We start from the raw sequence: 53,229 nt of genomic DNA on the forward strand, positions 1-53,229 counted from the left end.
TAACTGCTGATTTGATAACTATCACTCCTGTAGTGTGTTTTTATATTATTTATAATTTAATTGATGTAATTTTCATTACAGGTGCCATTGTATCGCTTTCAGATTTCAAAAAGATCGCACAAAAGTTACAATTGATTACAAATATTACATACATATTTCATATATTCTTCAAAATAGCGTCACTATGGGATTATCAGTCATAAAAAAATAAGCAAAAATTTAACATTTTTTGCTTATTTTCGATAAATATTCGATTTTTATGACGAAATAATCTATTTTATGTGATGAAAATGTGAACTTATGACTAAACCATGTCAATCATGTAACACTAGTCCGCTCCCATTTTAGCATGTGTTCCTTCACGACGTCTGTTCCCCATGAAGGTCACAACTGAGCCGAAGATAATAATGACAATTCCAATAATTGTTGTCAAAACAATTTTATCGCCAATCAACAAAGCGGCAAATATCGGAGCTAATCCGGGTTTGATAAAGAATACAAGGGATGCTGTTGAAACATTTGATCTTTCCATTGCCAGAAAGTAAAAGGCAAAGCCACCACCAGTAACACATACACCAACGAAAAATAGCATCCAGAAGAAGTGCATGTTCACGTTGTTAAATAGCGGGATAGCACTAAACTGACTCAGCCAACCGACCGACTTCATTGCGTGGGCAATAGTTGGAATATTTGTAATTTCAATTAACACAAATAGTTCTACGGCACCAACCAAGAATGTAAAGCAAGTCATTACGATTCCGTTATACCCACGATGCACTGAGCCGTATCGCGAAATAATACTGTACAAGCCAAATGTCATTGCTGACGTAATTGCTAACGTTAGTCCAACAGGATCAGTTAAATTAGCAGGGTTCACAATTACCAGCAATCCGATAATTGAAATAATCACAGCTAAGAAATTTGCTCGGCCTAATCGTTCATGCAAAATTAAGTATGAAAAGATCAAGGCAAATACGGGATTGGCACTAAACACAACGGCAACTGTTGACGCTTGAGTGTAGCTAATTGACAACTGGAATAGAGTCATGCTGACTACTAGACAGGTAAATCCAGTAAGTGCAAATAGCTTTAAATCACGCCAATGCAACATTTGTCCTTGAATACGTAAACTTCTGATTGCAAATGGTAACAGAACAATTCCACCAATACTAAAACGGATCCAGTTAATTTGGATTGGGTTAAAAGCGTTTCCCGCCGATTTTAACGTAATTTCCATTAAACTGAAAAATACCGTAGATAATCCAATAAATAAAGCTGTCTTCTTCACAAGAAACTCCTTTTCTCTCTATACTAATGACTTAATTACAACCATCAAAATCGGTACCACAATAATACTCATTAGGGTGGTCTCAGTAACCATGATTGCGGCGTAGTCAGCGTCAGCATCATACAACTTAGAAACAACTGGTGCATTAGTCATTACAGGCATGGCTGCTTGTAAAATAAATACTTGTTTCATTAAAATTTCCATGTGACTTGGAATAACCAGCAGTGCCATTAATGCAGGCGCACATAAAAATCGGCCAATTAAAATCCAAATGGAATCGCGGTTAAATCGCATACGCGATATACCAGCATTTGAAACGGCAATTCCAATAAACAACATAGACATCGGAATTGTTAATCCACCAACATACGTTAAATCACTCTGTAAAAATGAGGGTAATTTAATATGCAAAACGACCAAAATAATACCAATAATAAAACCCATTAGTGGAGGTGAAAAAATCTTTTTCAATGTTGCTAGCAGGTTAATCTTTGCCTTGCCCATTCCATCGCGTTGAATCAGCCACACTCCTAACGTCCAAAAGAATGTAGTGTTGGCCATATAATAAACCAAGACGTAAGGCAACGATCGGTCACCAAACAACGCAAGATTAATCGGTAACCCGACAAAAACCGTATTTGAATTAAAAAACATTGATTCAAATAGACCAACATGACTTGATTTAATACGAACAGCGCGGCTAATAACTGTTGAAGCCGCAAATAATATTAGCATCGAAATAACCGGATATCTTAAATCAGGCAGCAATGTTTTCAACTGTTCTGCGGTAAAATCCTTCATAATCGTAGTTACCATATAAGCTGGCAGTGCTACTTGAGTAACCAATTTTGAAATCATCCGAGTCGAGTTTTCATCAAACCACCCTCGCTCGTTAAGTATGTAACCAATGGCCACCATTACTAAAATGACGAAAACACCGGAAACACTGGAAAGAAAAACTCCCATTCCTAGGCCTCCTAAAATTATGTAATACGAAAATTATAGCACATGAATTAAAAACATTAAACGGCCGAATTCCTTGTGGCCGTTGGATTGCATTAAAAAAAGCGGTTACAATGTAACCGCCATGCGACTTAAATTATTTCCACTGTTTTAAAAAATCAAGAAATTTGGTTTGCCTCATTTTTACCAATTGAGGGCCACTAAATTTATCTGTTTTTTCAATAGCTTCGTCAACAGCTCTTCTAATTCTACCAATGATTTGATCGTCTTCCGTGATTATCTGATCTATCAAGCCCAATCTTTTAAGAGCTTGAGCAGTCATTGGTAAATCATCACTCAGATCATGGTCAGATTTAACAATCGAGGCCACCGCTTCAGGAGAAGCCACTGAAAAAATGGCGTTTTCAAGCATTAAGATTTGATTGGCATTCGTAAACGCTAATGCTCCACCACTATGCCCTTCTCCAAGGATAACGCCAATATTGGGAACAGTTAGTCGGCCCATTACATCGATCATATCTGCAATTGCTTGGCTTTGTCCCTGATACTCCGATAATTCACTAGCATCTGCACCCGGCGTATCAATAAAGCTAATCACAGGTCTACCAAAACGTTGCGCTGCTTCAACAAGGCGGGTTGCCTTTCGATAACCACTAGCAGAAACCATGCCACCATTAAATCTTTGACGCTGCTGTGGTGTCTTGCCTCGATTAACAGTCAGTACTGTTACTGGACGACTGCCAAATAAACCAATGCCGCCAATCAGTGCGTGATCATCCCCTGTTACTCGATCACCATGAATTTCCACAAAGTCAGTAATCAGATTACTGATAATATCCATGCCACTAATTCTTTCAGCCGATCTAATTAATTTTAGTTGTTCTTCTAACGTCATACTATCACCTCTGATGCAAGGTAAGCAGTTTGCCAAGATAATCTCGCAGGTCTTCTCGTCTAATTCGATCATCAATAAGTCCGTGTGCAAATAACTGACTAGCCTGCTGAAAATCCTTAGGAAGCTGTTCTTGACTCGTCGCTTGGATTACCCTTGGGCCGGCAAAGCCGATTTGTGCCTGATCTTCTGCCACAACAATATCATTTTTAAATGCAAAGCTGGCAGACACGCCGCCCATCGTTGGATCAGTGAGTACACTGATCGACACCTGGTGGCAACGATCGTATTGTTGCTTAGCCGCTAAAATTGTATTCATTTGCAACAGAGAAAAAATTCCCTCCTGCATTCGTGCCCCACCTGAAGCAATCATCAAAATTAGTGGTATTCTTTTTTCTTCCGCAAATAGATAGAGCTGCTTAATTCGATCCCCAACGGTCGTATTTAAAGTGCCCATCATAAAGTGGCTATCCATAATACCAATTGCACACTGTTTATTATCAATACTGCCAGTACCTACCGTTATTGCTTCAGTGATCTCAGTTTTTTTTCGAGCTTCTGCAAGTTTTTCACTATATCCAGCAACTTTAAGCAAATTATCACTATTAGGTAGCATACTGATTGGTTCAAATGAACCATCATCAATAGTAATCGTCAGACGTTCTTTAATTGTAAGTCTTTGATAGCTACCACACTGTGGGCATTTCTTTATGGATCCCCACTCAAGTTGATTAACATGGCCGCCACATGCAGGACACTTTGTCCAGACACCCTTATCCGGTAAATGACTCATGCTTTTCCAACCTCATATCTAACGTTTCAACCGCAAAAACACCCTTTTTATACCACGAAGATGCCAAAATTTTTTGTAAATCATGCAGGTTCGTGCTAACTCCGTCAATTTTGATATTTGCCAGTGCTTTTTGCATAAGGGTCACAGCTTCTAATCGATTCTTGCCATTAACAATAACCTTCACTAACAGGGCATCGTAATAACTTGGCACATTGTCCCCACTTTGATAACCAGTATCAACTCTGATACCTTCAGGAAAACTAAAAGTCGATAATTGGTTATTGTTTGTCGGAGCGGTTAAATTAATTCGACATTCAATCGCCACTCCATCACAAGATGGTATTTGCCGACTCAAGCGAGACTCATTAGATGCCAATTGTAGCTGTAGCATCACGATATCTAGTCCTGTTGTCGTTTCCGTCACACCGTGTTCAACCTGCAGTCTCGTATTCATTTCCAGAAAATAGAATCTATCATCGCTAAATAAAAATTCAACTGTACCCAGTCCTTGGTAGTTAACACCATCGAGAAGTCGATGAACAGTCACAATTAGCTCTCTTCGTTGAGCATCTGTAATAAAAGTTGCCGGACTTTCTTCAATAATTTTCTGCCTACGAACCTGCATCGTGCAGTCACGATCTCCAAGAACCAAAATCCGACCGTTTTGGTCACCAATAATTTGGACTTCAATATGTCTTGCATGTTTCAGCACTCGTTCTAAATAAATCGAAGTACTGCCAAATGCAGAACTTGTTTCTTGCTTGGCAATTTTTAATTGACTATTAAGGTCGTCTGGCGATGTAACGATTCTAATGCCTTTGCCACCGCCACCCTGACTCGCTTTAATTAATAAGGGAAATCCAATTTTTAAAGCGGCTCGTTCGGTCGCATCTGGATCATTCAACACAAAGGTCCCCGGAATAATTGCAATACCACGACTAGCTGCAAATTTACGAGCGGCAGCCTTATCTCCCATTAAACTAATCAAATCAGCTTGGGGACCCAACCATGTTAACCCACATTGTGAACACATTCTGGCAAATAATGCATCTTCGGCCAAAAATCCATATCCAGGATGAACAGCATCTGCATGTGAGATAACGGCCGCCATTAAAATACCTTCACGATTCAAATAAGATTCTTGTGCTTTTGCTGGACCAACACAATAAGCTTCATCCGCCATTTTAACGAACTTAGCATCCTTATCAGCAGTTGAATAAACCGCCACAGTACGTACGTTCAGTTGTTGACAGCTTTTCATAATTCGGCACGCAATCTCACCACGATTGGCGACTAAGACCTTTTTAAACATCCTGTTTGTGACCTCCACGAATTATAAATAATGGTTGATCATACTCAACGGCTTCACCATCTTGGCACAGCACACTCAACACGTTGCCTTCGTCAGGAGTATTTAATTCATTAAAGAGCTTCATACTTTCAATTTGGCCAAGAACTGCACCGGCTTTAACGTTATCACCAATCTTAACCGGCTGTTCATTAGCATGGAAGATGCCAATCATCGGGCTATTAACTGTGATCGTACCGTCCGCCTCATCGTTGCGATGAAAAGGCATTGAAATATCTTTTCGATCTAGCTCGATTTCGGTGTCGTCGATTTTCAACCGTGCATGTACAAAATCCATCTTCGTCAGATCATTTATTATCTTTTCTAATTGTTGAGAATTCATTTTACGCCCCTAGAATTTGATAACCATGCTGCCATAATCCAACCCAGCACCAAAGCCACTGATCAGCACCTGTTTGCTTCCAGATACATCAAGTTGTGCCAACGTTACCGGAATTCCAGCTGAAGAGGTATTGCCATATTTTTCCACGGTATGAGGGAATTTTTCGAATGGAATATCTATTTTATCGGAGATTGACTCGATAATCCGTAGGTTCGCCTGATGGCAAACAACATAATCAATCTTATCAGGACTAATTGATGAAGAATTCAATAACGTGGTAATTTGTTTTGGAACCGTATTTGTTGCAAATTCAAAGACTGCCCGCCCATTTTGGTAGAAGGCATCTGTTCGAGGATAACTATCTTTATCAATTTTCTTTAAAGGACTAACTCTGCCACTATGGATCGTATCTGCTTGTGAACCATCAGATTGAATTTTCTCCGCAATCAAGAATTCATCAGATTCATTTTCAGAACGGCTGAGAATTGCTCCACCAGCTGCATCACCAAAAAAAACCGCAGATGTTCGATCTTGAAAATCCATCATTTTAGAATTCACTTCTGCACTAATAACCATTGCATGTCTAAAAGTACCGCTAGTCATCATTTTATCGGCAATACTTAACCCGAATACAAATCCAGCACAAGCCGCACTGATATCAAACGCCATTGCGTTAGTTGCACCAATTTTTCCTTGAACGATACAGGCAGTAGCTGGCGTTAGAGAATCTGGTGTGATCGTTGAGACAATAATTAAGTCAACTTCATCAGCTTGTAAATTGGCTTTTTTAAGTAGCTTTAGCGCAACATTGGCTGCTAAATCCGAAGTGTTTTCATCATTCATTGCATAGTGTCGTGAGTGAATGCCCGTATGTGATACTATCCATTCATCACTAGTTGGCATGATTTCTGCCAGGTCGTCATTAGTAACAACTTTACTTGGTACATATCCCGCTAGTGCGCTAATCTTGGCAAATGCCATGTGCTACTCCCCGCTTCCTTATAAATTAAAAACCACTCTATTTTAGCGTAGTGACTTACAAAATACTACTGATTAACATTTAAAAAAGCGTTAATATCACTGATATTTAATGTTTTCCTCGTTACAAGACTGCATTGCTTTATTTATCGATTAAAATAAAAAGTTCCGTTTGACTGATTTCTTTCATCTGAAATCAATTAACGAAACTCAATATAACATAATTCTACATTCTCTTGACTATTAGTTAATATGTTCTTGTTCTGGCAAAACTGGCTTTGCAAAATAATATCCTTGTTGTCGATAAATACCATATTTATCAACAGAATATTTAGATTCATCCTCAGTTTCAACGCCCTCTAGAACAAATTCAAGATTATTTTTTTCGGCAATATCGTGCCAAAATCCGATTCTCTCTAAAAGTTGGTCTGGATCATTAGTTTTGCGTAAATTCTGAATTGCAAACTTAATTCCATCAATGAATGGAAACATGTTTAGTATCAATTCATAACTATTATCACTACCAACGTCATCCAAATAAACTTTGATGCCTGATTCATGATAAAGAGCACTAATTTTCTTAATAATATTTAGACTGGGTGCATCCATAACCTCGATCACAAACTCACTTATACGTGGCTCATGACGTTTAAACCGCGCCAAATCCTGCGCAATTTGTGAATCACTGAATTGTTGTGAAGTTAAATTGATATTTACACCTGTACAATCATTATGATTAAGGACCTGTTTAACTAGGCTGATCTGGGTTGTAACTGGAATTTCAAAATTGTCAGGCAATAGCCATTGGTTGCGATCAAATTCACGTAGCAACATTTCGTTTAACAATAATGGATGGTCCGGTTTGCTGGCGTCAACAATTGGCTGAACAAAGTAACGATAAGTGGGAAACCAATTAGTCGCTTCCTTCGCATGTTGAGCAACACCTTCAACAGTAATCGCATCTCGTCCTAATTTGCTGCGTGTCAGACTTTTATTAGCCCGGCCATAGGCGTCATCGATTGTTTCGTCAACGGTCTGCACCTGTGTTGCGCCAATCGAAACTGTCATTGACAGAGTTTTATAATTATAATCGAATGTGTGTGTCCGAATTGTATCCCAGCAATCCAACAAAATAGGTGCAGTATCTACGGTGGAAGCATTCATAAAAATAATGTTAAATTCTTCCCCGCCAGATCTGAATAAATGATAAACGGTCGCATATTGCTGCAAAACGGTTTGTAGGAGCGTTTCAAATTCAGATAAAATGACGTTAGCTCCGAGATGTCCAAATCGCTCATTGATGCTAGTAAATTTATCAATATCTACAATTGCTAAGGTCATCGGTTTATGCCCCTGCTTGGACATGTTAAATAAACTGCTAATATCTCTCTCATATGATGCGTATAGATCAGTTGGGGTCAAATCGGTTTGCCTATCATCTGACATTGAAAGACGGTGTCTATACTCAATAATCCAATAAACACACGTCAACAAAGTCATTAACATATAAACAATAATATTGGACCAAATAAAACTACTATTAAGCTTAACGTTGGGAAATGTGAGCCAAAACCCAAGAGAAACATATAATCCTGCTCCCAAACAAAAACTCAATCTATACTTAATATCACTCATCCACGTACGAATCGCTACTAATAGAACAAATAACCCAAACATAGTTAGAACATTTTGCACCGAAAATAGATTTGATAAATGGTATGCTCCCCAAATCAAAAATAGGACCGCACACCTGGCAAAATATTCAATTGAGTTTATTCGGCGATCCAATACCGGAAACGCAATTAAAAATACACCAATACTAGCGTAAATCCAAGAATTATTATAAACATACAAACTGGTAAAACTTATAATTGCCGCAAGAACCCACACAACTGCCGGTAAGCAGATTCTAATCAAGATATTTCGTGTAGCAGTTTCACTTGTATTTATCTCCAGCAAATTCCAAAGTTTCGTGTATGCAACCACAATTATCGTGACAAATGCTGCAGCAAAAATCATTAAAACTAATTGCGGTAAAAATTCATCAGCTGTCAAATTCAATTCCCCCTTATAGTCTAAAGGTGTCGATAATTAGATGAAATCTAATTGACATTAATTTATCCCCAAAAAACTGATTTACCATTTTTTAAATCAATTCAAAGTATATACGTACTTATTTTATTACGTTTATATTTTTGTGACAAGTATCAAACAGTTAAATATGTTAATTTTCTGAAATTATCAAAAAATAAAAGAGCTACTTCAAAATGAAGTAACTCTTTTATCAATTTATGCGGCGAAGAGGACTTGAACCTCCACGGTCATAATTGACCACAAGATCCTTAATCTTGCGCGTCTGCCAGTTCCGCCACCGCCGCATCAACGAATAATATCATAGCAAACTATTCGTTAGTTGACAAGGTCAAATTACAAAAATCACTTAATTTCCTTTAACCTGCCGCCACATTTGCCACATACGTAACGTCGTGTGTTAAATCGACGATGTCGAATAATAATCGTGTGACAACTTTGGCACTGATACTGAACCACATGCTGACGAGCCGTTGTCAACGGTGCATAACGACTTCCGCCAACTTGAACCAACAATTTCTTAAAATCTTGACTTCGGTGATGATAATCACGTCCGGTTAAGTGCAAATGGTAGTGACACAGCTCGTGTAAAACAACACCCTTGAGTGTATGCTCGTCAAACTGTTCAATCATTAGAGGATTGATATCAATATGATGATCACTAAGGTGATAACGACCACCAGTAGTTTTTAACCGACGATTAAATACAATTTTGTGAACAAATGGCCGATTAAATAATTCTAATGACCATTGCATTGTCAGTTTTTGTAATTGCTCATTTGTCATGCGACTGGCTGATCCTTTGGTTCAATCATTGTGAGTTGAACCCGTTGTCGGTCAACATCAACCGAATCAACCCATACATCAACAATATCGCCTACTGCAACAATTTTACGAGGATCTCTCGTGAACTTGCGACTAAGTTTGGAAACGTGGACCAATCCGTCATGCTTAACACCGACATCCACGAATGCGCCAAAATCAACAACGTTTCGAACAGTGCCTTGAAGCTTCATCCCCGTTTTTAAGTCCTCAATAGTCAAGACATCCTTACGTAATAACGGAGTCGGCATATCATCACGTAAATCACGTCCTGGTGCTTGGAGACTAGCCTTAATATCTTTAACAGTTTCCGCTCCTAGACCAGTTTCATCAATCAACTGTTGGTCGTTCAACTGGTTAATTTTCTGATTTTGTTGCGTATCTCCAATTTGTGCGACGCTCACTCCAGCAAGCTCCAAAATTTTTTTTGCGGCTGAATAACTCTCGGGGTGCACATCGGTATTATCAAGTGGATTTTTACCATCAATAATTCGTAAAAATCCTACTGATTGTTCGTATGCCTTGGGCCCCAGTCGAGGAACCTTCTTCAACTGTGCACGACTATCGTATCGTCCATTCTCATCACGGTAGTGCACAATATTCAGGGCAATCGTCTTAGACAACCCAGAGATGTGAGTCAACAACTGGTAGCTAGCCGTGTTAAGGTTCACACCAACCTGATTGACAGCTCGTTCAACCACTGCATCAAGTTCATTATCTAAATCCTTATTTGGTAAGTCGTGCTGATACTGGCCAACGCCGACAGACTCGGGATTAATTTTAACAAGCTCTGCCAATGGATCTTGCAGTCTGCGTCCAATACTAATCGCACTTCGCTGTTCAACGTGCAGATCGGGAAATTCGTCACGAGCTTCTTGACTTGCAGAATAAACAGAAGCCCCCGCTTCATTAACAATCACGTAGTAAACTGGTCGGTTTATTTTTCCTAGTGCAGTTGAAACAAATTGTTCAGACTCTCGACTCGCAGTACCATTACCAATCGCAATCATCTCAACGCCGTACTTTTCAATTAAATCGATTAATTGCCCTTCAGCCGCATCTCGTTTACTTTGGGGAGCCGGTTTATGTGGGTATATAACGTCCTTAGTTAAAAATTTACCATTTTGATCAATCACTGCCAATTTACATCCTGTTCGATACGCAGGGTCGAAACCTAGGACAATTTTACCCTTCATGGGCGCTTGCATTAGCAAATGGTAAAGGTTCTCTCCAAACACGCCAATGGCTTGTTCCTGGGCCTGTTCTGTCAATGTGTGACGTAATTCGCGCTCAATGGCAGGCCCGATGAAACGTTTGTACGAATCTTCATATGCCTCTTCAATAAATTGTGAAGATTCGCTTTCTGGGCGATGTCCAATTAGACGAAAATGCAAATAATTTTCAACTGGAGATTCATCAACGTCAAACTTAACACTCAGGACCTTCTCTTTTTCACCACGATTAATTGCCAACACTTGATATGAAGATAGATTAACGAGTCGTTCTTCAAATTCATAATACTGTTGATAGACACCCATTTCGTCAATGCTTTTACCGCTTTTCTTAACACTGGTAACCATTTTAGCGTGCTGCATTGTGTAATTACGCACCCAATTACGGATATTAGCCACTTCACTAAAAGTTTCTGCTAATATTTCGTGTGCACCATCAAAAACATCGCCAATGGCAGGAAGACTTTTATCTGCGTCAACATATTGTTTGGCTTGTGTTGCTAGATCGCCTTGTTTGAATGACATGATCCAATTGGCTAATGGCATTAAACCGTGTTTCTTTGCGATCATCGCCTTTGTTTGTCGCTTTTGTTTATACGGTAAATATAAATCTTCAACATCTTGAATTTTTTCTGCTTGGTTAATTTGCGTACTTAACTGCTTGGTCATTTTACCTTGCTCAGCAATGCTGTTGAGTACAGCTTGTTTACGATCCTGCAGTGCCGTGACGCGCTTATATTCATTCTGAATTGATAAAATTTGAACCTCATCCAGGCTGCCAGTTACTTCCTTACGGTACCTTGCAATGAACGGAATCGTATTTCCTTGGTCCAAAAGATCAAGAACTGCACCAATTTGGTGCTGAGATGCATCATCAATTTGCTTACTAACTAAATTTACTAATTGTTCTTCCATCTAACTTAAAATGCTCCTTACTGCAGAAAACGAGAAAACAGGCCTCTAAGATGCCCAAATGAAAACAGACAATCAGTATACTGTACACTTCAACATATTGATTTTTCTGTTACATGGCAAGTTTCTAACCTGTTTTCAACATTTCACTTTTTAACTGAGAAATCCATCTACACCTAATAAAATACGATAATTGTCTTACATATTCGATAAAGGTGATATTTTAGCGCCACCATTCATCATATACACTGATAGGCAAATGCCTCTTGTGTTGAGTTCTTGTGTACCATGACTCAATTTTTTCAGCCGCTGTGTCGTCAATCTCACGGCCCTCAAGATAATCGTCAATTTGATCGTACTTCACGCCCAAAGCAACCTCATCAGGCAGCGCCGGCCGATCATCTTCTAAATCAGCCGTTGGAACTTTGATGTACAGTTTCTCTGGCGCATTAAGTTTCTTTAATAACTGTTTACCCTGACGTTTATTTAAGCGCCACAATGGTGTTATATCAGCACCACCATCACCAAACTTTGTATAAAAACCGGTCACAGCTTCAGCAGCATGATCCGTTCCAACCACCGCACCACGAGTTTGACCAGCAATCCCATATTGAGCAATCATGCGTTGACGCGCTTTAATATTACCCTTATTAAAATCACTGATTTCTAGATGATTTGCTTGCAACGCTTTTTCCATCGCATCAGCAGCATCCTTAATATCGACTCTCATGATCTGATCTGCTTGCATAAATTCAATGGCTTCCATGGCGTCAGATTCATCAGCCTGATTACCATATGGTAGACGTACTGCGATAAATTGGTAGTCGTCATTACCTGTCTGTTTACGCAAATCAGTGACCGCCATTTCGGATAATTTACCCGCTAAAGTTGAGTCCTGGCCTCCTGAAATACCAAGTACTAATGTTTTTAAACCAGTCTTCACAAGGTAATCTTGCAAAAACGAAACACTTCGATTTATTTCTTCGTCAACATTAATTGTTGGCTGCACCTTTAATGCATCAATAATTGTTTGTTGTAAGGGTCGCATCAGTGAGCCTCCTTAAAATTTTAAATGATTAACGTAATCATGCATATCGTGAAGAATCATCATCTTATTGTCATAACACTTCTGCGACAAGTCAACGGGATATATTTGTGGATTTAAGTCTCGCTTATATTCATCCCACAATAAATCCAGATGAGTAGCAGATGAACGCTTAATTTGCTGCAAAGATGGCTGGTTGTAAACCAATTTTCCATCTTTATAAATATGCTGCAGAATTGGCCGAGCTTCAAAACGTTCAATTGTCTTATTAATATACGTGTAATCAGGACTAAACATAAAAATACTATCCTGCTTGCGTGGGTCCTCGTCGGCTAGGGTAACATAGTCACCTTCTGACTTGCCGTCTGCTAAGTCAGTGATTCTCCATACTTGCTTTTTACCAGGAGTTGAGACTTTAATCGCATTGCTGGAAATTTTAATCGTATCTACCATTTCACCGGTCACATTTTCAAATGAGACCAACTTGTAAACTGCTCCAAGGGCCGGCTGATCATATGCGGTAATTAGCTTAGTACCAACTCCCCATACATCGATCTTGGCCTTTTGCATCTTTAAGTTCATGATGGTCTTCTCATCAAGATCGTTTGAAGCATAGATTTTGGCGTTAGTAAAGCCAGCTTCATCTAACATCTCACGAACTCGTTTTGAAATATATGCCATATCGCCACTATCAATTCGAACCCCTTGGAAATTAATTTTATCGCCCATTTCCTTAGCAACTCGAATGGCACTCGGCACACCACTTTTAATTGTGTCAAAAGTATCCACCAAAAAGACACAATCATAATGGCTTTCAGCATAAGCTTTAAATGCCTCATAGTCACTCATATACGCTTGTACCAGTGCATGCGCATGTGTGCCACTAATTGGGATATCAAACAGTTTGCCTGCACGGACATTGCTGGTAGCATCAAAGCCGCCAATATATGCAGCTCTGGTTCCCCATACAGCCGCATCCATTTCCTGGGCACGACGAGTACCAAATTCCAACACCGGGTCGTCGCCAACTACAGATTTGATCCGTGCTGCTTTAGTGGCAATCAAAGTTTGATAATTAACAATGTTAAGTAGCGCTGTTTCCAGTAACTGTCCCACAAGTAGTGGAGCATCCACCTGCATAATCGGTTCATTGTTGAATACAAGGTCACCTTCAACCGCACTATTAATCGATCCTTCGAACTTAAAATCCTTCAAGTAGTCCAAAAAGCCGTCATCAAACTGGTCAGTACTTCTTAAATATTCAATATCACTATCAGAAAATTTTAGTTGTTCAACATATTCAATGACACGCTGTAACCCTGCAAATATCGCATAACCGTTACCAAAAGGCATTTGTCGAAAATATAGTTCAAAGACTGCACGACGATTGGCAATTCCCTTTTTCCAGTAGGTCTGCATCATGCTAAGCTCATAGGCGTCAGTATGGAGTGTAAGGCTGTCATCTGGATACTGGTAATTCAATGTTGTTCTCTCCATTCTCTCGGTGCTGTTATTTTTCTAGTACAAACTCAAATCTGTCACCCACATATTGCGTATGGGTATACTCAAACGGCCGACCATCCTGTAAATACGAAATTTGGCGTAGCCGCAACAGGGCTTCTCCACGCTTAACGTGCAAGTATTCAGCAATCTTTTCTGAAGCTGACATGGCTGATACTGTTTGAATAGCCCTTCTTGGATGCAATCCAGCTTTTTCCTCAAGTGCTTTGTAAAGTGAAGTTGTAACCTCTTCTTTGCTAAAGCCTTCAATTAAATCGGCCGGTACTGCAGTTACTTCATAGCAAATTGGAACATTGCTACCGTAACGAATCCGTTCCATTCTCAAAACCTTTTTACTACCGTCCAACTGTAATCGTTCAATTTCACTTTGTGACGGTGTCATTAAGTGATAAGAAATTGTCTTACTGGAGGGGACTTTACCAGCAGCTAACATTAAATCAGTAAAGCTGGTTACACCAGACATTTTCTCTTGAACTTTACGATTTGCAACAAACGTCCCCGAACCAACGTGACGCTCCAGGATCCCGTCATCAACTAACGTTTGAATTGCTTGTCGCAAAGTCATTCGACTAACGTTAAATAGTTCTGCCAACTCTCGTTCAGCCGGAATTCGTTCACCAACTCGCCACTTTCCGTTTTCAACATCTTGTTTTATCTGATTATGAATCTGGATATATACCGGTGATGTCATCACGCCGCTCCTTTCATCGTGACCTTGACTGAATTATTACTTACGATTATCAAACAACCGACCGTAACTGTAAACACATTCGACGTTTAAATTACCGTTTAAAACGTTTAAATCAGCATCTTTACCAATCTCAAGAGTCCCTTTTTGATCTAGGCCAAACTCGGTGGCTTGATTAACAGATGACATTAAGACTGCTTCTTCAATAGAACATCCTGTAAAACTAATTACATTTTTAAATGCATCATTAAATGTCAACACTGATCCCGCTAGATTGCCAGACTCTAAACGTGCTTGTTTATCCTTAACGATTACTTTTTGTCCGCCAAGTTCACTGATTCCTTCAGGCATTCCCTTTGCTCGCATTGAATCAGTTACCAGTTCAATTTTGTAGGGACCTTTTTGATCAAAAGCTAATTTAATCATATCAGGAACGATATGGAAGCCATCGCAAATCAGCTCACAGTATAAATCATCTTCAAGCATTGCGTGTCCCGTAACACCAGGCTCGCGGTGCTTAAACTCTCGCTGTGCATTATACAGGTGAGTAATGTGAGTAGCACGACTGGCTAGCATTTGTTCACGAGTTGCATTGCTATGACCCGCCGCAGGGACAATTCCATGTGACAAACAGTAATCTTCAAACTTACGGGCACCCTTATCTTCTGGGGCGTAAGTGATAACACGAATTCGATCCCCTGATATTTGATTCCACTGATCCAGTAAACCAACATCTGGATCCTTAATATACTTACCAGGTTGTGCACCCTTGTATATTTCTGCAATAAATGGTCCTTCAAGATGAGTACCCTGAATGACAGGATTTTTTTCCGCAGCTTTAGCAACACCCTGCATTGCGTGTGCAATGTTTTCGTTAGACTGAGTCATTGTGGTTGGAAAGATCGTGGTAATTCCCTCGTGCACCATTTTATTTACCATTTCGTCGATCTGTTTTTCATCACCATCCATGGTATCAAAGCCGTAGCCACCATGCGTGTGTACGTCGATGAATCCCGGTACAATCTTTTTTTGATTAACAAATTCAACTTGGTCACCAGCTTGAGCCCGATACTCGCTCATTGGGCCAATACCTTCAATTTGTTTGTCAAATCGGACGTAGCCGTCATGAATTACTTCTAATCCTGTGTAAACTTCCGCGTGCTTTAGTACAATACTCACCGTAATTGTCTCCCTATTATTTACTTTTATCGATTAACCGTGGCATCAATGCCCTTGATGACAGAGTTCATAAACCCTGCTTCTTCCATTGCTAACAAGCCAGCAACCGTGCTTCCACCCGGTGAGCAAACTGCATCCACAAAGTCCATCGGTGTTTGGTTCTTTGAATTTAATACCATATGTGAAGATCCTTGTAACGTCATCGCTGCAATTTCAGTAGCTTCCTTTTTAGTCAATCCGTACTTTACCCCAGCACGACTCAATGCGTCAATAAAGAAGTCAACATATGCTGGCCCACTGCCAGCAATCGCACTAAAAATTGCAAATTTACTTTCTTGTTGCCAGCTAACCTCGCCAAGAACCTCAAATGTCTTCACAGCTACTGCTTTTTTGTCGCCTATTAAAGCATCATTATCGGCTAAGGCCGTCATTCCCACATTACCTTCAACATTAATATTTGGCAAAGCACGTAAAATTGGTATTGATGTTCCGATCACATTTTCAATTTCCGTGACACTTAAGGACCCGATAATTGAAATGAGTGTTTTATCAGCAAGTTGGCTCTTAATTTCATTCAAAACCACAACTGCTGCATTGGGTATTACAGCCAGCACCACTATATCAGTTTGTTTGGCCACCTCAATGTTTGAATCAACGGCAACGACCCCAGTTTCTTTAGCAAATGGTTCGTAGGTCGTTTGGTGCGTACTATGAACATAGATGTCGGAAGGGTCAAATTGATTAGCATTAATTAGTCCCTTAATAATCGCTTGTGCCATTTCTCCAACGCCGATAAATCCAATTTTCATGTTGTTACCCTCCTAATAAGGTTTCAAATTAAATAGGTGCATCCGATACATTTCCCTATAATGATACAACAAAAAGCGTTTCATCGCCGTAATTTAAGTTAAAAAATAGCTGTAGCATGTGACAAATCCACTTTTGGTAAGTTTACTGTTTTCTTTTTTGCTTTTTCTGTTCACTTTTTACCCTGTATGACGAAACGTGAATCAAAGGACTGAACCACATCATATAACAAACCCCCACCTAATCCCTAAGACCATGGGATTAGGTGGGGGTTTGTTATATGAGACGGTTCAAAACGTCCTTGGATTCACTCTACTATTTTGCCATCCTGTTCAATCGCCATCATTGCCACTTCGTTTAGAAAGTTTACCGGTCGGTTGTATCTTGGATGGAAAAACATGTCTGTTAGTGCCAAGTCTTCAATTGTATTATGATTTTGAATCGCCAACGAGACTGTATTAGCTGCCTGCGTTACATCGTGTGGGCACCTTATTTGAATTCCTAACACTCTATGGTTATCAGCATGATACACCAATGTCACCAAAATATTAGCATTGTCTTTCATAAAAGTTGCCCGATATGGACCATCATACGTTACACTTTTAGTCGGTATATTCAGCTTATTAGCAATTCTTTGGGTTATACCGGCTGACGAATACGTTGTGTCAAATATACTAAGAGCCGTTGTTCCTTGTGCACCACGATCCTTTAACTGATATCCGTTGATATGCAGCGCAGCGATTTTAGCTTGGCGAATTGCATTTGTTAGCTGTGGTAAATATTGCTGCTGATTTGTCGCATTTTGACGAGTCGTTCGCACATCGCCGATTGCATAAACATCATGATTCGAAGTTTGTTCAAAATCATTTGTAATAACTGCACCACGTCGATCTAACTTAACTTGTCCTCGTACTAAAGACGAAAGTGGCATAAATCCAGTGCAGACAATCGCCAGGTCGTACGATGTTTTACGATTATCTGACACAATTTCTAAATGATCACCGTGGTCAACAAAACTTGACACTGAATCGTTTAAATAAACCTGAACACCATGATCAGTCAGCAATTGGCACACCGTTTCCGCCATCGGCTCATCATAATAATGATTAAGCAAATACTTGCGACTTTGGTACAGTGTCACATCATGCTCAGAACATAGAGCTTCTGCCAGTTCGACTCCCAGATAACCACCACCCGCTATAGCAATTGATTTCATCCCCACCAAGGTTTTAACAAGTTCTTGGGTAGTATCATAATTTTTAACAAGTTTCACTTTGTTACTGGTGACGCCAATGATTGGTGGCACTGTCACAACGGAACCAGTCGCTAGTATTAGCTTGTCATATGTATCCATAAATTGACGATTGCTATCTAGGTCTTGCACTAGAACTTCGTGGTTTTGGACATCAATTTTTAAAACATCATGCTTCAGCTGCATGTTAACGCCTAGCTTTGTAAAATCAGATGCTGAAGATAGAGCAAGCGAGTCTAGGTGTTTAATCTTTTTACTTAAAAAAAGTGGAACCCCTGCGTCTACAAAGGCAACTTTAGTGCTTCGTTCGTAAACTGTTACATCTACATGATCATTACTTGATTGAATCAGCTGGCTAACAGCCGTTGTCCCTGCGATAGTTGCACCAATGATAATAACCTTCATTATTTTTCACCCCAAATTTAATGATACTTTCCATTTAAAGTACATACGTATAAACTATGCTATAATGCAATTGTTTGCAATATCGAACGTCGTTAGGAGCTATTTATTTTGACAACAGATGAACAACCACTTTATCGTTACTTTGCACAACCAAAGGTTAACTCATTTCTTAAATCAATCGTTGGCTGTGAGCTGCTATTAAAACTTCATACTTCAGAAGGATGGCGACAACCAGAAGATTTTAACCAAGTTCCCAGCTACATTGTGGCGGACCGTCTGGTAAAATCAACCGAAGTATTGGCATCCAAAATTGGCAACGTTTCGGTTAATTTAAGTACGATACAACTCATTAACCCATTAATTAGAAACGCTTTGCTCAAAGCGCAGACTAACTTGCGGCCAGTCAGATTGGTGATTGAAATGATTGAAGAAGATAATGGTGTCTAAATCCAAGATCCTAGCGTGTTAGACGCGGTCAAAAGTTTCACCGATAACGGGCTCAGCTTTTCGATTGATGATGTTGATTCAGGTCAAAACACGTGGGAACATATTCAACCATTACTACCTTATGCTACTGAATTTAAGTACGCTCTGCAAAACCGTAATGAACATCTCAGCGATCCTGACGCTAGGAAGAGAATTCAAGTGTGGCAGCAACGTGCCGATCAATTCAACATTCAGCTAATTGTAGAAGGAATAGAAGATTCATCAGACGTTAAATGGGCTGACAAAATGCAACTAGATCTACGCCAAGGATACCATTATGGCAAGCCGTCTTTAGTCCGGTTAAAGGACAGCGATCCAGACAACTAAATTAATCTGAATGGTCAGTTTCTTCGCATTTACTTAGTGCTGCTACTGACCATCTTTTTTCTTTCCGGGCTAACCCAAGTACCAATGCCGCGCCCCATAATCGTTTGCCAAGCTGGAATAAAGGTCGTAATAATAGTGATGGGATTAACCATCCAATAAAATAACATATAGAGTGGCGCAAAAATCAAGTACTTAAATTTGGCGCCGTGATGATCCAAAATCAGTGCCGCTAGTAATTGTAAAAAGCCAGCCATCATTTCAAATGTGACAAAAATAAATGACATGTAAAACGCATGAAAAAATCTTTCCCAGTCACCCTCAATGATGAATGAAACAATCGTAAATATAAAAATCAGCATCGTGATCGCAAAAAAGAATGACCACATAATGGACAGTGTTGAATCAACAAACATCGATAATTGATATCGATGTTTTATTGGATGGAAGAAAAACTTTTTGAAGTTAGTCAACCATACCTCTGTACCTCCCTGTGCCCAACGCTTACGCTGCTGATATAAATCCTTAATTGTTTCTGGTACATTCATATGAAACACAATGTTAGGGGCAAACCGCGGGACGGCACCAATCATTTGGTGATCCCAAGCAATACTAATATCTTCAGTTGCCCGATCCTGACGAAACCCACCGACATCAATCAGAAAGTCTTTACGATACAAAGTATTGGCTCCGCTATACGCATACATCGAATCATTAACAGCACTCTGACTACGTTTAATAACACCCACAATACTTGAAAATTCGACGGTTTGTGATTTACAAATTAATTTTGTCCTATTTTGAACGTCCATATTGGCGGTGACTGCTGATGTATTCATGTCACGATCATGGATGAAGTAATTCATATACTTCATTAATGCATCCGGCTCTGGGATAGTATCTGCATCGTTACTCAAAATATATTCACCTTTAGCAAAATGCATGCCAATATTGAATGCGTGAGCTTTTCCCTTATTTTTTAGGATCGTAATCATTCGTAAACGCGGATATTCGTCAGCCAGTTTCATTACAATGTCTTTGGTTTTATCCGTAGAACCGTCATTCATAATTAAAATTTCATAATTAGTGTAATTCAAATTATCAAACAGATACCGAATTGTTGATTCAATCATGATTTCTTCGTCGTGAGCTGGAATCATAATTGTTACCCATGGTTGTTTTTTTACGGGAAGCACTTCCCAGTTGTCATCATACTGAGTATTTCTAAGAAACCGGTAAGACAATGAACCACAAAACCAGAAGAAAGATCCAATAATTGGATAAAGGCATAGGACTAGTAGGAAAATGTTTATAATCGTGCCACTAGTCGTACTTTCAAAAAGATGATTAATCATTGTCATTATTTGATCTTCCTAATTAATTTCATTGCTGTGCTGTTCCTTAAATAGATCCTTGATTTCATGGGTGTCCAAGTTTTGTTCTGGCTTAACTTCATAAAAACGGACAGAATGACAAAATTCCGGTGATCCAAACTGTTGATCAAAGAAATCGCTCACTTCGTCTTCTCTTTCGTGTTGCCCAATTGGGTCAAACGTTGGCCATTGTTCAACCAGCCGGTCGCGCTTCCGGTTCTGAATAATCGTCATAAAAACGGAATATACTAATACCATCGCAAAACAGAATAATAGTAAAATACCAATAAACTTAATTTCAAAGAAGCCTTCTGAATAACTCCACCAAGGTTTGATTCGACCAGTCTGCAACCCAATGTAGCTACGTGCAGTAATTATAATGGGCACGACAACACAGACCCAGCCAATTAGTGCAACTAGGGTCTGCTCAATCTTTAGCAACCAGTGTCCATGTTCAAAATACTTATCAGTGTACAACTGTTGTCCTATTTTTTCTGTTTTTTCATTCATTGACTCACCTCACTAATCAATTAACGGATTTTTCGGCTTACCAAATCTGTATCCCTGTAGTTCTCCAATCTGTAATTGTTGCGCCAAATCTTCATCCTCTGGATTTTCAACTCTAGTTAAGATCATCTCAAAATTCCACTTTTGTGCTAATTTATTCCAAGACTGTAAATTCAAATCAAGCCACTGAGTCGGATCCTTTTTCCTAAATTCATCCATCACACATTTAACTTGATCAGTAATTGGCAACAACCACTCGATTCTATCGTAAAATTCTTGTGTAGCATCCGCATCATCAATGCAAAACTCCATGCCATAGTACTGAGCTTGCTCAATTTGACTTTTCAGACGTCTCTGCGTGAATCTGGTTAACGAACCAGTTGGTGCATATTCAATGATTAAAGACATGGGATCAATTTTACTAATTGCCCATCGAACAAAATATGAAAATTCTGGGCTTAAAATTTGACTGACTTCAAGATTAATCGATAGCCTCATTTGTTCCCTGGGTAACGACTTAAAGGTCTCTTCAAGTAAACTGATAACTCGCTGAAGCGGCACATCAAGTTCACCTGGTAAAGTCCACTTATTCTGATTTCTTTGTCTTAGCAAACATTCATAGCAGATAACTTGTCCGTGATCACCAACTGTTTCTTGAATGAAATATCGTAGTCTTGCTTGTTCTTCTTTTTCCAAATAATTATTTGAACGTTGACGTGAATAGTAATAGTAAATAATAATTGTGACCATTGCTACAACGAGTGCAATAATACTGATCACTAATAAAAGTAGTTCAAGTTCAGATAACATGCAGTTGTTCCCTTCTATTTTACTCTTACGTGCCAACGTGTTTACCAAGAAATTATACGACGTTTTCTTACCAGTAATTAAGAAAAAAGTTATTTTAACTTATATGTAATATAATTGTAAATTTTGTAGAACCCAATCAAATATAATTTGAGGAAAAAAAACTTATTCCACCTCATAATTACTAATTTAGTGTTTAAATTCATCTAATCCAAACGTGCATTTAAAGGATATTTCTGACCACAAAGGACCACAAGGCTAAAATCCAAATCAAGATTTTGGCCTTGTGGTCCTTATGTTATGCGAGCAAATTGACTTTATTTCCATTCTCTTAGTGCGCTATTAATTTTTTTGAATAAATTTTTCTGCAGCAGATAGCATATCTGCAGTTTGCTGATTGAGCAATGGTGGCAACTTATCAAACGCAAAGTACCTAACACTCAGTGTTTCGTCCGTTACATGATCAAGTTCGTGGCCACCAACCTGTTTTACTAAAAACAATCTCGAAATTGTTTGCGTAATATCGCCGTTGGGATAGTGGACCTCTCCTCGGTCAAAGATATCTATTCGATCAAGAATTTCCACATCAATGCCACTATCCTCTTTGTATTCTCTCACACATGCCTGCGCATATGTTTCTCCAAATTCTAAGTATCCTCCCGGTAAACTCCAGTTACCAGTATCCACTCGTTCATTTAACAAAACCTCGTTATGATCGTTCAACAGAATACCTGCCGCTGTATTCATAATAATTGGACGATGCCCGACCAACTTTCTAATTTCGTGAACATAATCTGCCATTAACATCACCTCGATGATATCGTAGTATATTTTTAAAGATCCGCGAATAAATCATTAAATGATTCAGTCATTGTTGGATGAGCATATATTTGATCGCGCAAAATAGTGGCCGGTGTATGCGTCTGCATTGCCAGTGCAATCAAATTAATTGTTTCGTATGATTCCTCGGCATAAATCGTTGCTCCTAAGATTTCATCCGAATCATTGTCGACAATTGCTTGAAGATACCCACGATCATCACCAATAACCTTGGCCTTTGGTATTGCTCCCGCGGAGAGTGTTAATACCTTAATATTTTTGCCACTCAAGGCTGCCTGAGAAGCTGTCATGCCGATTGTAGAAATAGACGGGTTTAAAAAAGTAGTAGTTGAATACACCGGTCTATTAGCCAATGTCTTATTCTTTGAGCCAAATAATTGGTTATTAACAATTCGATAATCATCAAGAGAAATATAAGTAAACTTAGGCCCACCATTCACATCACCAAGCGCCCAAATATGGTCAACATTTGTTTGTAAAGTATCGTTCGTTAAAATTTCTCCATGCGAACCAATCTTAATAGTTGTGTTTTCTAATCCCAGTCCATCCGTATTGGATCGTCTACCAGTTGCGACAAGCAATGCATCGGCATCGACAATTTTCTTCTCTCCATTTTGTTGATAAATTAATTGAACCCCGTCATTAGTATCCTTTACCTGCATCAAATCCGCTTTTAACTTTAAATCAATACCGTCACTAATCAAATCCTGTTCCACCATCGAGGCAATATTTTCATCTATGTTTTTGAGAATTCGATCAGAATGTCCCAACACCGTTACTGCACTACCAAACTGTTGGTACATAGAAGCAAATTCCAATCCAATTGGACCACTTCCCAGGATGGTTAATTTTTGAGTTTGGTGGTCAGCATCCAACATTTCACGAGAGGTATATACATGACGGCTGCTGTCAATTCCATCAATCGCTGGAATAATTGGTGTTGAACCAGTATTAATAAAAAATTTATCAGCTGTTATTTTTTCTCGACCCGATTCATCAGTTACCTCAATAGTCTGATTATCGATAAAGCTAGCCGTAGCATTCAGTACGGTCACCAGGTCTAAATCAGCAATTTTATGATAGTTAGCATTTCTTAACTTACTAGTTAACTGATTTTTAATTGCTAATGACTTTTCATAATCGACACCACGTTGCGCGTTAATAATCATATTTTTGGTTGGTAAACATGCGACATTAATGCAGGTACCACCATACATTTGTGCATCTTTTTCTATTACTAGCACCTCTTGACCATGCTTTGCTAAAGAACCAGCCAATGTTTTACCTGCCTTGCCGAATCCAATAATCACATTTTCAAAGTGTTTCATTTGTAAGATCCTCCCCGATAAATATAATAGAAGTAATTATCTTAATTATAGTATTAAAATTAGATTTGAAAATTAGTCACTTTAAAGTAACCCCTAAAGGAGAACAGCCATGGACAATCTCTATATTGCTGATAATACTGAATTCACCTGTCCCGTGGAAGCAACCACCAGTCTGATAGGCAGAAAATGGGTGCCAACAATATTACTGACACTTGATGCATCGCCGAAACGGTTTGGCGCATTAAAATCTGAAATTGCTGATTGCAGTAAAAAGATGCTCATTCAGCAACTGAACTTACTGTTGGAAAATAATTTAGTTATTAACATCAAAACAGTCGATAACAATAGCACGGAGTCCACATACATGCTATCATCAATGGGACAATCTCTGATGCCAATTGTCAAAAGCATGCGCAACTGGGGCAATAATAACCTAGCTTGTGAACGTTAAAGTCGAGTTTATTAATCTACTCACTTTCATTTTAAATTTATCAACATCTGTTAATTTACCCCATTGGTGATAAACTGTGAGAAACAACTAAGTATTGTGAGGAGGGTTCGTATGCCAGATTTGCGGGTTCGACGAACACTAAAATCAATCAAACAAGCTTTTATAGATTTAGTTAACGAAAAAGGATTTGAAGACGTTACAGTCACTCAAATTGCTGATCGTGCAGTAATCAATCGGCTCACATTTTATAAACATTATGAAGACAAATATGACTTGGCCCAAAAACTGATTATTAGGTTTGGCGATGATTACGAAGAAATGGTGGTCAAGCGAAACCTCTTGGCCAGAAAAGACCTATCCTTTTCGCAAACTTTTCACATTCTCGGGCCAGAATTACAGTCGATGTTTATTACGAGAAATGAAGAAGTAAAGGCGCTAAAAACGCTGCAAATTGGCTCATTAACCTTAGAGTCAGAAATTCAACAGGTTTTATCGAAAAACATTAGTCATTTAATCCATCACGATACTTCAGTACTTGAAAAATATGTACTCTCATCAGCAATCACAGGTTTAATTAACTACATCATTGATATGGAGAAACTGCCGAACTATAAGGAACTGCAACAGTTGCTTGCAGATGTAGAGAAAATATTTGATTTTACAAATTAAGATCAAAAATGGAATAACCGTTTTATGGACGTAACGAAAAGCCCTCAAGATCAAGAATCCAAATTAGGATTTTGGCCTTGAGGGCTTAATTTGACTGGAAAACCTGGTTTATTCCAACCCTTTTAATGACTTACTTTTATGCTTTTTTAACAGTTTCACTATCTTTCGAAGCTTCACGATTACGCATTTCCATTTCAATTTCTTCAAGCGTTTTGCCTCGAGTTTCCGGTACCATGAAAATAACAAAGAATATTGAAACAATGGCAAAGAAAGTGAAGACGGCAAACGGTCCTCCAACATTGTTATGGAAGGTTGCCAGTAATACAAGGAAGAACTGAGAAACAATAAAGTTACCAATCCAGTTAGCGGCAGAACCAATTGAATTACCAACACCACGAACATTCAATGGGAATATTTCACCAATCATTAACCAGCAAATTGGTCCCCATGAAACGGCAAATCCGAAAATATAAACGGCAATTAGGATCATTGTCGGCACGGCTGCCGCCTTAACGTCCAACGTGAAGTTCAGTACTGACAAAGTACCAATCGCAAGGGCCATCACAATTGACCCAAATAAAAGAATTGTGCGGCGGTTAAATTTGTCCATGATCTTGTAAGCGAGTAACGTGCAGACAAAGTTAACGACACCAATACCAACTGAAATCCAAATGGCATTACCTTCCGCAAAACCAAAGCCTTTAATAAAGACCTGTGGCAAGAAATAAATAACTGAATTAATACCAACTAGTTGCTGTAAAAACATTAATCCAATTGCCACAATGACGGCTGGACGCGCAAATGTAAATAATTCCCTTAGTCCACCCTTTGGCTGATTGGCGACCGCCTGAATCTCTGATAATTCCTTATCAGGATCTTCATCAGTATTTTCACGTAGTTCATGCAAAACAGTCCGAGCTTCATCAACCTTGCCTTTTTCAACCAAGAATCGTGGAGATTCAGGCAAAATTAGTGAACCAATAAATAGTATTGCAGCAGGGATCAATGCTGATCCAAGCATCCAACGCCAGTCACGAATACCCAACAAATTATGACCTAAGAATCCCAAATTGGAAACATATGCAAGCAAAATACCTAAGGTAACCATTAATTGAAACATTGTCCCCAATGATCCACGATGAGGTGCATCGGCTAATTCTGCCAAATAAGCGGGTGTTAACGCCGAAGCTGACCCGACGGCAAAGCCTAAAATAATTCGTGCGGTGATCATTGAAACAAACCCTGACGCCGTCATTGATAATCCAGAACCTAGTAAGAACAAAATTGATGCAAACAGCAATAACTTTTTTCGCCCAAACTTATCGGATAGTGAACCAATGGAAAGCGCACCAATGGATGATCCAATCAAAACAGACGAAGTAATAAATCCTGTTTGCTCAACGTTCAATTTAAAGTCACTTTCGATCAGTGAGGAGGCTCCAGAAATAATACCAGTATCAAAGCCAAACAATAGTCCTCCTAATGCACCAAAAACGAAAATAAAAAATATACTTAAATGTCGAGTACGCAATGTAATCTCTCCCCCTTAAAAAGTTATAAGCCTTTCAACGGATCAAATTATATCCTCTTCAAAGTTTTATGCAAGCGATTTCATTTGTGAAAAAAAGCGCTAATTAGTCAATCATCCTTTGGTCTACTATCCATTTGCTTAATATTTTGTTAATAAAGTGCATATGAACACCATACTAATTATGTTGATAGGTGCAACTATCCCCTGTATCTTTTTTTAATCAATAATCTTCACAAACCGACAATCGCCAATACTTTTATTTTGTTAGTAATGATTTATTTCATAAATTTTATCGTTAAATTTCAATCAAATAAATAATCAGGTTTTTATCATAATATTTGTAGGTACATGTATTTTTCTTCAAATTGGTATATAGAAAAAAATAATTTTCTTTTTTCTTCATTTATCCGTGCACTTACACGTATTGTGTCAACTTTATCGAATCAATCGACCAATAATTCAAATGAGTGGCAACATTAATTGGTATACTTTTGCAGTTATCGTTACTTATTTATGAAAGTTATGCAAATAAATCGGGTTCGTCATGTTTCATTTTATGCAAGCAATCACTTGCATTCTTTAAAAAATCATGATATCTTCTAATCATTCAAGAAAAGTGAGGCGTTATTATGAAATTCAAGCAATTTATTAGTAGTAGGGGCCCTGTTTTAGCTTTATTTGTGGCATTAATGTATGGTATTTTGGTATTTGCAATTTACTTTACGGGCTACCACGCAATGCCAAATAATATTGACAAACTAACTGTCACCGTTGTTAATCAAGATAAAAACAGTAAACAGCTAGCTAAACAAATCAAAAAAGCTCTGCCATACAATCATATCAAGTCAACGACAGATCTAGGCAAGGCCAAACAGCAACTTAACAAACGTAAAACATACTTGATTATCGACATTCCCAAGAACTTTTCTAAGGATGTGTCGGCTAATAAACAACCTAATTTTAACTTTTATATTAACGAATCCACTCAGACTTCGATCGTATCAGCCATGAAATCAACAGCCACGACGTTGGGAAATTCTGTTAATCAAAAGCTCACCATTCAAAAAGGGACATTAATGATCGCCAAGCCTCAACTAGCAAAATTGAGTACAGAATTAAAGCAGGAACAAGCCACTGCACAAACTAAATTGGCGCAAGAAAAACAAACAATCGCAGCAGCTCCTGCCAACCAACAAGCAGCACTGACTGCTAAACTTAAACAGCAAACTGGTGCTAGTGAATCCTCTGCAAAGACAGCAGCAACTAACAAGAAAAATCAAATTATTAGCAGTGCCACAAAGGAAGCAACCCCGTTAGCCAATAATATTAAGGTGAAGATTCATCGCGAAAATAAGGTTAAAGAGGGTTTAAACTATTCGCTCGCACCATTTATTGCTAATTTGGCCATTTATCTGGGTGCACTAATTGGTACACTCCTACTTTACGGAACCTACGCCAAATTTGCTCCAATAATTGGTAGATTCAAATCTTTCGCCAATCTTGAAATAACAATGGTATTGATTTCAATTATCGCTTCTGCAATTGTCACTTGGGCAATAACTGCCATGATGGGATTAGGTACAAGTCAATATCTAAATCTATGGTTAACTCACATGCTTATGATTTTTGCTTCACTTAATTTCAATTCAATTCTGATGTTGTTGATGGGACAAATAGGAAGTTCGATTAATATATTTTTTACCATGCTTCAGGTGGTTGCCGGTGCAGGAATGATTCCACTCGCCACCATGAATGGATTCTTTAGCGCTATTCACGGACTCATGCCAATGTATTATGGCGTCAGTGCTGATTTCAATGCTATGTATGGTGGTACAGGAACTACTTCTCTTTGGACAGGACTAATCATTCTAACAATTTGTATTCTGATTATTAATATTATTATTGTCGCTATCCGTAAACGCCAACCAATGTTAGACTTTAGTAAACTAAGCTAACCGAAAGGAGTCTGCGCCTTGGCAAATAATAACACCACAGAGGAACGCCTTTTAACCGCTTTTTCTGATCTAGTTTTGAAATACGGTTATCGAGGTACTACTACCAAAAAAATTGCAGATGTGGCCGGCGTTAATGAAAGTACTATTTTCAGACATTTTAAAGATAAGCACGGTATTCTTAACGAGCTAGTCAACAAATATTTACAGGACGCTGACCAAGCGGCAAATGATTTCAAACCAATCGGTGATATTGAATTGGATTTAATTCAAGGAGCCAAAATCTACGAAACATTTACCACGACTCATCGATCCGTCTTCTTAATTGGATTACGTGAATCTTACCAATTTCCAGAAATTGCCGATGCTGTTAGACAGTTACAACAACGATTCAAAAAAATATTAGTTGATAAGTTCACGGAAATGGCTGAATCTGGCGAGATCAGTTCGACAGTTGATATAAAAAACGAAACTGATAACTTTGTGTTAATGATATTTGGCAACGTTGTACTATCATTCGCATACACAGACGCGGAACTATACATCCCCAGCAATCAGTTTCTAGAAAACAACGTACGTCTCTTTGCTTCACATCTAAAATAATATAAAAAAGCAATCTACCAACCAATTGCAGTTGTTAGATTGCTTTTATATTATTTGAAAGATTATAACAGATATTTTGCATCATACTCTGGATCCTGACTGGTAAGAATCTTAGGACCATCTTTAGTAATTACAATCGTGTGTTCATACTGTGCACAATCTGATCCATCAGCAGTCACATAATATTCCCACTCATCATGAGGAACCTGCTTATCAGCTATTTCCCAGCCACCAGTAGTAATCATAGGTTCGATCGTAATAGTCATGCCCTCTTTGAGACGAAGACCGTGGCCCTTTTCCCCGTACGCGGGGACATCTGGGCGTTCGTGCATCGTTGGTTGGATGCCATGACCAATTAGTTCACGAACGTCGCCACAATTGTTTTCTTCTTCAGTATAATGTTGAATTGCGTATCCAATGTCACCAAGTCGATTACCAATTACCGCCTGATCGATACCAAGGTATAGCGATTTTTTGGTGATATCCATTAACCGTTGACGTTCTGGTGAAATTTCACCAACTGCAAAGGTCCAGCATGAATCACTCATGTATCCTTGCCAGTTTACTACCGTATCAACAGAAACAATGTCGCCTTCTTTAAGCATTAGACCACGACGAGGTATCGCATGAGCCACCTCATCATTGATAGAAACACAAGTTGCATACTTGTATCCTTCAAAGCCCATTTCAGCCGGAATAGCACCATGACTTTCAATATATTCACGGCCAAACTTTTCAATTTCCCAACTGGAAACGCCAGGTTTAATAATATCCTGTAAGCCAACGTGCATGCCAGCTAAAATTGCGCCTGACTTGGCCATACCTTCAATTTCACGTTCTGATTTAAGTGTGATCATTTAATTGCATCCCCATTAAAAATTCATTTCTAAAAAACCAAGGTCAAGTGTATCACAAATGATATGATTGATACAAAAATCGTGCCTTCAATTCAACTACCATATAATTATACGTAATATTTCTTGATTATGGAGATTGTCTAATAATATAATAATATTTTGATGAGACAACAATCATATCCGTTGTTACACATGACCGCTAATGTTACTATTAAGCAGCGATGTAAGCAGTACCATAATATATCTTGGAAGGAACTATGACTTATGATTAACGAATATACAAAAACATATCCGGTAATAATCACAAAGTACGATAATAAGCACTATGTTGCCACATCACCCAATATTCTGGGATTAGTTGTTAAGGGAAGTTCTTACACTGAGACGCGTGACGCTTGCGTAAGTGAAATTAAGTCAATGATCGAAATTCCGAATTTTCCACGTGTTCAAGATACTGTTGATTGGGATCTAGACGAAAATCGAAAAATGGAATTCATAAATATCACGTGGCAAATTGAGACGCAACAGTTTGCTAACAATCGCAAAACTGATGTTAATAAACATACTGCGGTGATAGAACTTCAAGAATAGAAATTAATTCGAATTATCCGTAACGACCACAGATTAATTGTGCTCTTAAAAATTGATCTGTGGTCGTTTTTTACTTTAAAGCGTCAGTGTTGGCGCACTTTTGTAGTATGACCTGAATTTTTGTCAATTTTGTGTTGAAATGAACTTCTCCAAGCAGACCTCTCCGCTTAACACACAAAGGCCAATCATCCCAAAACCAGGGATAATTGGCCTTTGTCCGTTAATGCTCGAGGTCTAAACGCTTGGCTTCGTTCTCTAATCTGAAATGAACTACTTCAAGCAGACCTCTCCGCTTAACACACAAATACCAATCATCCCAAACCCAGGGATAATTGATCTTTGTCCGTTAATGCTCGAGGTCTAAACGCTTGGTTTCGTTCTCTAATCTGAAATAAACTACCTGACACAGATGCACAACATATAAACAACAAGGGTGACTGACCAAAATTGTCAATCACCCTTGTTGTTTATATGACGGCATCTAACCGTGTCGTTTCGTTCCCTAATATTTAATATTCAACAGCTTTGCATTCTTAATATCAGCAACCGTCTTAGTACCAGCCAACTGCATAATAATCTTTAATTCATCATTTAAGTGATTGAATACAGATTCAACCCCCTTTGCTCCGCCTAATGCTAATCCGTAAATTACTGGACGGCCCATTGCCACCAGATCAGCACCAGAAGCGATTGCTTTGAAGACGTCGGAACCACGACGTACACCAGAATCGAAGATCACTGGTACTTGGTGGTTAACAGCCTTAGCCACATCAGCTAATACATCAAAACTAGCTGGACCACCATTTAGTTGACGACCGCCATGATTTGATACATATACACCCGCAGCGGCGGCATAGATTTCACTGATTCCTTTACCTTTACCATCACCCTCGCTAAATTTAGTTAAGTTAGCCATTGGTATTGGAAATTGGAAATTATTGATAATATCTGCTTCACGATAGCCATCCACAGTTGCATCAACAGTTAAAATAATTGCCTTAACTCCTGCATTCTTGGCCTCATCCAACAAGGATTCATTAAAGGTCCAATCTTTACTCATGTATAACTGGAAAAACTGTGGTGCACCTTCACCAGCAGCGGCAGTATCGGCTATCGAGGTTGATGAATAAGTACTTTGTGCCATTAAACCACCAGCAGCTGCAACACCCTTAGCCGTGTCAATCTCGCCTTTAGCATGTGCTAAACCCTGTGCTGCCGTTGGAGCCATCATGATTGGTGTCTTCAAGTCTAACCCAAACACCTTGGTATCTGTTTGTGGATTTTCAATATTACTCAACGCCTTGGGTACAATTTATTTGTGTGAAAAGGCACTCCGATTGGCACGTAGCGTCCATTCATCTTCAGAACCACCAGAAATATAACCAAATCCACCGGTTGGAATAATTTCCTTTGCTTCCTTTTCCAGACCAGGCAAGTTCAAAATATCTAATGCTTTCTCATTTTCATTTTGCTTATATCCGTTTACTACAACCATATCGGTCGCCTCCATAATATTATTTAAACACCAATTGCACTCATTTTATCTACTTACAAAAAGTAAGTCAATAAAAACGTCTCCTTTCTTAATGATTCGTTGCGCTTAATCCCGTCAGCATATACTGAATTAAATGTTCAACTTCGGCGTCTTCATTCCAAGTCTCGGTTGGAAAAATAATATAATGCTGAATGAAATAACCAGCGATTGTAGAAGCCATAAATCTAAAAATTTCTGTATTAGACCAGTTCACCATTTCTCCCTGATCTTTTAGTTCATTGATTTCATTAGTTATATCATCAATAAAATAATGTGGCAGTGAACTGATTAAATCAAGCTTCATATCATCATTATATATCAATTCACTGACAAATATTTTAAGAACGGAAACGTTTTCAACTAAAAAAGGAATTCTAGAAATTACAATCGTACGTAAAAAGTCCTCCAAGTGTGGACAGTCGGAAAGCATCCCCTCACTAGTCATCTCATGCAAAACGTTTGGAATAATGGAATTAATTAATGGTGTGATAATGCACATCAATAATCCCTTTTTGCTACCAAATTTGCCGAAAATACTTCCTTCCGAAACTCCGGCAAGTGATGCAATTTCGCTGGTACTAGTATTTGAATAACCATTCTTTGCAAATAATTCAATTGCAGCGTTAAAAATCAGAGTTTGATTTTTTGTTAGATCCGCTGTTTCTGGTGCACTAGTGTATAAATCACTAATTGTTTTCATCAAATGGCCTCTTTTTATCAATTTCAGTTAATTCTACTACAAATTAGTGAAGTATATAAAACGTATTTCAGTATTGATTTTGATATTTTTTAACACCATCGTTATCTGCATTTTGAACTTCTCTGATCATTTCAACAATTTTAATAATATCCTTGTCAGATGGTATCTTACTGTACTTAATCATAAAATCTACAGTTGCGTTAATCAAAGACATATAGACCTCATGATTGAACTCAGAAACATGTTTACGGCTGACAACTTGGATAAAGTCCATCATTCGTTCTTCAATTTCCTGATTTAGATCATCCGATGCAGACTGGACCTCATGCAGCACAATGATCTCTCTGTAGTGTGCAGTCAGATAATTACACATGATCATTAATACTTCGTTTCGATCATGATGAGTAAGACTAGTATCTTTATAAAATTTAGTAGTTTTAACAAAGAAATCAGATGCGACTTGGTGTGCTAAATCAAACTTGTCCAAATAATGCAGATAGAATGTTTGTCGGTTAATAAATGCTTGCTTAGTAATTTCGCTCACGGTAACGTGGTCCATTCCCCGTGAGAGTGTCAGGTCGATAAATGCCTTTTTAATTGAATCAACACTTCTTTTGCTTCTCAAATCAGTCATATCATTACCCTCTTTTGGTTGAAATACTACCATCCACCCTACTGTTCCGTAGTTATTTATTGCATATAGTGTTTACTATATATAGTGAGTGGTCACTTCACTTTGACTTCATTATATCTAGATAATTAATTTAATCAAGGACAATTCACAATTTTATGTCACAACTGAACATTATCGTCAGACTCAGTGCCATTCATGATAAGATGACATCAAATACATCAATTCAAAGAAGGTACACCATGAAAATCATTATTGCTCCGGCCAAAAAAATGATCGTTGACACAGATTCATTTTCCACTCAAAGTGAACCCGTTTTTTTAAATCAAACTGATCAGATACTGAACAAGTTACAATCATTAACATACACTCGAGCAAAGGAATTATGGCAATGCAGTGATAAGATCGCCCGTCCTAACTATGAATGGCTGAAAAAAATAGATTTAAGAAAAAATCTAACACCAGCTGTTTTGGCATACTCTGGTATTCAATACCAATACATGGCACCGGATCTGTTCACAGCACCAGCATTAGATTATATTCAGCAAAATTTACGCATTTTATCTGGATTCTATGGTATTCTCAAGGCTTTTGATGGAATCGTTCCTTACCGTCTTGAAATGCAATCCAGTCTTAGCATCAATAACACTGTTAATCTCTATCAATTTTGGCACGATCAAATATACAATGATCTTGACTTTGATAACAACATCGTCGTAAATTTGGCTTCACAAGAATATTCAAAGAGCGTCTCACCTTTTTTAAAACCCGGTGAGCAACTTATTGATGTCGTATTCGGTAGCCTGGTAGATGGTAAAGTTAAGGTTAAAGCAACCCTGGCAAAGATGGCCCGTGGAGAAATGATTAGATATATGGCCGAACATCAAGTTAAGGTTTTATCTGAGTTAAAAAAATTTGACCATCCAGATTACAAATTTTCTTCTTCTCTTTCAAACGATCAAAAGCTAGTTTTTCTATATCAAAAATAAATTCCAACAACAGATATTGACTTCTCCATGTGTCAGTATTTTTTGTTCGCTTATTTTTAAATAGTAATAATTACTATTTACAATGTTGAACAGTTCTTGTATAGTCAAATAGTAATGATTATTATTTAGGAGTGATTTTTTGATGTTTCGTTTACGTAATGCGTTAGTCTTTTTGGGTTTATTAGTTTTCAGTTTAGTCATCTTATCCCCGTCGCAGGCCAATGCCGCCGACAATCATAAAATTAAAATTGTGACAAGTACTGATTTTTATGGTGAAGTTGCGAAGGCAGTTGCTGGTAATCATGGGGATGTAACCTCTATTATTAACAACCCATCGGTGGACCCTCATGATTATGAGCCGACGACAAAAGTAGCAAGCAAAGTTAGCAAAGCCAATATCATCGTGGAGAACGGATTGAACTACGATCCGTGGATGAGTAAATTAGCCAAAAATGCACATAATGCACAACTAATTAACATTGGTGGAACCATTATGCATAAGAATGTGGGAGACAACCCGCACATTTGGTATGAACCCACAACCATGACCAAATACGCCAACTACTTGGCAGATCAATTAGGCAAGGTTCAACCACAAAATAAACAAGCATTCAAAGAGAATGCCACAAAGTACATTGCCTCGCTCAAGCCTGTTAATGATGAGATCCGTAAGGTCAAGAAACAGACAACCAAAAGCCAAACTGTGTATGTCAGCGAGCCAGTTTTCGACTATGCAGTTGAATCTTTAGGATACAAAGTTGGTAACCACAGTTTCGAAGAAGCGGTAGAAAAAGGTACGGATCCATCCCCGACATCCATTAAGCAGATGCAAAATGGCATTAAAAACCATAAAATTGCTTTTTTTGTTGATAATAAGCAAGTTAGCAGTAAAACGGTTAAAAATTTTGTTAAACTGGCAAAGCAAAATAATGTTCCGGTACTGAAAGTTACGGAAACCTTACCTGCTCACATGAATTATCGTCAGTGGATGCTGTCTCAATATCGCCAATTAAATAAAATTTTAAAAAGTGAATCCAAGTAAAGCATAGAAAATTCTGTACTAAAACCACGCGGTTAACCATAAAAAGCGTAGCAGATGGAAATCAATTTCTTCATCTGCCACGCTTTTTTCATTACTACATTTGGTGAATCATTAAAATTTATACTATCACGTGCACCTAAAACTAATACTAGTTCATGTAATGATTGTTGCAATGGAAACAAAACATTGATATTCTTATCGTAATGACCAAATATGAGGAGCAACAGTTATGAAGGAACAGGAACAATTTTTAAACGGTCTAAGTACGTTGCTTGATAAGATGCAGTTACTTGACCGGGACACAATGCAAAGTCAATTGAACGGATTTAAACCGGCAGAAGTTCACACGATTGAATTTATTGGCAAACACAGTCACACCAATGTTACACAGATATCAAGTGCCATGTACGTCACCAGAGGAGCTGTTAGTAAAATGACCAAGCGACTGATGGCAAAAGAACTAATTGAAAGCTACCAAATATCTGATAACAAAAAAGAAATTTATTTTCGCCTAACCACAGCTGGAAAACGTATATTTAACATTCATGAATCATTAAATCATCAATTTGAAAAACGAGATGAGTCTGTATTTAAACAAACTAGTCAGGCCGATATTGATGCAGTCTTATCCTTTATATCAAAATACAATCAACATTTAGATGTCCTTATTAAGGATCGGCAATAGGATTACTCTTAAAATCAACTTCCTGCAGTTGTGTAAGGCCCTCAAGACTATCATTCATAAAATTGAATTATGGGTTTGAGAGCCTTACGTCTTTTAATTAGTCTTTTGTTGACAAAGAAACAAAGCACTGGTAATATTGTTGCCATAGAAACAATAAAAAGGAGTGATCAATTTGAATAATTTTGATAAATTACTAAAAATAAACTGTTTTTCAACTGACCAAGACGCTCGTGACCTTGCTGCAGAGGTACTAGAATCAAATTTCAACTGTGAAATCAACTGTGTGGAGATCGATCCAAGCGTTAAATTCGCCCACCATGCCAAAGGTTGCACAATTGCTGCTTCCAAGATTGATGCAGACACTGTTATATTCCAAAACGTTACAATCGGCGCTAATCAAACTTATAACAAGGTTACTAGTCAATGGGAAGGTCTAGGTAATCCAGTCATTGGTAAAAACGTTGTTATTGCTGACGGTGCAAAAGTTGTTGGTCCAATTATTATTGGAGATAACACTGTCATTGGTGCGGGATCAGTAATCACTAAGGATATTCCAGCTAATTCAATTGCATTTGGCGTCAATCATTTTAAACCAAAAGACGACCATTATTCACCTGTCTTTTACAAGCAAATGCCACAACCATCAGAAATTATAGACGCTTGCCAAAAGGTCATCCAACGCTACCAACAAACTGATAAATAACTCATACCTAGCTCAAAAAAAGATTCATGATGTCTTTCTTCCAACATCATGAATCTTTTTATATACTTTGGTTATAGTTCATCTTTTAGTAACAAATAGTTAACTAGCGTTCTAGCTTCAGATTGACTTCCTTCAACAACCTCAGGATGGTAAATTAACTGAGGGTCATTTAAATCAATTACTTTAAACTTACTGCTTATTTTTTTTAACGTTGGCCATGTTTCATCTGCGTACCGATTACCAATCACGTAACCAAAATCAATTTTCGTAAACGGCCGTGATAGTTCGTTAATCACTTCAATACGATTCGAATCGATAAAATCTTGAGTACCAATCAACAATGGCATTAATGGATAATCGCTGATATCAATTAATGGGTCATTGGCGACAAATTTCCAGTGATTTTTCAGGCCATAGTATTGAGCTGCAAAACCGCCCTTGGATGAACCATATAACACAATGTGGTCCATAGAAATATTGAACCGTTTAATGGTTTGAAGAATTAGCATGATAACATCGTTTTCAAACGTGGAATAATTTTGGGTATTCATGAAAAAAGAGCCCACATTCAGATTAAAATCAATAATTCTTAAGACAATCGTGTTTCTTGGCACACCATCAAAACTTTCGGTGACATATCTAGACCAGTAATTTGATTGTACCATTTCATCGTAAATGCCAGTACCACCAAAATCAACCACTAAATTTCTCGGTTGTACGTTCGAAAGACTAGCCGGATCAAGTTTAAAGACCAGCCCCCGGTAACGGGCATACCCAAACTGATCAACCTCAATTAACTTACGTGGTACATAATGATGCTGGTGTCCCCGACTATGGTCCAATATCAAATCACGAGCTAACAATTGCTCGTGCGTTTTATAAAACTCCTGATTACCTAGCACGGCTGCTGAAAATGGATTATCAGTTGAATCAGTAATTAAATCAATTGATCCATCTTCATTACTTACTAACTGATTTATTACTTCCACAAGTGCCCCTCCTCCATTTTTAAGTATTATATTAAACTACTCAATACTTACCAGCGTTATATCGGTATATATTAATCATATATCTTTCACCTATAAAAGTTAACCCCTACGTCAATATATACATATATAAATATATTCGTGCTGTTTTAACTAATAATATTGCAATCCAGACACTGATTGTGATACATTGCAAAACATCAAGGATATCCTGAAGGAGGTCACGTGCAATGCAAAAAAATGAACGAATGGATTTAAACGTCACCACTGATTTAAAACAGGCAGCAGACCAATTTACTCATGATAAATTTCGACTATCATTAGATGAGTACTTAACTCTCATTATTGAAAGTTTGGCTTCTCAGCAACTAGGAGAACACAATTTATTAAATCAGGATTTGGTAGAGCGTATCAATAACTCAATGCACGATAAAAATTCTGAATCAGCTGCCGATTTTATAGAACGCCTGGTAAACGGCGAATAAAAAGCTTCATTAGCTGATTTTTTGACCAGTTAGTGAAGCTTTTTTAGTTGTCATATCAATTTGTGTCTTAGAATTAACCGTTTTTTCAATTTGATATCTTGGTCGTTGTTTTACTTCCGTAAATACCTTACCAATATATTCACCAATAATGCTCAGCGACGTTAACTGAACTCCACCTAAAAACCAAATCGAAATCATTAATGATGGCCAACCAGTGGTAGTATTCCCCAAAAATCTTTGAATAAGTGTATAAACCATTAGTGCGATGCTTAGAATAATACTAGCAAAGCCTAAATACATAATAATTCTAATTGGTGCAAGCGAAAACGACGAGATGCCATCAAAGGCAAAATTCAACATTTTCTTTAACGGATACTTTGATTTACCGGCATAACGTTCTTTACGCATATAGTACACCTTAGCGCTCGGATACCCAACCAGTGGCACAATACCACGTAAGAAGAGGTTTCGCTCACGATACTTGAGTAAGGCATGGATGGCTCTCTTGCTCATTAATCTATAGTCGGCATGATTGTATACCATCTTCACACCAAAATGTTCCATCAGCTTATAAAACGTTTCTGCACTATACTTCTTAAACCAAGTATCAGTCTTCCGATTATTACGCACTCCATACACGACATCCGCCCCTTCAAGATACTCATCCACCATCTTAGGAATAATATTAATATCATCCTGAAGATCAGCATCAATCGTTATTGCAATTGAAGTACTTTGTTCAACCATGGTTAAGCCAGCAATTAATGCATTCTGGTGGCCAAAATTTCGGCTGAATTTAATTCCACTCACATATTTGTTGCTGTCATTTAAAGACTCAATGCACGACCAAGTATTATCTCTACTACCATCATCAACAAATAAGATTCGGCTCTTTTTACTAATTTTTTGATTTTTTATTAACTGAGTTAATATCGAAGTTATCTCTTTCGCAGTTTCGAAGATTACCTCTTCTTCATTAAAGCAAGGGATGATAATCGTTAGAATATTTACTTCATTGTTTACCAAAGCAATCCACCCCAATTTAATCTCGTTTAACACTTATATAGGTATTATACTACTATACGTTTAAAAATAAATTTGGCGCTTAATTTAGAGACTCCATTCTTAAACATCAAACTGTGTCTCATGAATACCGGCATTCATTAAATCGTAAGGATTATGCATTGACTTTTCATCCCACGATGCAATTCCCACAACCATCGAAATTGCCAAATTAACTAAATTAGTATTTTCTTTCAGTGCATTATTGAATCCATTTTTAATCCGATCTGCAGCAATTTGTGCTCCATCCGCATCTGAGTACAGCAAGATTGCCCACGTTGGGTCATCATTATTTAACAGGTAGGTAATATCATTTGTTCTTGTTTTTTCTTTAATCGTTGTAGACGTGATTTTGAGAAGCGTCTCCAGTTGATTTTCACTCATCATGCGTTTTAAATCATCAAAATATCTGATTTTTATAATCGCCGTTGTAACTGGCAGGTTAAATCTACGGTTTGTTTCAATAAACACAGCTACATCTTCTACATACGCAACAGTGGTTCTCAAATTTGTTTGCTGATCAAATGCCCCTCTCTCAATTAATGCTGTTCTCAAACTACTATTGGATTGTTGTAGTTTAACTTGATTGCGGGTCATAAAATATAGTGATAGCGATAGCATCAGGGGTAGTAAAATCCAAAAACTAAGTTGCCATGATATGTCTGCGTCTTTTACTAAATACTGATAAATTTCAAATACCGCCTGTATCGCCATAAACAGCATATTACTCAGGATGCTCGGCAAAAGTCCATAAAAATACGTAACTATTAGTAACCCAACAGTGCAAAAGAGGTAAATAACGTTGACTAACTCATGTCCGGTCAATGTCATTAGAACGGCCGTAATACTGAATAAAGTTAAAAACAATAATAAACCAACGTCTTCCAACAGTGATTCACGCTTGTCTCTATTTTTCATGTTTGTGTCCCCCATTCAGTAATGACTGCTTTTTTAAAATTAAAATCACGACAGCGCATAAAGCAACCAAGGCAAGAACAATTAATCCGAGATATAAAATAATCTGAGAATTACTGTCAAAAAACCTCTTTTTTACTAATGATTCATTTATAGCTTTATCCTTCTTAAATCTGTACCCATAGTGATTGTTATTTTGGTCGACTACAATGGCATCCCCCGAATACTGTTCAATGTTTTTCTGGAAATTAATTTGTGTTGAAGCCAGATAAGCAGCCTGATTTGAGGCTCCAGTTACAACAAGCATTCCTCGTCTCTTATTGTATGGAGATCTAAGCAACTGAGCTGTACCAACTTGTGTACCGTAATTCTTTTCTATACTCAATTTTTCGTTAGACACAATTCTTGTTAAATTTTTTGAAAATTTAAAATATAAATCTTTATTTAAATCTTTAATCATCTTGTTTGATTTTGGTGTTCCAATGACGATTACATTAGAATTGGCCAAAACCTTATTACTAGGTTTGTGAGTGTAGAATTGAATATTACCAGTATTGCTCTTAGCAAAACTACCAATTAAGTTGAAGACATTGGTTAATGTTTGATAGTCAACCGATGATAACCTCTTTGGTAGCACCACTGCGATGTTATTATACGTTTGGTGTTTAATAAATAAAGTTGGATAGTTAGTATAAAGCAAGTCATTGCTTCGTTCAGATTTAACTATCATTCTCGAACTTGGTTCTACCTGAGCCCATGGTGTATTTGAATTATCAGAATTATCATTTCCGTTTGTTTCAAGATCAAAAGCCACCTGAACTGTAAAACTATTACCTAACGCCGTTCCACGAGGAACATCCACAGTCAGTTCATCCCCATCAGCATGAGACTTAGTTAGTTTTTTACTTCCAAGTGTTGTGTTATTAACGTAAACAGTAACCAATGAATTTTTAAAATCCATGTTTTTACTATATTTAAAATGAAGTTTAACCTTTGACCCATCAGCATTAGAACGATCATTTGGTAAACTAATTTGATAGGTTGTTGTTCGATGACCTGAACCCGTGACGACATCTGGTGAACTTGTAAGTTTGTATTTCTCATTATCATGCAGTGATGAACTGTCAGTATCTGTTGATGAAGTAATTGTTTCTGCGGACTGATTAGTTTCATTCATTAATTCTTGGTTTGCGACAAACCGTGCGGCTTTTTTTAGCAGTTTGCCGTTTTTAGCTGTGACAACTAAATAGTGCTTGCCATTTTGATATTGGGTCATAACCAATGCGTTATTTTTGAGTTTTGACTGATCAATTTTATTTTTTAAATTATTTGGTAGGTGATTATATGTCATCACTGCCATAATGTAATTTCCACTTTGTGCGTTCATGTCCGAATATTTCACAACGGGTATCTGTTCATTAGCGGTTGTGATAACTCTGGCTTCGCCTGCCAATGTGATCATTGCAGCAGTTAGCTCATCACTTGATGCATTGTTAGGGGTAACAATTTTTGACTCCTGATTTGCAATCGTATCCTGGCCGACAAAATGGCCATAAAATGATGCCACGGTATTATCGGCATCCTTTAGTTGGTACTCAAAATTAACATTCGATCCGCTCTTTATGGTTAACCAATTGGCTGGAGTTTGTGCTAGTTGATAATTACCTTTACCTTTTTTAGTTAATATTTGTCCAGTAATTTTAAGAGTATTATCGCCACTCAACAAACTAACTGGTATCTTAATTTGTTCTGTCTGAAATCCTGACTTATTGCTTGGACGAAACGAATAAAATTTAACCCCGTTAATAGAAACCGTTATATCTGATGTTTGCTTTGATGATAGTTGTGAAACTTGATAGTTAAGGTTAAATGTTGCATTTTTGACATTCCAATATTCCATTTTGGTAAAGTACATATTAGATTCAACAGACTGTCCCGACAATGTTGTTGTACTATTTTGAAATTGCTGAGTATACGTCTGGTTAGCCGCATGCACGTCACCAACCTCAAAAGTAAAAAATACGCCCACAGAAATGATAATTAAAAACCATTTAATGATAACGCTTTGTTTTATACCATTTTGCTTGTTGATGAAAAACTTGTTCACGAATATACCCCACCATTCCATAAGCTGCCACAATCAGCCACATTTGACTATAAACTAAGTACATAAACACTATCAGCAATAGATTGCTAAACTTCATTTCACCTTTCTCAGTTGTAATCGTTGCAAAGGTACTAATCACAAACATCAGAATGGCAAACAGCCACAACGAGTTGCTGAACCCTTGAAGGGTTGAATGTGCTAACCCGGCAACGGAAAGCACAAAGGCCGTATCCGATAAAATTAACGATGTCATTAGAAGAAAATAAACCGATAAAAAGTACAAAAGATCAAACCTAATCGGCCTGCCAGATTTTTGAAACAATTTTTTGGCATTTTTAATAATCACATAGATATTTCCTTTAACCCATCTTGTCCGTTGATGAAACCAGACATCTAGAGTCTGTGGTTCCTGTTCCCACGTCACAGCACGTGGCTGGAACTGGATTCTGTAGCCCATTTGATAAACTCTAAAACTAATTTCAGTATCTTCTGCAAGTGCTTTAATGTCCCAGCCACCGATTTCATCTAGCACGTCACGACGAATCACATAATTTGTACCCGGGATAGTGCATAAATGAAATAAATGTTGTCTGCCTGCTTGCGCCATCCATTGAAAAGATAAAGTTTCGATATTAATAAATCGAGTCAATAAAGTTGCGTCTTTATTGCGCGTTCTGAACTTTCCAATAACTGCTGCAAGCTGGCGATCATTCAACAATTCGGCTACTAACAGCCTTAATGCCTCATGTTCAGGTGTGTTATCTGCATCATAAACTGAAATGATGCTTCCTTTGGCCTGCTTTAAGCCAATATTCAATGCGTTTGATTTTCCTTTACCGCCATTGGTTTTGTCCGTATTAATAATTTTTAATCGGGCACCAGTAAATTCTTCCTGCAACTCTCCCAATAATTGTGCGGAATTATCACTAGAATTATCATTAATAACAATTACCTCATACTTGTCATGCGGATAATCAAAACTCAGTAAGGATAACACCGTTTTGACAATAACAATTCCTTCGTTGTGTGCAGGAACCAGGATAGATACGAACGGTACTTTACTCGGCAAAGACTTATCGACTTTTTTTACTTGTTTTAAATACCATGTGTATCCGGCAATTGTTAGGATTAAGTTAACAACTAAAATGCCCCAAATTGAGATGATAGCAATCATTAATAAAAAATCGAGAATTGAGATATTATTCACCTTCTAGCGTTTAAACATGTTTCGATAAATGCGTCGACCAATCAGAATGAACACAGTCAAAATTAGTGATACGAGTATGAAGAACACAGCTAAAATTAGCCCTTGAATTTTGAAAAATCTCTTAAAAATAGTATTACTTGTTTGACCATTATCTTTAACGTGAAACGTACTTGTCTTATTTTTTATTTTTTCATACTCTTTGTTTAAGTAATACTTACCTGACCGATACTCAACCGTTGTGGATCCTGAATGAATCCTTGTTTGCCACCGTTCATTCTTAGGACTTAGCCAATCGGTTTGTAACGAATCAATTTCTTTTTTATCAGTCTGTAATTGTGAGTTAGATTCCGGTATCGAAATTGTCAGAGCTGTCGGTACATTAAATTTAATCTTACTTGTATTCTTCATGCTATTAATTGACGATGCGGGCAATGCAAACAAACTCTGTACTGCCGTTCGACTATTATTATCTTGTTTTAGATACGTCACGTCTGTGTTCGGTAGTAACAACCAATGATCAGCCTTAGCCAACGAATTATTTCTAAGAACTGTATCTTGATTCCAAAAATTTTGTGCACTAATGCCGACTGGAAAAACTTGATTATTTGCAAAACTAACAAAGTATTTCGTAAACATTTGGCTTAGTTCCGGTCCATCATCCTTGGTCGCCCCGCCAATCGTTGGCGCCTGAACAAAAATAACTCCACCATAATTTTCAACTTTTCTTAAAGCCGTTGTGAATCGTTTATAAGCTTGTAATTCAGTATTTTTATCAACTGTCACTGTACTAATTGCAAATGGTATATTGTGATCGCTACAATATTTACTTGTTTTTACTAATAATTTCAAATTCACATACGGTGAAACATTAGTAAATGTCAGTAACGGCTTGTATTGGGAATTATCACCAAATAGCTGTGATAAGGTACTTTCCGCAACCATTAACTCCAATCCATTATTTGCTATTTCTGGAATATATGCGTTCTTCCCAACGATCGTACTAAAAGAATAATTTTTTTGATTCTGCTGCTGAGTTTTCAACTCACCAATTGGCTGAGCACCAGATGGGGCCTTCTTTATCACAGTTATTGATTCACTAAACGGTAATATCTGCTGGTTATCACCGTCGTCTAAAATAAACTGTTGCTGATGAACCCGTGCCGTGGTCACGTTCATTTGTGTGGCCTCGTTGTTAGTTAACCCGGCACCAATATGAATTTTATAACCAGTAAAGTTATCACGATCTGATTCAAATTGATGGTTGGTAAACCCAGCCTCATCCCAATTCACCATTGTTATCACTGCTGTATAACTACTATTTAGCATTCCACCATGGTAATTGGATTCTTTCAGCGTTCGCACCCTAAAATTCATACTAGTTAAAATTCGTTGTAAAGTATCAATCTTCTTTTCATCATGATCTGCTGTATTTTTTGAATCATAGACAAGCATGATTTTATTTCCAGAATTGGTGGTAGCTTGGGCATTTGCATTCAAGTTAACCAAAATCAAAACCAACAATGCTGTCAATAACACTACATAAAGCTTAATTTTATGCATTGGCATCACCGCCTTCATCGGTATTCCAAAGCTGTTTATTTAGCATGTCTGATATAAACAAAATAACTGCTAAATCAAAACTCAACGGCGCCATAAACATATGTTTAGCAAGATCAGCCTCACCATCACCAAGAATTGAAATGATTGGTACAAATACGAAAATAGTCATTAATCCGACTACCAACAAAAACCTTAAAATACCGTGGAAGCGCCTTGAACGAAAATCTCTATAAGCTCCAACAGCATAAACGGCGACAAATCCAATGGCCGTTAAACAGACAAATGCGAACCTACCGGGATAAAACGCACTTAAATATGAGCTGTACAATGTAAAATATCTAACTTGTTCATTAGGCTTATGTCCAGCTCCACGCGTATAATCACCAACAGATTTTACCTGTGTAATCATGACGTCTTTGGCGGCTAAATCCATTAAATTAATAAATTGCTGACGATTATGTAAATAGTATTTAACGAACCAGACAATGTTCATTTTGCTGGTTAGTTTTTTGGTTATGTTTTTGCTAGTTGGTTTAACCGCATCAAAAGTCTTTGAATAATAAGCCTGCGATCTCATCAGCGCATATTGTTCATTAACTCCTTGTTTATCAATTTTCTTGCTTGGATCGTTAGTTTCCATTAATGCTCCATAAGAAAAAGCTTGATACGTATTGTAACTAGTAAAGTCTTTATTAATAGAAGCGTAAATCACTATGCCGGAAATCAGTAGACATCCCATACCCACAATCACTGCCAATCGCCTTGCTTTAAATCCTGGCAAAAACACTAATCCAATTGCCACCACAGAAAAGCTTAAAGCTAGTGGCGCGTTCTGCTGTTTACTAGTTATCAGTAGAATGGTACTAACAAAAAACAAAATAATGACTGGCCACCGCCGCTTAGTACATTGACGTGCTAATAACATGATGGCAGCAAATGAATAGATTGTGGCAATGAACATCTCGGGTTCACCAAAAAAAGAATTGAAGTATAACGTAAAGGATGAATCACCAAGTATAAACACAACGATCAGGGCAATCACGTAGCTAACCAGATTATGATGAGGATAAACAAGCGATTTGGTTAATAAATAAATCGCACCAAGATAAAACAAATACCAAACTAACCCCATGAAGCGAATATCAAAAATTGTCTTACTATAAAATAACTTGTTCAAAAATAGAGCCATGTGTACAAACAAAGTTTGTGTTGAAACTACAACTGCATGATTCTCATTAAAATATTGGTAAATACCAAATTTAGTCACAATATAGCTCATAAACTGACTGTGGTTTGAGGGTAATCGATAAATGCCGTTACTGTTCATTGCCCTATAAAAATCACCAGTATCACCCAGGCCGTTGATCGGTGGAACAAAAAGTAAGATACCGCTAATGATAGCCACAAGAATCATCGCCACCATCGCTGGTGAAACATGTTCACTAATCCTGATTAAAATTTTTTTGGTGAATTTTCCCATAGATGACTCCCATTAATATAATGAAGCAATTAAAGCAACTAAATTATTGAACGAATAAGCATCATTCGTTGTTGCATCTCCAAGGCCACCGAAAATATCCGATTTTGAATTTAAGATTTGCGATTTCCACACTTCATTCATCGATTTTTGGTAATATTTTTGATTATTTTGATTAGCAAAAATAATTGCAGCTAATGCATAATTCGCTGCTGACTGATCTTTATTTACAGTAGCTCCATTAGTGGAATACGCGTTGTAAAGCGACCGATGATCTATCTTAATTTTTAACCACCGAATGGTTGTCAGCTTAATTTGATTTATTTCAGATAAATGCACGAGTGTCTCAAGTTCTTCTGAAGTATTTAAATTAGCGGAACTGTAGGTACCATTTGACCAGTTATAACTAGATGCATATAAAGGAAAAGCATCACCTAAATAACCATCTTTCACCAATTTCAGTTGCTGCTGATAATACTTTTGATCTGTTTTCGAAGCATACTCAAAATGTTTTAATACTAAAAAATCATAACAATATAATGAGCTATCGCTACTAGCCTGATCTGATTTAACGTCATAAAAATTAACTAAATGTCCTTTCTTGATGACGTGTTTGGTTAAAAATTGAAACCGTTGAGCGGCTTCTTTTCTGTATCTTTGACTATGTGTTAACTGAGCATATGTTTGTAATGAACGAATGATACGCAGGTCATCAATCGTGGAATTAACACTGGCTTTTTTATTTGTTTTTGGATTATAGCGATAGCTGAACTGATCGCCTTGGTCAAAATAACGTTTCGTGGTTTGATAAAATTTTCTAAATTGTGAATACTGGTGAGTTTGTACCAGATAATTAAGCCAAAGGCCGGAAGATTCCAGTAGCATTTCATGACCCGTTGCAACCTTTTTTTTAGTTCGATATTGATGATAATTTGTATATATCCCCTGTTTAGCCAGCATCTTTGTGTCAATAAAATGTTTCAATAGTGCATCACGATGCTTGTTTCGATTGAAATGTGTATTAATTATCATCGCTTTGCAATTACCCTTTGGAACTTGCACATCGGCATCACGGTTGCTGCAACCGGTAAGTATTAAAAAAATTATTCCGAAGATGATCAACATCTTTAATTTTTTCATTTCCGTATCACCATATAGACTCTCTATTAATTATTACGTATCCACGTGATTATTGTACTATACTTAACTTGTAATTTAATAAGAATTACTTAAAAAATTAATTTTATTTGGAGAAAAATATATGGAAAAAATTAAAGTGATGACCGTCTTTGGGACAAGACCTGAAGCCATAAAGATGGCACCAGTTATTCAATTGCTGTCTGCTGATCCTAGTTTCGAACTAATCAACGTTGTGACAGCACAACACCGAGAGATGCTTGATCAGGTGTTGTCTATTTTTCATATTCATCCCCAATATGATTTAAATATTATGAAAAAAAGCCAATCTTTAACCGATATTACGGTAAATGTGCTAAATGAAATGGATAAGATATATTCTCGTGAATCGCCCGATATTGTCCTAGTGCACGGAGATACATCTACCACATTTTCTGCCAGTTTGAGTGCGTTTTACCACCACGTCCCTGTTGCTCACGTTGAAGCTGGCCTCCGCACCTGGGATAAGCATTCCCCGTTTCCTGAGGAGATCAACCGGCAGACAACTGACGATATCAGTGAGATATATTTCGCACCAACAAAACTGAGTAAAAATAATCTCAAGAGTGAGCACCATCCTGAAAATCATATGTGGGTCACCGGTAATACGGCCATAGACGCACTAAAAGAAACGGTAACAGCAAACTATCACCATAATGTATTAGACGTGGTTAACAAAAAAAACCGCATTATTTTAGTCACCATGCATCGCAGAGAAAATCAAGGCAAACCAATGGAAGATGCATTCAAAGCCATCAAAGAGGTAATTGATAGTACCGAAAATGTCGAGGCAATTTTCCCAGTACACTTTAATCCTGTCGTAAGAAGAATTGCTAACAGTATCTTAGGAAACGACCCACTGATTCATCTAATCGAACCTTTAGATGTTATTGATTTTCATAACTTAGCAAACAAGAGTTACTTCATCATGACTGATTCTGGCGGCGTTCAAGAAGAGGCTCCGTCACTAGGTAAACCAGTTCTCGTCTTGCGAAATACAACAGAACGACCTGAGGGCATCAAAGCTGGCACACTTAAGTTAGTTGGCACAAATCCAGATACCATAAAATCATCAATGATTGAGCTATTAAATAACCCAAAAGCATATAGCCAAATGGCGAATGCTAAAAATCCTTACGGTGATGGGTTTGCGGCCAACAGAATTTGTGAAGCACTAAAATATTACTTTAATATATCCAAAACGGCACCAGAAGAATTTGGAGATTAAAATACAAGTTTCATAGTCGCTAAGTAAATGAAAACGATATTGGAACAACGTCCGTAATTATCTACCAAAAATAATTAGATCCCCAAAATCAAAATCCAAATCATTTAGGATTTTAGCCTTGGGGATCTTACTTTCTAGAAACAACGCATCTTTATTATTGTTCTCTTGTAATTAATATTTTTTAATTTGTGTGCGCCAATTTTTTCCCTTCAATGGTAATTTGATCTCTACCATTATGCTTACTGGTATACAAATTATCGTCAGCACGCTTATAAGTATCATCTATAATTTCATCTTCACCATGTACCGCAGTCACACCCACAGAAATAGTTACACGAATCGTATATTCATTATAATGAAACTCAGCACTACGAATAGCTTCAAAGCACGCTTGAATAATTGGCCGAACTTCAGCTGGATTTTTTTCAGGAAATGGAATATTAAATTCTTCTCCACCAGTTCGATATACCTGATCAGATTTATCGTATTTTCCTAACGTGTTTCTTAATGTCGTCACTACTCCAACCAACACCTCATTACCAGCTAAGTGACCGTAAGTATCATTAATGCTTTTGAAGTGATCAACATCTAGTGTTACTAGTGTCATGGGCAGTTCCAAATCCCTGGCTCTTTCAAACATTTTCTTAGCATCCCGTGTGTACATCGAGTAAGTTTTAGCACTAGTCAATGCATCATAATCAGCTAGTTTGGTCAACTCGCGGTCGTGTTCCACCCGACGACCCTGATAAATCAGATATACGCCAGATACCAGCCCAAACACCATGAACATCAAAAAGCCTTGACTAATTACCTCGTACTTTAATGGCCCACCATTAATGTCGACTCTCGATGACCAATAGGCCAGTCCTAAATACGCCAAAAAAATGATTCGTGGCCAAAATTTATGGCCAAATTTAATATGAAAGATCCAATTAATAGTCAAAACCACAATCAAACCAGCGAAAAGGCTAATGTATCTTGCAGTCATTAAAAATTGATACGGATATAACCATAAAGCAATTAATGCTACTGATCTAATTAGATAATTCCATAATTCCATTTCAACCGAAACTAAACTAACTGCCAGCGTAAAAATTGCCACATTAACCGTTAAAATTGGATTGGAGCTAAGATCACCTCTAGCAAAGAAAAATAAAGCACTCGTACCAATCGTATAGACAAGCGTGAACAAAGTTGCAAGGAGGGCGCCTCTTTTTTTACCGTACGTCATTTTCAAAGATTCAAATGACAATGAAACATAGATAGCATTAAACCCAACAATGAAGAAAATACCAAATAAACTTTTCATTAACCATTGAGTCAAAGTAAATTCGTAAAATGCCATTATCTACGCCTCCATCATTGAAAAATAAAAAGTACACACAAAGTGTATACTCAGTAATAACTTCTATACGTATTATACAGCAAAAATACAAATTCCCTCACGAATCACTAAAGAAAACTTTTATTGACCGCTTTATTACTCTAATTTGCGACGTGCTAGTGCAAAGTTACCAACTGTTGCGGAGCCATTATTCTTAACAGTTGGCATAGTAATATAATTTTCTAAATCACCAACGTCAATGTAATCATTCATTAATTGATTATATTCATAACGTACTTTATCTAAGAATTGTTCACTGACAACCCCACCACCAAATACAATTTTCTCAGGTAGAATTGAAAGAGTAGTTTGTAATGCAGCTTGGGCAACATAATAGGCCATGATATCCCAAACATGATCAGATAAGGGAACATCTTCTCCCCTATGCCCAGTACGAGCCTGAAACGTTGGACCGCAAACCAGTCCTTCAAGGCAATCACCATGATACGGACAAATTCCAGGAAAATTTAAATCATCTGGGTGTCTTTTGAGTCTGATGTGCCCAATTTCTGGATGACCGGTTTCTCCTAAAAATTTACCATTAATTAGGGTTCCCGCACCAACTCCTGTTCCAATTGTGTAGTATGTTAATGACTTAATTTTTTCGTTAGCCGTGACATATTCACCGTATGCTGATCCGTTTACGTCAGTCGTCCAAAGGATTGGCATGTTGAAATTATTTTTCATGAATCCTAAAAAGTCAGTATTCGACCAATTTATTTTAGGTGTGTCCGTAATATAACCATATTTTGCTGAAGTCTTAATAATCTCAATCGGCCCAAATGAGGAGATAGAAATAGCTTTTAATTCTGTGAACTGTTTAAAATAATCCACGGCCTTTTGTAATGTTTCAGCTGGCGTTGTTGTCTTAAATTCAATTCTATTTATGACCTGAAAGTTTTCATCGCCAACAGCGCAGACAAACTTTGTTCCGCCAGCCTCTATACTTCCTAATAACATGTATATTACGACCTCGATTCTTCACTAAATAGCATCTGTAGTATACATCATACCATGTGGTTATATAAATATTTATCTAACATAAAACAAAAATAAGAGATTCGATGGGTTCAGCCCATCAAATCTCTTATTTCATCTAGTTATCTTCTAGTTTCTTCTGCGACGTTTAAAACCAAACATTCCAAGTGTTAATCCTAACATCGATAAACCTAATACCGATTCAGCAACACTGTCTGAACTATCACCAGTTTGTGGAAGTTTGTTGCTCTTTGTTTGTGAGTTTTGTTTAACCCCATCTGAGCTGTTGCCCTTAATGCTATTGCCAGTTGACGATTGCGTCATCCCAGTCGAGGCCGAACTGCCAGTAGTGGTTGAACCAGGATTGGTTGTAGTACCACTTGCATTCGAACCAGTTCCGGTTGTGTTGCCAGTGCTACTGTTACCAGTACCATTGTCTGAATTGCCACCACCATTTGTGGCTGCTTTGGCTTTGACAATTACAGTAACCGTCTTAGAAACAGTGTTGCCAGAAGCATCAGTGTAAGAATAAGTGACGTTATAAGTTCCTGGTGTCGACAAATCAACACTGCCAGTGACTGTAATATCGTCAAATCCAATCGCATTACCATTTGCATCTGTGGCCGATACGAAATTATCTGCGGCAGTCCAATTTGAACCAACTGTAACTGTCGAATCGTTTGCCGAAATTGATGCCTTTGTGGCAGTTACCGTAACAGTGGCAGTCTTTGAAATTGTGTTACCTGCACTGTCCGTGTAACTATAAGTTACATTGTAAGTTCCCGGTGTCGTTGTATCAACGTTACCACTCACTGTAACATCACTCAAATCAATCGCATTACCATTTGCGTCAGTAGCTGAAACAAAGTTATCTGCTGCTGTCCAAGTTGCATCTGGGCCAGCAACTATTGTCGTGTTCTTGGTATTAATCGTAGCCTTTGAGGCGACTACCGTAACGGTTGCTGTCTTTGAAATAACATTACCAAGGCTATCCGTGTAACTATAAGTTACATCATAAGTACCTGGTGTCGTTGTGTCGACATCCCCACTTACTGTAATGTCACTCAGATCAAGAGCGTTACCACTTGCATCAGTAGCTGAAACAAAGTTATCCGCTGCTGTCCAACTTGTATCTGGGCCAGCAACCAATGTTGTGTTCTTAGTATTAATTGCAGCCTGCGAAGCGACTACCGTGACTGTCGCAGTTTTTGAAATAACATTGCCCGCGCTATCCTTATAACTGTAAGTAACTTCATAATTACCAGGCGTATTAGTATCAACTGAGCCCGTGACGGTTAAATCAATTAGGCTAAGTGCATTACCCTCTGCATCAGTCGCTGAAACAAAGTTATCTGCTGCTGTCCAAGTTGTGTCTGGACCAGCAATTAAAGTTGAATCTTTGGTATCAACGCTTGATTGTGAGGCAACCACTGTGACTGTTGCAGTCTTAGAAACCTTGTTACCAGCGGCATCTGTGTAGCTATATGTGACATCATATGTTC

49 protein-coding genes, 1 tRNA gene and 1 pseudogene are annotated in these 53,229 nt (G+C 37.8%); 13 read left to right on the forward strand and 38 right to left on the reverse strand.

Annotated features, from left to right (window positions below; translation table 11 throughout):
* Positions 1 to 328 precede the first annotated feature (328 nt).
* The 17 genes from FD16_RS07435 to FD16_RS07515 all read right to left on the reverse strand — a co-directional run bounded on the left by FD16_RS07435 (position 329) and on the right by FD16_RS07515 (position 18,559).
* Positions 329 to 1,288 carry a DMT family transporter gene (locus FD16_RS07435; RefSeq protein WP_010622978.1) on the reverse strand — a complete coding sequence of 320 codons (960 nt, stop codon included), beginning with the start codon at positions 1,286 to 1,288 and terminating at the stop codon, positions 329 to 331.
* A gap of 18 nt (positions 1,289 to 1,306) precedes the next feature.
* Entirely contained in the window at positions 1,307 to 2,254 is a 948-nt protein-coding gene (locus tag FD16_RS07440; protein WP_010622979.1) for an AEC family transporter, read from the reverse strand.
* 133 nt (positions 2,255 to 2,387) lie between these two features.
* The gene (accA, locus tag FD16_RS07445; protein ID WP_010622980.1) at positions 2,388 to 3,146 is read right to left on the reverse strand and encodes a carboxyltransferase subunit alpha; all 759 of its coding nucleotides are present in this window, start codon (positions 3,144 to 3,146) and stop codon (positions 2,388 to 2,390) included.
* A gap of 4 nt (positions 3,147 to 3,150) precedes the next feature.
* Positions 3,151 to 3,936, reverse strand: a complete 786-nt coding sequence (locus tag FD16_RS07450) for an acetyl-CoA carboxylase carboxyltransferase subunit beta (protein WP_010622981.1) — start codon at positions 3,934 to 3,936, stop codon at positions 3,151 to 3,153.
* Positions 3,917 to 5,248, reverse strand: a complete 1,332-nt coding sequence (locus FD16_RS07455; RefSeq protein ID WP_010622982.1) for an acetyl-CoA carboxylase biotin carboxylase subunit — start codon at positions 5,246 to 5,248, stop codon at positions 3,917 to 3,919. Before FD16_RS07455 ends, FD16_RS07450 begins: the two co-directional genes overlap by 20 nt.
* Positions 5,241 to 5,627 carry an acetyl-CoA carboxylase biotin carboxyl carrier protein gene (locus FD16_RS07460; protein WP_010622983.1) on the reverse strand — a complete coding sequence of 129 codons (387 nt, stop codon included), beginning with the start codon at positions 5,625 to 5,627 and terminating at the stop codon, positions 5,241 to 5,243. The genes FD16_RS07455 and FD16_RS07460 overlap by 8 nt, the downstream gene beginning before the upstream one ends.
* 9 nt (positions 5,628 to 5,636) lie before the next feature.
* Positions 5,637 to 6,608: a beta-ketoacyl-ACP synthase III gene (locus FD16_RS07465; RefSeq protein ID WP_010622984.1), complete on the reverse strand. Its 972-nt coding sequence runs from the start codon at positions 6,606 to 6,608 to the stop codon at positions 5,637 to 5,639.
* 240 nt (positions 6,609 to 6,848) lie between these two features.
* The gene (locus FD16_RS07470; RefSeq protein ID WP_010622985.1) at positions 6,849 to 8,660 is read right to left on the reverse strand and encodes a diguanylate cyclase; all 1,812 of its coding nucleotides are present in this window, start codon (positions 8,658 to 8,660) and stop codon (positions 6,849 to 6,851) included.
* Between the two features lie 237 nt (positions 8,661 to 8,897).
* Positions 8,898 to 8,983: transfer RNA gene (locus FD16_RS07475), tRNA-Leu, on the reverse strand.
* Positions 8,984 to 9,041: 58 nt separating this feature from the next.
* Entirely contained in the window at positions 9,042 to 9,482 is a 441-nt protein-coding gene (locus tag FD16_RS07480; RefSeq protein ID WP_010622986.1) for a SprT family protein, read from the reverse strand.
* Positions 9,479 to 11,665, reverse strand: coding sequence for a Tex family protein (locus FD16_RS07485; RefSeq protein ID WP_010622987.1), 2,187 nt, complete (start codon positions 11,663 to 11,665; stop codon positions 9,479 to 9,481). The genes FD16_RS07480 and FD16_RS07485 overlap by 4 nt, the downstream gene beginning before the upstream one ends.
* Before the next feature lie 220 nt (positions 11,666 to 11,885).
* Entirely contained in the window at positions 11,886 to 12,710 is an 825-nt protein-coding gene (gene nadE, locus FD16_RS07490) for an ammonia-dependent NAD(+) synthetase (RefSeq protein WP_010622988.1), read from the reverse strand.
* Between the two features lie 12 nt (positions 12,711 to 12,722).
* Positions 12,723 to 14,189, reverse strand: coding sequence for a nicotinate phosphoribosyltransferase (locus FD16_RS07495; RefSeq protein ID WP_010622989.1), 1,467 nt, complete (start codon positions 14,187 to 14,189; stop codon positions 12,723 to 12,725).
* 28 nt (positions 14,190 to 14,217) lie between these two features.
* Positions 14,218 to 14,919, reverse strand: a complete 702-nt coding sequence (locus FD16_RS07500) for a GntR family transcriptional regulator (RefSeq protein ID WP_010622990.1) — start codon at positions 14,917 to 14,919, stop codon at positions 14,218 to 14,220.
* Between the two features lie 36 nt (positions 14,920 to 14,955).
* The gene (nagA, locus tag FD16_RS07505) at positions 14,956 to 16,095 is read right to left on the reverse strand and encodes an N-acetylglucosamine-6-phosphate deacetylase (protein WP_010622991.1); all 1,140 of its coding nucleotides are present in this window, start codon (positions 16,093 to 16,095) and stop codon (positions 14,956 to 14,958) included.
* A 26-nt stretch (positions 16,096 to 16,121) separates the two neighbouring features.
* On the reverse strand, positions 16,122 to 16,904 hold the full coding sequence (gene proC / locus FD16_RS07510) for a pyrroline-5-carboxylate reductase (RefSeq protein WP_010622992.1): 783 nt from the start codon (positions 16,902 to 16,904) through the stop codon (positions 16,122 to 16,124).
* A 305-nt stretch (positions 16,905 to 17,209) separates the two neighbouring features.
* Positions 17,210 to 18,559, reverse strand: coding sequence for an FAD-dependent oxidoreductase (locus FD16_RS07515; RefSeq protein ID WP_010622993.1), 1,350 nt, complete (start codon positions 18,557 to 18,559; stop codon positions 17,210 to 17,212).
* A 108-nt stretch (positions 18,560 to 18,667) separates the two neighbouring features.
* Here FD16_RS07515 and FD16_RS07520 point away from each other — a divergent pair, with 108 nt between their 5' ends.
* Both FD16_RS07520 and FD16_RS07525 read left to right on the forward strand, forming a co-directional pair.
* A complete protein-coding gene (locus FD16_RS07520; RefSeq protein ID WP_050899289.1) occupies positions 18,668 to 19,006 on the forward strand; it encodes a hypothetical protein in 339 nt (112 codons plus the stop codon).
* Between the two features lie 15 nt (positions 19,007 to 19,021).
* Positions 19,022 to 19,372: an EAL domain-containing protein gene (locus tag FD16_RS07525; RefSeq protein ID WP_050899290.1), complete on the forward strand. Its 351-nt coding sequence runs from the start codon at positions 19,022 to 19,024 to the stop codon at positions 19,370 to 19,372.
* A gap of 29 nt (positions 19,373 to 19,401) precedes the next feature.
* On the opposite strand, the gene FD16_RS07530 is transcribed toward FD16_RS07525, so the two are convergent.
* From FD16_RS07530 to FD16_RS07550, 5 genes are all read right to left on the reverse strand, one after another.
* Complete coding sequence (locus tag FD16_RS07530) at positions 19,402 to 20,730, reverse strand: glycosyltransferase family 2 protein (RefSeq protein ID WP_010622994.1); 1,329 nt, start codon at positions 20,728 to 20,730, stop codon at positions 19,402 to 19,404.
* A gap of 12 nt (positions 20,731 to 20,742) precedes the next feature.
* Entirely contained in the window at positions 20,743 to 21,252 is a 510-nt protein-coding gene (locus FD16_RS07535) for a hypothetical protein (protein WP_010622995.1), read from the reverse strand.
* Between the two features lie 12 nt (positions 21,253 to 21,264).
* Positions 21,265 to 22,059 carry an EAL domain-containing protein gene (locus tag FD16_RS07540; protein ID WP_010622996.1) on the reverse strand — a complete coding sequence of 265 codons (795 nt, stop codon included), beginning with the start codon at positions 22,057 to 22,059 and terminating at the stop codon, positions 21,265 to 21,267.
* 339 nt (positions 22,060 to 22,398) lie between these two features.
* A complete protein-coding gene (locus tag FD16_RS07545; protein ID WP_010622997.1) occupies positions 22,399 to 22,857 on the reverse strand; it encodes an NUDIX hydrolase in 459 nt (152 codons plus the stop codon).
* A 32-nt stretch (positions 22,858 to 22,889) separates the two neighbouring features.
* Complete coding sequence (locus tag FD16_RS07550; RefSeq protein ID WP_010622998.1) at positions 22,890 to 24,224, reverse strand: FAD-dependent oxidoreductase; 1,335 nt, start codon at positions 24,222 to 24,224, stop codon at positions 22,890 to 22,892.
* Positions 24,225 to 24,333: 109 nt separating this feature from the next.
* Between FD16_RS07550 and FD16_RS07555 the strand changes: the two genes are divergently transcribed.
* Positions 24,334 to 24,675 (forward strand): winged helix-turn-helix transcriptional regulator, encoded by a 342-nt coding sequence (locus FD16_RS07555; RefSeq protein WP_010622999.1) that lies wholly within the window; start codon positions 24,334 to 24,336, stop codon positions 24,673 to 24,675.
* A gap of 111 nt (positions 24,676 to 24,786) precedes the next feature.
* The gene (locus FD16_RS07560) at positions 24,787 to 25,344 is read left to right on the forward strand and encodes a TetR/AcrR family transcriptional regulator (protein WP_010623000.1); all 558 of its coding nucleotides are present in this window, start codon (positions 24,787 to 24,789) and stop codon (positions 25,342 to 25,344) included.
* Positions 25,345 to 25,480: 136 nt separating this feature from the next.
* On the opposite strand, the gene FD16_RS07565 is transcribed toward FD16_RS07560, so the two are convergent.
* On the reverse strand, positions 25,481 to 26,875 hold the full coding sequence (locus FD16_RS07565; RefSeq protein WP_010623001.1) for a sugar porter family MFS transporter: 1,395 nt from the start codon (positions 26,873 to 26,875) through the stop codon (positions 25,481 to 25,483).
* Between the two features lie 629 nt (positions 26,876 to 27,504).
* Between FD16_RS07565 and FD16_RS07570 the strand changes: the two genes are divergently transcribed.
* Both FD16_RS07570 and FD16_RS07575 read left to right on the forward strand, forming a co-directional pair.
* Positions 27,505 to 28,830, forward strand: coding sequence for a YhgE/Pip domain-containing protein (locus tag FD16_RS07570; RefSeq protein ID WP_010623002.1), 1,326 nt, complete (start codon positions 27,505 to 27,507; stop codon positions 28,828 to 28,830).
* 18 nt (positions 28,831 to 28,848) lie between these two features.
* Complete coding sequence (locus FD16_RS07575) at positions 28,849 to 29,430, forward strand: TetR/AcrR family transcriptional regulator (RefSeq protein ID WP_010623003.1); 582 nt, start codon at positions 28,849 to 28,851, stop codon at positions 29,428 to 29,430.
* A gap of 62 nt (positions 29,431 to 29,492) precedes the next feature.
* Here the strand turns inward: FD16_RS07575 and map are convergent, their stop codons facing one another.
* On the reverse strand, positions 29,493 to 30,287 hold the full coding sequence (gene map, locus FD16_RS07580; protein ID WP_010623004.1) for a type I methionyl aminopeptidase: 795 nt from the start codon (positions 30,285 to 30,287) through the stop codon (positions 29,493 to 29,495).
* Between the two features lie 264 nt (positions 30,288 to 30,551).
* On the opposite strand from map, the gene FD16_RS07585 reads away from it, so the two are divergent.
* Positions 30,552 to 30,878 (forward strand): type II toxin-antitoxin system HicB family antitoxin, encoded by a 327-nt coding sequence (locus tag FD16_RS07585; protein ID WP_010623005.1) that lies wholly within the window; start codon positions 30,552 to 30,554, stop codon positions 30,876 to 30,878.
* Positions 30,879 to 31,380: 502 nt separating this feature from the next.
* Here the strand turns inward: FD16_RS07585 and FD16_RS07590 are convergent.
* The 3 genes and pseudogenes from FD16_RS07590 to FD16_RS07600 form a co-directional block, all read right to left on the reverse strand.
* Positions 31,381 to 32,373, reverse strand: a pseudogene (locus FD16_RS07590) (alpha-hydroxy-acid oxidizing protein).
* 88 nt (positions 32,374 to 32,461) lie between these two features.
* Positions 32,462 to 33,112 (reverse strand): TetR/AcrR family transcriptional regulator, encoded by a 651-nt coding sequence (locus tag FD16_RS07595; protein WP_010623006.1) that lies wholly within the window; start codon positions 33,110 to 33,112, stop codon positions 32,462 to 32,464.
* Positions 33,113 to 33,179: 67 nt separating this feature from the next.
* A complete protein-coding gene (locus FD16_RS07600) occupies positions 33,180 to 33,746 on the reverse strand; it encodes a TetR/AcrR family transcriptional regulator (protein WP_010623007.1) in 567 nt (188 codons plus the stop codon).
* Between the two features lie 239 nt (positions 33,747 to 33,985).
* Here FD16_RS07600 and yaaA point away from each other — a divergent pair, with 239 nt between their 5' ends.
* The 4 genes from yaaA to FD16_RS07620 all read left to right on the forward strand — a co-directional run bounded on the left by yaaA (position 33,986) and on the right by FD16_RS07620 (position 37,162).
* Positions 33,986 to 34,732: a peroxide stress protein YaaA gene (yaaA, locus tag FD16_RS07605; RefSeq protein WP_029508431.1), complete on the forward strand. Its 747-nt coding sequence runs from the start codon at positions 33,986 to 33,988 to the stop codon at positions 34,730 to 34,732.
* A gap of 142 nt (positions 34,733 to 34,874) precedes the next feature.
* Complete coding sequence (locus FD16_RS07610; RefSeq protein WP_010623009.1) at positions 34,875 to 35,774, forward strand: metal ABC transporter solute-binding protein; 900 nt, start codon at positions 34,875 to 34,877, stop codon at positions 35,772 to 35,774.
* Between the two features lie 229 nt (positions 35,775 to 36,003).
* A complete protein-coding gene (locus FD16_RS07615) occupies positions 36,004 to 36,459 on the forward strand; it encodes a MarR family transcriptional regulator (RefSeq protein ID WP_010623010.1) in 456 nt (151 codons plus the stop codon).
* Between the two features lie 172 nt (positions 36,460 to 36,631).
* Positions 36,632 to 37,162 carry an LbetaH domain-containing protein gene (locus tag FD16_RS07620; protein WP_010623011.1) on the forward strand — a complete coding sequence of 177 codons (531 nt, stop codon included), beginning with the start codon at positions 36,632 to 36,634 and terminating at the stop codon, positions 37,160 to 37,162.
* Positions 37,163 to 37,233: 71 nt separating this feature from the next.
* On the opposite strand, the gene FD16_RS07625 is transcribed toward FD16_RS07620, so the two are convergent.
* Positions 37,234 to 38,151, reverse strand: coding sequence for an XcbB/CpsF family capsular polysaccharide biosynthesis protein (locus tag FD16_RS07625; RefSeq protein ID WP_010623012.1), 918 nt, complete (start codon positions 38,149 to 38,151; stop codon positions 37,234 to 37,236).
* A gap of 227 nt (positions 38,152 to 38,378) precedes the next feature.
* Between FD16_RS07625 and FD16_RS07630 the strand changes: the two genes are divergently transcribed.
* On the forward strand, positions 38,379 to 38,633 hold the full coding sequence (locus FD16_RS07630; protein ID WP_010623013.1) for a hypothetical protein: 255 nt from the start codon (positions 38,379 to 38,381) through the stop codon (positions 38,631 to 38,633).
* 9 nt (positions 38,634 to 38,642) lie between these two features.
* Here FD16_RS07630 and FD16_RS07635 read toward each other — a convergent pair whose 3' ends face one another.
* The 7 genes from FD16_RS07635 to FD16_RS07665 form a co-directional block, all read right to left on the reverse strand.
* The gene (locus tag FD16_RS07635) at positions 38,643 to 39,659 is read right to left on the reverse strand and encodes a glycosyltransferase family 2 protein (RefSeq protein WP_010623014.1); all 1,017 of its coding nucleotides are present in this window, start codon (positions 39,657 to 39,659) and stop codon (positions 38,643 to 38,645) included.
* A gap of 99 nt (positions 39,660 to 39,758) precedes the next feature.
* Entirely contained in the window at positions 39,759 to 40,613 is an 855-nt protein-coding gene (locus FD16_RS07640) for a diguanylate cyclase (protein ID WP_010623015.1), read from the reverse strand.
* Entirely contained in the window at positions 40,603 to 42,738 is a 2,136-nt protein-coding gene (locus FD16_RS07645; RefSeq protein ID WP_082603535.1) for a cellulose biosynthesis cyclic di-GMP-binding regulatory protein BcsB, read from the reverse strand. Before FD16_RS07645 ends, FD16_RS07640 begins: the two co-directional genes overlap by 11 nt.
* Positions 42,662 to 43,891 carry a glycosyltransferase family 2 protein gene (locus FD16_RS07650; RefSeq protein ID WP_010623016.1) on the reverse strand — a complete coding sequence of 410 codons (1,230 nt, stop codon included), beginning with the start codon at positions 43,889 to 43,891 and terminating at the stop codon, positions 42,662 to 42,664. Before FD16_RS07650 ends, FD16_RS07645 begins: the two co-directional genes overlap by 77 nt.
* Before the next feature lie 36 nt (positions 43,892 to 43,927).
* A complete protein-coding gene (locus FD16_RS07655; protein WP_010623017.1) occupies positions 43,928 to 45,484 on the reverse strand; it encodes a hypothetical protein in 1,557 nt (518 codons plus the stop codon).
* Entirely contained in the window at positions 45,477 to 46,964 is a 1,488-nt protein-coding gene (gene wsfD, locus FD16_RS07660; RefSeq protein WP_010623018.1) for a glycan biosynthesis hexose transferase WsfD, read from the reverse strand. Before wsfD ends, FD16_RS07655 begins: the two co-directional genes overlap by 8 nt.
* A gap of 12 nt (positions 46,965 to 46,976) precedes the next feature.
* Positions 46,977 to 48,101, reverse strand: a complete 1,125-nt coding sequence (locus FD16_RS07665) for a hypothetical protein (RefSeq protein ID WP_010623019.1) — start codon at positions 48,099 to 48,101, stop codon at positions 46,977 to 46,979.
* A 121-nt stretch (positions 48,102 to 48,222) separates the two neighbouring features.
* Between FD16_RS07665 and wecB the strand changes: the two genes are divergently transcribed.
* Positions 48,223 to 49,365, forward strand: coding sequence for a non-hydrolyzing UDP-N-acetylglucosamine 2-epimerase (wecB, locus tag FD16_RS07670; RefSeq protein ID WP_010623020.1), 1,143 nt, complete (start codon positions 48,223 to 48,225; stop codon positions 49,363 to 49,365).
* 181 nt (positions 49,366 to 49,546) lie between these two features.
* On the opposite strand, the gene FD16_RS07675 is transcribed toward wecB, so the two are convergent.
* From FD16_RS07675 to FD16_RS07685, 3 genes are all read right to left on the reverse strand, one after another.
* The gene (locus FD16_RS07675; RefSeq protein WP_010623021.1) at positions 49,547 to 50,710 is read right to left on the reverse strand and encodes a GGDEF domain-containing protein; all 1,164 of its coding nucleotides are present in this window, start codon (positions 50,708 to 50,710) and stop codon (positions 49,547 to 49,549) included.
* 135 nt (positions 50,711 to 50,845) lie between these two features.
* Positions 50,846 to 51,709: a fructokinase ScrK gene (gene scrK / locus FD16_RS07680; protein WP_010623022.1), complete on the reverse strand. Its 864-nt coding sequence runs from the start codon at positions 51,707 to 51,709 to the stop codon at positions 50,846 to 50,848.
* Positions 51,710 to 51,856: 147 nt separating this feature from the next.
* Positions 51,857 to 53,229 (reverse strand): bacterial Ig-like domain-containing protein (locus FD16_RS07685; RefSeq protein WP_156403245.1); only part of this gene is annotated, 1,373 nt, incomplete at its 5' end.

This window comes from Paucilactobacillus suebicus DSM 5007 = KCTC 3549, assembly GCF_001434475.1.
GTDB classification, from domain to species: domain Bacteria; phylum Bacillota; class Bacilli; order Lactobacillales; family Lactobacillaceae; genus Paucilactobacillus; species Paucilactobacillus suebicus.

Excerpts from the sequence above, each read along its gene's own strand:
- accA (WP_010622980.1), bottom strand. The coding sequence starts at position 3,146 with ATGACGTTAGAAGAACAACTAAAATTAATTAGATCGGCTGAAAGAATT.
- FD16_RS07610 (WP_010623009.1), top strand. The coding sequence starts at position 34,875 with ATGTTTCGTTTACGTAATGCGTTAGTCTTTTTGGGTTTATTAGTTTTC.
- FD16_RS07465 (WP_010622984.1), bottom strand. The coding sequence starts at position 6,608 with ATGGCATTTGCCAAGATTAGCGCACTAGCGGGATATGTACCAAGTAAA.
- FD16_RS07530 (WP_010622994.1), bottom strand. The coding sequence starts at position 20,730 with ATGACAATGATTAATCATCTTTTTGAAAGTACGACTAGTGGCACGATT.
- FD16_RS07600 (WP_010623007.1), bottom strand. The coding sequence starts at position 33,746 with ATGACTGATTTGAGAAGCAAAAGAAGTGTTGATTCAATTAAAAAGGCA.
- FD16_RS07515 (WP_010622993.1), bottom strand. The coding sequence starts at position 18,559 with ATGAAGGTTATTATCATTGGTGCAACTATCGCAGGGACAACGGCTGTT.
- wsfD (WP_010623018.1), bottom strand. The coding sequence starts at position 46,964 with ATGGGAAAATTCACCAAAAAAATTTTAATCAGGATTAGTGAACATGTT.
- wecB (WP_010623020.1), top strand. The coding sequence starts at position 48,223 with ATGGAAAAAATTAAAGTGATGACCGTCTTTGGGACAAGACCTGAAGCC.
- FD16_RS07500 (WP_010622990.1), bottom strand. The coding sequence starts at position 14,919 with ATGACATCACCGGTATATATCCAGATTCATAATCAGATAAAACAAGAT.
- FD16_RS07450 (WP_010622981.1), bottom strand. The coding sequence starts at position 3,936 with ATGAGTCATTTACCGGATAAGGGTGTCTGGACAAAGTGTCCTGCATGT.
- FD16_RS07540 (WP_010622996.1), bottom strand. The coding sequence starts at position 22,059 with ATGTTATCTGAACTTGAACTACTTTTATTAGTGATCAGTATTATTGCA.
- FD16_RS07555 (WP_010622999.1), top strand. The coding sequence starts at position 24,334 with ATGGACAATCTCTATATTGCTGATAATACTGAATTCACCTGTCCCGTG.
- FD16_RS07655 (WP_010623017.1), bottom strand. The coding sequence starts at position 45,484 with ATGCATAAAATTAAGCTTTATGTAGTGTTATTGACAGCATTGTTGGTT.
- FD16_RS07560 (WP_010623000.1), top strand. The coding sequence starts at position 24,787 with ATGCCAGATTTGCGGGTTCGACGAACACTAAAATCAATCAAACAAGCT.
- FD16_RS07485 (WP_010622987.1), bottom strand. The coding sequence starts at position 11,665 with ATGGAAGAACAATTAGTAAATTTAGTTAGTAAGCAAATTGATGATGCA.
- FD16_RS07535 (WP_010622995.1), bottom strand. The coding sequence starts at position 21,252 with ATGAATGAAAAAACAGAAAAAATAGGACAACAGTTGTACACTGATAAG.
- FD16_RS07665 (WP_010623019.1), bottom strand. The coding sequence starts at position 48,101 with ATGAAAAAATTAAAGATGTTGATCATCTTCGGAATAATTTTTTTAATA.
- FD16_RS07675 (WP_010623021.1), bottom strand. The coding sequence starts at position 50,710 with ATGGCATTTTACGAATTTACTTTGACTCAATGGTTAATGAAAAGTTTA.
- FD16_RS07550 (WP_010622998.1), bottom strand. The coding sequence starts at position 24,224 with ATGAAACACTTTGAAAATGTGATTATTGGATTCGGCAAGGCAGGTAAA.
- FD16_RS07545 (WP_010622997.1), bottom strand. The coding sequence starts at position 22,857 with ATGGCAGATTATGTTCACGAAATTAGAAAGTTGGTCGGGCATCGTCCA.
- FD16_RS07595 (WP_010623006.1), bottom strand. The coding sequence starts at position 33,112 with ATGAAAACAATTAGTGATTTATACACTAGTGCACCAGAAACAGCGGAT.
- FD16_RS07640 (WP_010623015.1), bottom strand. The coding sequence starts at position 40,613 with ATGAAAAATAGAGACAAGCGTGAATCACTGTTGGAAGACGTTGGTTTA.
- FD16_RS07630 (WP_010623013.1), top strand. The coding sequence starts at position 38,379 with ATGCAAAAAAATGAACGAATGGATTTAAACGTCACCACTGATTTAAAA.
- FD16_RS07650 (WP_010623016.1), bottom strand. The coding sequence starts at position 43,891 with ATGATTGCTATCATCTCAATTTGGGGCATTTTAGTTGTTAACTTAATC.
- FD16_RS07585 (WP_010623005.1), top strand. The coding sequence starts at position 30,552 with ATGATTAACGAATATACAAAAACATATCCGGTAATAATCACAAAGTAC.
- FD16_RS07615 (WP_010623010.1), top strand. The coding sequence starts at position 36,004 with ATGAAGGAACAGGAACAATTTTTAAACGGTCTAAGTACGTTGCTTGAT.
- FD16_RS07455 (WP_010622982.1), bottom strand. The coding sequence starts at position 5,248 with ATGTTTAAAAAGGTCTTAGTCGCCAATCGTGGTGAGATTGCGTGCCGA.
- nadE (WP_010622988.1), bottom strand. The coding sequence starts at position 12,710 with ATGCGACCCTTACAACAAACAATTATTGATGCATTAAAGGTGCAGCCA.
- FD16_RS07480 (WP_010622986.1), bottom strand. The coding sequence starts at position 9,482 with ATGACAAATGAGCAATTACAAAAACTGACAATGCAATGGTCATTAGAA.
- FD16_RS07645 (WP_082603535.1), bottom strand. The coding sequence starts at position 42,738 with ATGGAATGGTGGGGTATATTCGTGAACAAGTTTTTCATCAACAAGCAA.
- FD16_RS07460 (WP_010622983.1), bottom strand. The coding sequence starts at position 5,627 with ATGAATTCTCAACAATTAGAAAAGATAATAAATGATCTGACGAAGATG.
- scrK (WP_010623022.1), bottom strand. The coding sequence starts at position 51,709 with ATGTTATTAGGAAGTATAGAGGCTGGCGGAACAAAGTTTGTCTGCGCT.
- yaaA (WP_029508431.1), top strand. The coding sequence starts at position 33,986 with ATGAAAATCATTATTGCTCCGGCCAAAAAAATGATCGTTGACACAGAT.
- FD16_RS07570 (WP_010623002.1), top strand. The coding sequence starts at position 27,505 with ATGAAATTCAAGCAATTTATTAGTAGTAGGGGCCCTGTTTTAGCTTTA.
- FD16_RS07440 (WP_010622979.1), bottom strand. The coding sequence starts at position 2,254 with ATGGGAGTTTTTCTTTCCAGTGTTTCCGGTGTTTTCGTCATTTTAGTA.
- proC (WP_010622992.1), bottom strand. The coding sequence starts at position 16,904 with ATGAAAATTGGATTTATCGGCGTTGGAGAAATGGCACAAGCGATTATT.
- map (WP_010623004.1), bottom strand. The coding sequence starts at position 30,287 with ATGATCACACTTAAATCAGAACGTGAAATTGAAGGTATGGCCAAGTCA.